Below are 57,671 nucleotides of genomic sequence, written 5' to 3' on the forward strand. Positions count from 1 at the left end.
TCTTGTCTGTGCCTAAAATATCGTGAAAAGATGTCATTCTATCTGCAGATGCCGTTAACTACTTATTGTCTGCGCTTTCGCGCGCGTTTCCTTGTTCAAAGGCTGTTTGCTCTGAATCATATGCAATCAATATAGCCTAATTGCACGATGACGACCTGGTATTATACAGGCATGGAAACCGTATGTAGTTTGTTATCGGCAGATTTCTGGCAACTTTATACCTCAAAGGCACAAAGTTGATTTAAAACATAAAATACTTCTCTACTTCAAACCTTCATGTATTTAGATTGTGCTTTCTCATCCTAAACTCTCCCGGTGAGCACCCCATATGCTTCTTGAATACCCGAGAGAAATAAGACACGTCTTTAAAGCCTGCCGAGTTTGCGACCTGAGAGATTTTTTCCCTATCAGAACTCAGCAAACCGCATGCTAAATCGAGGCGTTTCTTAATGATATATTGCTTTAGTGTCACTCCCATAATGCTGTGGAACAACCTGGAAAAATACGTCGGCGAGTAATGACATGCATTGGCGAGATCTTCTTCGCGTAGCGGTGCACTGATATTTTCATCAATGATCTTTAACGCAGGTCTGATCGAGAGCTCGCGGTGCTCAAACCCTGTATCCACCTCACTTTCCACATGATGAGTATGCAAGCGGCTAAAGCATTCATCGAGCTCTTGCCTCGTTGCGCTGGCTTCAACCACATCTTCCCCCCCAGCCCGAAGTACATTCAGCGCTAAGTTCGCATCTAGGCTGTGGTATACAACAACAACCTTCGCTAGCGGAAAACGGCTTTTGATAGATCGCAATAACTCAAAACCTTCCGACGATGAATCAACAACTTCGAGGAAAATTAGCTCCTGTCCTGTCATTGTCGAAAGTAACTCAAAAGGCGAAACATCAACGACGTTATGTGATAACTTAAGATTTTCTCTGGCTTCTGCCATTTTGTCATGATGACTACAACTTACCCAAATCACAAATTCACCTTACTACTAGTGCCATGAGTACATACAAAACCTCTGTATGCTGCGGTGAAACACTCCTTGTTGATGAATGTATAAGCCTTTATAAGAATTGTTATGAAAGTAACGTCAAAAATTTGACCACCTATGAATAATTAACGTTCAGAAACCTAAATAAATCCAGCACACGCCTTTTGTTTCAAATTTAAGCAATAACTTTCAATTTCTCTGCTAGCTTAATCACATCAATGAGTTAGTTGAAAATCCTAGTCAAAACCACTTTTTTTATATCTCATTTCGAAATTAAAATTACTTTTTAATTTCGATTTATTCTATATTTACTCCGTATCTAGCTGCCTACAAAATAGTATAGAAGACCATAAAAAAATAACACTGCAGTGATTTACCCTTCCTCTTGAGCATCAGAGAATGAGTAATAATGTCGTTTTCACCACCACACATTGACCAAATAAATAGCACGTCTTGATTTCTAGTGATTTTTTTATCTTTTTATGCAATTTTTTTGCAGACAATCACATTTTTATCATTTAGTATGTCGCTCGAAAAATGAGTTCCGATGAAGACAGCAGGAGAGTGGCTCGATACGCTATTGTATCTGCCCGCCGAAGAAGTAAGCAGTTCAACTAACCAGAATCTTTCCGGTATTGAGTTGTAAATCTTTCAGGCACCGCAATGTCAATTCCTTGAATTGACACTATGGTATGGACTGTTGTTGGAGGAGCCTCTGGAGAGATCCGTTGAATCGGACGCCGAAGGAGCAAACTTACCTTTCTCTGCCTCAGGCAGAAACCGGTAGGTGAAACTCTCAGGCAAAAGGACAGAGGAGATAAGATCAACAGCTCAGAAAATTTCTGTAACCAGCTTTTCTGTAACACCACCTTTCTGTTGTTTTTTATCTCTTCCTTTGATGTTTAAGGGGAGAATAATGAATCCACTACACAATTTGCTACAAACTCTTGATAACTTTGTTTGGGGTCCACCCCTGCTTATCCTATTGGTTGGTACCGGTCTGTACCTGACTGTACGCCTTGGGTTTATCCAAATCCGCTACCTGCCTCTCGCACTGAGCTATGTCTTTTCAAGCAAGAAAAATAGCAAAGGCAGCGGTGATGTTTCCAGCTTTGCCGCGCTTTGTACCGCGCTTTCAGCCACTATCGGTACGGGTAACATTGTCGGTGTCGCTACCGCCATAAAACTCGGCGGCCCAGGTGCCTTATTCTGGATGTGGCTTGCTGCCTTGTTCGGTATGGCAACCAAATATGGCGAGTGCCTGCTGGCCGTAAAATACAGAGAAACAGATGCAAACGGCCAGATGATTGGCGGCCCGATGTATTATCTAGAAAAAGGTGTCGGCAGCAAGTGGCTGGCAAAACTCTTTGCATTTTTTGCACTCGGTGTTGCTTGCTTCGGTATCGGTACCTTCCCGCAGGCCAATGCGATTGTCGATGCGGCATACCTGTCGTTTGAGGCACCACGGGAATTAACCGTCGTTATTCTTACTGTACTTGTTGCGACAGTCACCTTAGGCGGTATTAAATCTATCGCAAGTGTTGCCAGTAAAGTGGTTCCGGTCATGGCAGGCCTATATATCTTGGCATGTATCACCGTATTAACCTCTCAGGCCGATGCGCTTCCTGCTGCTGTTGAGCTGGTGATCAGCTCAGCCTTTACCGGGCATGCCGCTACTGGTGGTTTTGTCGGCGCAGGCATCATGCTGGCTATCCAATCCGGTATTGCCCGTGGCGTATTCTCAAACGAATCCGGTTTGGGTAGTGCACCAATGGCTGCCGCTGCTGCAAAGACGGATTCTTGCGTGCGACAGGGTCTGACTTCAATGACAGGCACCTTCTTCGATACCATTATCATCTGTACCATGACAGGTTTGACGCTGGTCGTGACCGGTGCGTGGCAGAGTGATTATGCAGGAGCTGAGCTTACAACATTTGCATTTGCCAGTGGCCTAGACTCAGCCTACTGGGGCCCGATGATGGTATCGGTGGGGCTGATGTTCTTTGCTTTTACCACTATATTAGGCTGGAACTATTATGGTGAGCGCTGTGTTACCTACCTGTTTGGTGTTAAGGCAATCCTTCCTTATAAGCTGATTTTCTTGGTTCTGGTGGCTGGCGGGGCTTTCCTAAAGCTAGATATGATTTGGCTGATTGCCGATATCGTCAATGGCTTGATGGCAGTACCCAACCTGATTGGTTTAATCTTGCTACGTGAAGTCATTATTACTGAGACAAAACAGTTCTTTGAACAGCTTAAGCTATCACAAGCGATGAAAGCTCGGGCAGTCTAACCGAAATAGATGACTACAACCCAATATTAAAGCGGTATCTGCAGATACCGCTTTTCTTTTACAAGCAAACAAACCACCGCGATTAATTGCTAATCGAGATAGCGGGTTAACTGCTGGTATACATCAAAACTGCTGTCTTCCAACCAACAATCAGTGATCATCCCCTCTTGGCGCTTAAAAAATACCATTCCAGTCATTTCTACATGCTGCTTTTTCGCCGGAACTCTTGCCCAACCACCATTATAGGTAGCGCTGCATTGGTAGATCGCGACGGTCTTTTCACCGTCATTCACCACATCCTTTACAGTAAATTTAACTTCCTTAAATCGCTGGCACCAGATCGCAATAAAACTGAGGTACTCTTCATGACTGAGCGTTAATACCCGGCCCCCCGGCAAGTGAAAATTAAACGGGTCGGTAGCATATTCAGTAAGCAAATGACCATCCGCCCGACTCCAGACATCAGTAAACCAACGAATAACCCACTCATTGTTATTATTCATGCACAATATCACTCCAACTGCACTTTCTTGCGCTTCCATAAGAAGATTAGACAAAAAAATGACACTCTGCCTGTCTCTTGGCAAATAATGGATTTCAAGGGAAGTGACAATTTAGCAACACTGCAACGTCAAACTAGGCTCAAAGAAAGCGGGCCTGGTTATTGCTAATCCATTGCTGCGCTTTAGGATCCTTGGTTGTTTCGGCCACTAACTGTGCTTTAAGATCCCAGCTATGGCGTTCAGCCGGTAGCAGATCGCGAAGATCCAGGGCGGTTTCAATCGCGAGCCGATCGTACTTGCTTTCCCGAGCTACCTGCCATGACGCGTAGAAGCTATCGATGGCTTTATCCTGCTGACCTGTTGCTAATAGGAAACGGGCTTTTTCCCGCAGGTAATTGGCTTCCGCCCTAGGCTCCGCATCAACCAGGTAAAGTTGAGCCTGTTTAAGGTAATACTCGGCTTCCTGGTGCTCATCACGCAATACATAGGTGGTGGCAATCTGACTAAGCAGCTCGCTCAGGTAGGTTTTGTCTTGGCTATTACTGGCAAGGTTCAGCAATGCTTTGAACTTTTTCTCTGTTAGTGCGGGGTTATCGTAATCCCACATCACCATAAAATCAGGGAAATTCAGCCCGGCATGCGTATGGCAATACGGGACGTTTTCCTGAGCCGCTATCACGTCAGTGCTAGGTGCAGAAAGTCCAAATACAAATATGCTTAATAAAAGAGGTCTGCCTACTAACATAATGATTCCAATATTTATTCCACTAGCACCAACATAACCAAAGCCGTCTTCGGTGCCTACTTTCTCTAACGAATATGGGATTATTATCACGAAGTATAAGTGAATTGATAACCCTTACTTCGGTCGTAAAGGTTATCGAATCATTGATGGTATCTAACCACCAATCAGAAAGCGGATTTATTGCAATGCCAGCTGTGAGAATGCAGCCTGGTAATGAACCAAATTGGGAATATGGTGACGATGCTGGACCTTATTGCCCACTTCAACAAAATCATATCCCAGCTCTTGCGAAGCATGCTTGTTCCAAGCGCCGTGGCCAAACAGGACGCGGCGGTCAAAGGTCATACCTGAATCTTGCTTGGCACGAAATGCCGCCAGTGCCATGATTTCCGTTCGGCTCATAGCATCAGATGACGATGCAAATGTCATATTGGAGACATCGATGCCTGCAGCTCGTAATTTCAGCTTGGCTGCAGATTCCCAGCCTCCAGTCGCGATTGCAAGATGGGTATCTTCTCGCTCGCGCATTTGCTCGATAAAATCTTTCGCTCCCTGAATTTGGCTAACTTCTGTCGGATGCTCCGCCAAATAATCCTGGATCAATTGCAGAAAACGGCTTTCAACCTGCCGGTGGATCAATGAGCGGCTGGCAGTGATTCCCTGCTTGGTAATGATTTCATCAAGTACACCCGAATCAGTCACGTTCTGGTACTGGCTCCAGTCAGCATTAATGTGGATACCAAGAACATCTTGTACAGCTTGGGTATAGCATTCTAGATCAACACTTTCCGAGTCAACCAAAGCACCATCAATATCGATAAGAAATAAGTTCATTCTCTCTACCTTTGTTATTTTCATCGTTGGTAAGGCGGTCATAGCATGCGCTTGTAAATAGAATGTTGCAACCCTGAGATTGATACAATGTGTAAATTCTTTGCTCAGCCTCAAACCTTTTGCAGTCAATTACTTAAACTTGTCGTTGCGATAGCAAATTTATTGCTCATTTGTTAACAAATGTAATCCGTTACAGCCAATCTCTCTCTTTCCAAGGCCTTTATCCGCTCTTTGAGTACTATTTGCGACCATTCGCAAAAAGGACAAAGACGTCTCCCTTTTTGCCTTCCAAACTTATGGAACCAACCTAGGTTGGTTTTGCTGAGTACGACTGTGCGGCCTCTCAGCTTTAGTAATCAGCATTAACAATAACTAAAAAGAACATCATCTAGCAGCATGAGGAATAGCAATGAAAGATCAATCGAGTCGAAGAAGGTTCTTAAAATTCAGTGTGGCGGGTGTCATTGGCATGACATTGGGTGGGAAAACACTTATTAGGCCTGCATTCGCAGAAGACTTACCCCATCTTACAGAAGATGATCCTCAAGCCTCAGCACTCAAGTATGTCCATCAATCCCCCTACGAAGACAGGCAATGCTCTAATTGTGTCTTGCTCCAAGGCAAAGAAGGGGACGAGTGGCGTCCATGTCAATTATTCCCGGGCAAATTAGTCTCAGCCAAGGGCTGGTGCTCTGCCTGGGCTGGCTAGTAAGTAGTTAGTGAAAATGAACTAATACCAAACTGAATAATTATCTGGCCTATCAGCGAGATTGAAAAGGCTCAGGGACAAGGCGCTTGATTGTAGGTGTATTCATATCCATCAAAATCAAGTAACACCGTCACAGAGCCTTTGCAACTCGCCCATAGGGAGCGCACCAGCCGCCCGATATCTGCTCCAAATTGCTTTGATGTAGAACCACTATATCTTCATCAATTTGGGTTGATCTCAAACGGCTGGTAACGCTCTGATTGGATCAGATAATTGTTCAGTTTGGTATAAACAACCTGACAATAAAAAGCCCGTTTCTAGCGGGCTTTTATTGTTAACGATAGATACTGGCTAGGCAAAACAATGTTCGGCCCATCTTGCCAAACCGGCTGTTACCGAGCCAAAGTAGCTACCACTGACAACAGGCACATCAGGAAGCTGCTGCTCAATGCAAGCACGCAGGATCGGTGAACGTGCCGTCCCGCCTGTCATATACACTACATCCGGTTTCTTGCCGCTTTGCTGTATAGCCTCTGTCACCAGTTGGCTCATCTTGACTCTCGGTGACTCAATGGCTGCAGCCATGTCTTGCTGACTGACAGATACATCAAGTAGCTCAGACAGGCTATCAAGCTCAACACGGTATGAAGGTGCATCCGACAGGGCAATCTTGCACTCTTCGGCCTTTCTGACCAGCTGATAGCCCAGGGTTTCGTGGTAAACACGCAGCAGGTGAAGCAGTTTCTCCGGCTCTGCGGCATCACGGCGCAGTTGATCAAGCGCTTTGAAATTTGAAGCACTGTAGAACTCCGTTTGAGCGACGATATTATTGATCGCTATCGGGTTCCAGAACTGGCTAATCGGCATATCAATACCCTTGTGGGTTTTGCTGCCAAGGCCAAGCATCGGCATCAGCTGGCGAAAAGCCAGGTGTATGTCTAAATCATTACCGCCTACACGGAGGCCACTGTGAGCCAGCAGGCTTGCCTGGCGATCGGCTTTCCCGCGCCAATCCGGCCCCATTTCGATGATCGAGCAGTCTGTCGTACCACCGCCAATATCAACCACCAGCACGGTTTTGTTCTCGGTGAGCGTACTTTCGTACTCTAGCCCAGCAGCAACGGGCTCAAACTGAAACTCGATATCCTTAAACCCGGCACGCTTGGCGGCCTGGGTCAGGATCATTTCAGCCTGCTGGTTGGCCTTTTCCCCACCTGTTCCCTGAAAGTTGACAGGACGCCCTATCACCGTACTGTTAATCGCCTTCTGCGTTGATAATTCTGACTGTGTTTTGATGTTGGTCATCATGGCGCAGACCAGATCTTCAAAAAAGCTGATTTGAACATCCCGCAAGCCGTTCGCACCGAGAAAAGATTTTGGCGACTTAACGTAATAGACCTCTTCAGGATCTTCGAGGTAGAGATCGAGTGCCGCCTGGCCAAACAGCAAGTCGCCTTTTTCTACCAAAATATCTTCTTCACGGTTAAAGGCTATCGCCCGGCGGAGAACCTGTTCACCAACCTGATCCGAAGGGGATACTCCCATGTGGCGATAAAGATACTCGCTGACCGCTTCACGTGTTGGCGCGCACAGTGTGGAAGAGATGTACTGATTGCCTCTTTCTAGTGACAACATCTGTGGTTTACCCTGCTCCATCATCGCGACCGAGCAATTTGCCGTTCCGTAATCAAACCCAATGTACATGCCGTACCTCCACACAGAAAAAGGCCGGCAATCATACTGAAATTACATAAATGTTCAATCACCTAAACGGAAAATTCATCAATTGATCAAGCTCTTCCTTTAGGGTAAATCAATGTAAGTTTTGATTTAATACCACGTAATTTCCCCAATACTCAGCCATAATTAGGCATTATTTTTCATTATTTTGTGCCTGAACCATGTTTAAATCCATTATTCCTCTTTTTATTGCCCTACTTGCTCTCACTGGCTGTAACGATGCCTCAACACCAAAAGAAGGTGACAAGTACAAGGTTGTCACTGAAACAGCCATCCAGACTTCACCCGTGGTTGAAGTGTTCTCTCTGGCTTGCGGCCATTGCCGCAACATGGAAATGATGCTGCCTGAAATCAAAAAGATGGCAGGTGTAGAAATCGATAAAGTCCACGTAACCTTTAACCAGAGTGCTCAGGTCGCCGCGTATATTTTCTATACGGCCGCGATTCAAACCGAAGGCATGCCAGCCCCCGAGCTGATGGAAGCACTGTTCGCCTACGTGCAAGATACCGATGACAGCGCCACTGAAGAGGCGCGTAAATCACAGCTCACCGAAATCTTCAAAACGTACAACTTAGCCAGCCCGTATGAACTGACAGAAGAACAGCATAAAACCGTTTATCAGAAGCTAAGCGATGCTGAGCAGCTAGTAGCCAATGCCCAGATTTCATCGGTTCCAGCGTTTTTGGTTAAAGGTAAGTATTTGGTTGAGAGCAGCGCGCATGAAAGCCTGGAAGATATGGCCAATACCATTCGCTATCTTGCAAACTTAGACACTAAGTAACAGGCTTATACCAACTTATCAAAGTGGTATTACTCTCTGTCACAAAACAGTGCATTTGTTTAGTTTGGCCGTTATTAGGCGATCTTAAAACAAAGCACTGTTTTTTAAGCCCAGCTGAAAAGCAACCTCTACCCTACACCTCTCTTTTCAAATCCATTGACGACTTGTGATAACGCAACTTCATGTATCGATAGACTCAGCCACTACAGCAATCAAGCGCCTTGTCTCTGAGCCTGTTCAATCTCACTGATAGGCCAGATAATTATTCAGTTTGGTATAAGACTAAATATTGAAAACGTAGGAAATAATTATCGAGAGTATTTTAGGGTGAATAGCGATTGTGGTAGTTAGAAGCAATGGTGAGGATATAACGAAACAATCAAAAAAATATGGAGGCGCGTCCCGGAGTCGAACCGAGGTCCACGGATTTGCAATCCGCTGCATAGCCACTCTGCCAACGCGCCTTTGTGTTTCTAGGAAACATGCTAGAAAGTGTTGGGCTCACCACTCTCTGAAGACGAAGCGCATTATCCATATCCTGACTATGACTACAAGCCTTTTTTACTGTAATTTACCCCCCTCCGGCCTGACCGTATAACCTACCATCGAGTTGGTACCATATCCCCCAGCACGTGCATCGCGGAAGTGCTTCTCACACCATAACGAAACAATTCTCACACATGTTGATCTTTGTCCTTAACACGCAAGTTACATGGGTAGATAATGTGGCTGTCAAGACTTGAAGATCATCATATATAGTGGTTTGATCTGTCGCCTTGCCACAACATATCACGTAGTCGCTCAACTCAGTGGTATGGGTATAAAACAGATTTCTATGAACCTGAGTTATATCAACCGTGCTGGAATAAATGACAAACATTAAGGTGCATTCATAATGGCGAAAACCCCAACAGCTTCTGAAGTATCTCAGGCAATCGATATTGCATACCAGTCTACCTCGATGGAGATCTGGGACAGCAAATATCGTCTTAAATCAAAGCATGGAGAAGCTATTGATGTGACGCTTGACGATACCTTCAAACGTGTTGCTCGCGCGTTAGCTGATTTAGAAAAAGATAAAGTCAAAGAACACTGGTACAACGAATTCCTATGGGCACTTCGTAACGGCGCTATCCCGGCTGGTCGCATTACCTCCAATGCCGGCGCATTTGAACACAAGCCCGCTACGTCGACGATTAACTGTACCGTTTCTGGCACTATCCAGGACTCGATGGATGACATCCTTGGCAAAGTTCATGAAGCCGGGCTAACGCTGAAAGCAGGTTGTGGTATTGGCTACGACTTCACTACCCTACGCCCTCGCGGCGCGTTCGTCTCAGGTGCCGGGGCATACACCTCTGGCCCGCTATCGTTCATGGATATCTATGACAAGATGTGCTTTACCGTCTCGTCAGCAGGTGGCCGTCGTGGTGCCCAGATGGGTACGATGGACATCCGTCACCCTGATATCATCGACTTTATCCGCGCCAAGCGAGAAGATGGCCGTCTGCGCCAGTTCAACCTCTCTTTGCTGATCACCGAAGAGTTCATCGAAGCCGTCAAGAATGATCGCGAATGGCAGCTGATGTTCCCTGTGACGGCGAAAGAAGCCAAACAGGACGGGCTGGATTTGAACAACGATGAATCTATCGTATGGGCTGACTGGCCGACAAAAGAAGATCTCATCGAAGACAGCGAAGGCCGTGTTGCATGCAAGGTATTCCGCACCATGCCTGCTCGCAACTTGTGGAACGTCATTATGACGTCAACCTATGACTACGCTGAACCTGGCTTTATCCTGATCGATAAAGTTAACCAGATGAACAACAACTGGTTCTGTGAAGAAATCCGGGCAACCAACCCGTGTGGTGAGCAACCACTACCGCCATATGGCGCATGCTTGCTGGGCTCGGTAAACCTGACTAAGTTTGTTCGTGAACCATTTACTGATAATGCACACTTTGACTGGGATGCCTACCGCCGAGTTGTGGCTATCTTCACCCGTATGCTTGATAACGTGGTCGAAATCAACCAGCTGCCGCTTGAAAAGCAGCGACATGAAATCGAGCACAAGCGTCGCCACGGTATGGGCTTCTTAGGTTTGGGTTCTACCACGACCATGCTCAAGCACAAGTATGGTAGTGCGGCATCTGTTGTCTTCACTGAGCAAGTTGCCCAGGAAATGGCAATCACTGGTTGGAAAGAAGCCCTTAGCCTTGCCAAAGAGAAAGGCGTAGCGCCAGTGATGGATGAAGAGTTTGAAATCACCGCCAAAATGATGCGCCTGCGACCGGAAATGGCAAAAGACGGCATCAAGGTTGGTGACAAAGTCAAAGGCAAGGTACTACACGCGAAATACAGCCGCTACATGCAGCAAGTCGCTGAAGTTGAACCAGCCCTTGTGGAAGAGCTGGCCAAGCACGGTGCGCGTTATACCCACCACAGCTCCATCGCCCCGACAGGAACTATCTCCCTGTCTCTGGCTAACAACGCCAGTAACGGTATCGAGCCAAGCTTTGCCCACCACTACACACGTAACGTGATTGTGACGGGCAAAAAAACTAAAGAAAGTGTTGATGTGTATAGCTTTGAACTGCTGGCCTACCGCGAGCTGATCAACGAAAAAGCCATGCCGTACAGCACTGACGAAGAATCGAAACTACCGGAGTACTTCATCACCGCCGATGATATTACCCCAAGCCAGCATGTTGAAGTACAGGCTGCTGCGCAGCGCTGGATTGACTCGTCGATCTCAAAAACAGCGAACGTACCGACGGACTTCCCGTTCGAAGACTTCAAAGACATCTATATGGATGCCTATGACAAAGGTCTGAAGGGCTGCACGACGTTCCGTTTCAACCCTGAAGTTTTCCAGGGCGTACTGGTGAAAGAGCAAGATCTTGAGAACACCACCTACGTGTTCAACCTTGAAGACGGCACAACCTTTGAAGCCAAGGGCAATGAAGAGATCGAATACGACGGCGAAACCCACACTGCAGCGAATCTGTATGATGCGCTGAAAGAAGGTTACTACGGTAAATTTTAAGGTAGACAGGTTAAAAAATTATGGTCAAAAAAATTGACAGCAAAATTGTTGGTTTCAAAGTAAAAAGCCAGGAGCAAGAGGCTCAACCGGCTGCACCAGCAAAACCTGAAGTTGAAGTTGTACATATGCATGAAGACATGCCGCGACCAGAAAAGCTGCTGGGTACAACGTATAAACTAAAAACACCAGAGCATATTTCTGAGCACTCCCTGTTCATTACCATCAATGATGTCGTACTGAACGAAGGCACCGTGCATGAAGTCCGCCGCCCATTTGAAGTGTTCATCAACTCAAAAAGCCTTGAGCACTACCAGTGGATCGTTGCCCTGACCCGCATTATGTCTGCGGTATTCCGCAAAGGCGGCGACTGTACCTTCCTGGTTGAAGAGCTGCGCTCGGTATTCGACCCTCGCGGTGGCTACTGGAACAAAGGCAAATACGTACCTTCTCTGATTGCAGAAATTGGTAATGTGATTGAGCAGCACCTGACTGAAATCGGCATGCTGGGCAAACCTGAAGTCGATGAACACCAGAAAGCGTTCCTGGATGCAAAAAAAGCTGAACTGGAAGCCAAACCTGAAGCTCAAGACGAAGACACTGGCAACTTCCCGCCAAGTGCGACACTTTGTTACAAGTGTCACACCAAAGCAGTTATCGTCAAAGACGGCTGCCAGACTTGCCTGAACTGCGGTGATTCTAAGTGCGGATAACTGGTTTTCTGCAATAGACCAGTTACGTAGATCAAAAAAGCTGCCTCATGGCAGCTTTTTTATGTCTTTCATTTGTTGAGCAATTATTACCCATTTCAGCACACAAAGCCTTGCTACAACATGTTCACGGTATCTTGGTAAGAAAGATGTCAACTAAAGCGTTTTGAGATCACCGCACGGGCCCTTGATTATGCACTTTAAGCTGAAAATAGAATCGTCTAACAGCCATCGTAAAACTTATAAACCTTAAGATCGCCATACTTCTGCCCTGCTTGGCCTACTGTCGCACCATTAGTGATGCTTCTAGTAAAATGTAAATAACATGGCTTTGTTCGCAAAGATAGTTGAGAAACTTCTTCACCTAAATAGACAAACACAGAGCCGCTGTATCCCACATTAGGTGGATAAAATACCGTGTATCCATCGGTGTCCATCAGCATCTTTATATTGCTTGGCGCCAGGTTAATGTACCCTTGCTCAATAAAGATGCCAGTATCTGGTACTTCAGTCTTATCATAAGCATGTTCAACCCCAGCAATAGCAGCCTTACCCATCACTATTTCATTTGCAGCATTGAAAGCTCCAACGAACCCATCAAGTGCGGCAACCCTTGCATCACGTTGTAGATTCAAAAACTGGGGAGCAACAATAACCGATAGAATGCCAAGTATAACAATCACTACTACTAGCTCGATTAATGTGAAGCCTTTATTTTTCATATCAACACATGTCTTATTAAAATTAATGCCGCGTCAAAAATCCGTCACATGTATTTGACTTCATCTTAGATATTAAAGCAAAGGTTACATTGTATGGTTTTCTTCCCCCCCCTCTTTATTTGTCACACAATTATTACCATTGACTAACAAACACTTAGCGAACAACCATTATATTTAAGCGTAATGCACACTTTTGCATATTGACCATTAATTCCTTGTCTGTTTTGAGGTATTACTATTCATCAAGTTGAGGCAACATCCCTAAAGGGCATACTACATCGATAATTCTAATAACGCTTTTGCGCCCAATTCGATTTCTCAATGTGGTATGAAACAATTGAATACTAAAAGATTCCACCAGCTGTAGACAAAACTCCCTAACCACTCCTTTCGTTATCCGTATACGAAATCTGTCTTTACTGAGTTCACTCGCCTACCCCTGGCGTCACAATGCCGCTCCAGACGGATTGTTGCCACTACATACACCGATGTCGTTACTGATCTTTGTTTGGTTGCGCCTATCAGGCTGTCAAACACCTGCCATCGGTTGAAAAGGATTTTTCATTAATCAGGAGACTCACCATGAGTGACATTGCGCTCTCTATCAGCATTCTTGCGCTGGTAGCGGTGCTTGGGCTATGGATAGGGAACTGGCGTATCTACGGCGTTGGTTTGGGGATCGGGGGGGTGCTGTTTGGCGGCATTTTCGTCGGTCACTTTACCGGCACCTGGGGCATCGTTCTCGATTCAAATACCCTGCACTTTATACAGGAGTTTGGGCTTATTCTCTTTGTTTACACCATCGGGATACAAGTCGGCCCCGGCTTCTTTGCCTCCCTAAGGAGTTCGGGGCTTAAGCTTAACGGTTTTGCAGCTCTAATCGTATTACTCGGCTGCATCGTAACCATTGCTTTGCACCAGCTATTTGATGTTCCCCTGCCCGTGATCCTCGGTGTATTCTCCGGTGCGGTCACCAATACACCGTCACTCGGTGCCGGACAACAAATCCTATCTGAACTTGGTGCTCAGGAAGGGGTTCTGGATCTCACCGGGATGGGCTATGCCGTTGCCTATCCTTTTGGTATCTGCGGTATTTTGCTGACGATGTGGATCCTCCGTCTGGCCTTTCGTGTCGATGTTGACAAAGAGGCCGATGATTTTGAAATCCACAATGGCCATAAGAAAGAAAGCCTCCACACTATTAACGTTGCCGTCAAAAACCCCAACCTCAACGGTTTGCAACTCAAGGATGTGCCAGCACTCACCGAAGGCGATATTGTTTGTTCCCGCCTAAAACGTGACAATCGGCTTTATGTCCCCAAGCAAGATACCCATATTGAAAGCAATGACTTACTGCACCTAGTCGGTGACAAAGGTGCGCTCGAAAAAGCACGCTTGGTTATTGGTGAAGAAGTGGATGCCTCGCTCTCCACCCGTGGGACAGAGCTACGTGTTCAGCGGCTTGTTGTGACCAACGAAATCGTACTCGGCAAAAAGATCCGTGATCTGGATTTAAAAGAGAAATACGACGTCGTTGTTTCACGTTTGAACCGTGCAGGTGTAGAGCTGGTCCCAACCAGCCAATCGACCCTACAATTTGGTGATATTCTCAATCTGGTTGGTCGCCAAGAAGCAATCGAAGCCGTTAGTGGCATTGTCGGTAACGCCCACCAGAAACTCCAGCAAGTGCAGATGCTACCGGTATTCGTGGGCATTGGTTTAGGTGTGCTTTTAGGCTCGATCCCTTTCTATCTGCCCGGCTTTCCGGCAGCAATCAAGCTCGGTTTGGCGGGTGGCCCGCTAATTGTAGCCCTGATCCTGGCCCGGATCGGTAGTATCGGCAAACTATATTGGTTCATGCCACCAAGCGCCAACCTTGCACTGCGCGAAATCGGTATTGTGCTTTTTCTGGCCGTGGTCGGTTTAAAATCAGGTGGCGGTTTTATCGATACCTTGGTCAATGGCGATGGATTAAGCTGGATGGGTTACGGGATCTTGATCACCGCGATCCCATTGATCACCGTTGGCGTCATTGCTCGGATGTTCGGCCAGCTTAACTACTTAACCATTTGCGGTATGCTAGCTGGATCTATGACCGATCCACCCGCATTAGCCTTCGCTAATAGCCTGCATTCAACCAGCGGTGCGTCGGCACTGTCCTATGCCACCGTTTATCCGCTTGTGATGTGTTTGCGGATCTTATCCCCTCAGTTACTCGCTATACTCCTCTGGGCGATGTAAACCTTCATCAAGCCATCACAATTGTGATGGCTTGATGACAAAACCATCATTGCGATTATTGTCCAGGCCAATTACCTGGCGCTACCGGTAAGGTATAACCACGACTGGTAATTTTCTCTTCAATGGTCGCAGTACCATCTAAATCGGTATCCACTGGCTGCATCAAATCAGAGGTAACGGCTGCATGTGTTTCATCACTCAGATCGCCATCAGCGTCTACATCATAGATAAAACTACCAGTGCCGTCATAGTCACAACTGTTGGTCGGTGCATAAGTGATATCAGCGGAACCTGCGCCAATTGATGCATCAAACAATCCGGTTACTGGATCTTGAGTAATGAATTGGCGCTGTGCAAGTTCTTGCAATGTATGGCTATTACCTGGGCCTGCCCAGTTACAAATCAGACCTTGTACATCACCAACACTGCTGCCAACTCGGTCCCCATAACCTGCGTATGACTCACCATCTAACGGTGAGTGAGCATTAATACCCACATTAAATACCCGGCTGTGGCTATCCCCTGCGCCTGCTTGCCAAACATAGGCATACTGGCCTGACAATTGTGAAGGGTCAAAGTTAGCAACAAAAATATTGAAATTTTCGCTCCACCCATTCGGCGCGCTGCCAGCATCGTAATACAGTGAGGCATCAACCATATTATCGGTGTCATCACCGGCTCCGCTGGTTAGCCCATTAACACCGCTACCGCAGAAAATCCCAGTTCGGCTTTGTATATTCATGTCAGTCAAACTGTTGCGGTCATAACGTAATGAACCATTAAGGGTTCGATCTGATGAGGTACAGTTGCCTCCGGGGAAGTCGCTCTGATCACCATCAACTCGATAAAATAGCACCCCGCTGTATTCATTTCTGGTGCCACTGCTGGTGTGCTCTAAACCAATGACAATGTTATCGGCTACACCACTACGTGTATAAGTAAAATCAACCTCATAGCTCCACTCATCCGTTGATGTTTGGCTGAGCGTCACGCTATTAAAGGTTACATTGGGAACGGATAGTGCGTTCATTTCTGATGTTAATGTAATACTCGATCCCGCTGCGGGCAATGCGATACTATTAGCATTAGCGGTAGCGACCATGCTGGCAATAACCATTAACGCACCCATCGACTGATCTCTCGTCCCAGCCAGACGCGAATTCATCTGAGCAGCAGCACAAGCATGCCCCGTGGTATCTTCCTCTAACCACATCAGTAAATCACCACCAGGAAGCTGACCACTACCACCGGATCCATCAGGATGGTCTTGATATAAAAGATTTGGCCCGTAACATGCGGCGTTGGTGCCCTGACGATAGAAGAGATTGGCAGTAAATACATCTCTTAAGGGGGTGGAGCCGTTTAAAATCGCATCAATGCGCGATGTTGCCCAAGAATAAGTAGGTGCGGCTTTGGTTGATACGGCACCGATACGCTTTAACATCCCAGAAAATGGCTCTGGACTAGCTCCATTTTGAGTCACATCAAACGGTGACACCACTACCGCTTCAGTAGGAACTAATGACAAGTTACTAGCGGAATTTGTAGTTGTATCGTCTGAATCAGATCCATCACACGCTGTGAGTAATAATATTGAGCCGAATAATACAGTTTTTTTAATCATTTTTAGTTCTCTCTGCAGATAATAATATTTAATGATTAACCTGAACTCGGGATAAAAAATGGAAGTAATGACCACCTGTCATCCATAACATTTGTGTTATCAAGTAAAGCTTCCTGCTCTTTTGAGTCATTAAACAATATTTTAAAGCACTTTATAAATTAACAAGTCATTTTTACTACATCGTTAAAGTACAAAATTTAACTTGATGATTTTAATTAAGAAAAGAGGTATCACTAAAAAGTAAAGTCGGTGATATCGGTTTAGCCAAGAGTAACTTTCCAATTTGTGTTCTATCTGACGAAACGGTGTATCTAGCCGTTACATTTTTCAAACTAAATCAGTTTGGAGGCATGATATCCACCATTATGGGATCTTTTGGTTTCTTGTAATCGTTTTGGCAGAAGAAGCACTTAAGGCTAATAACCTTAGGTGCTTCCGCATATCTAGAGTGTTGCCACATACATGGCATTCACCGTCTTCTACTATTGCGCTATCAGCCGGATCCTATCACCATCAGCAACCTGCAATGCCTCAGCCATTTCAGCTGAAATACGGGCACGGTTACGCTCTGCATCAACAGCCACCATACCCGCTACAGCCCTGAAATTACGAAACTCGGTATTACTGATCAAATATTCATCTGAGCTGGTATGTTCACCAATCTCAACTGTACAGTGGAACGCTCGATATATGGATTTAATATTGACTACATCACACTCTACTGTCGGGCCAGCATCAAAAATAGCGGCATAACCACGGTTGGTAAAACCTTCTTTCTCCAGCAAACGAAGTGCCGGACGGGTTTTTTCATGCACCTGGCCAATGACTTCCTGCGCTTCATTACTCAGCAAGTTGACATAAATCGGCAGCTTGGGCATAAGATCAGCAATGAAGCCTTTCTGGCCAACGCCAACCAGGTAATCGGCATGGGTAAAATCAATTGAAAAGAAATGTTCTTTAAGCCACTCCCAGAACGGAGAATGGCCCTCTTCATCCGACACCCCCCGCATTTCAGCAAACACGGTTTTGGAGAAACGCTGCGGGTGCTCTCCCATCATCAAAAAGCGACATTTTGACAACAGACGCCCATTAGAACCCTCACGCCACTCAGGCCGCAAAAATAACGTGCACACTTCACTACATCCCGTGTAGTTATTACCGAAGGTTAAGAGCTCAACCACATTGTGCACCCCCAACTTGCGCGAAGCGTGCACTACTTTACTGATATGATAGCTATAAAACGGCACATCTAGCCCTACCGCGGCTTCGATACCTGTGGTACCAACCACTTCACCTGTTTCAGTGTCTTCCGCCACCATCAAGTAACCTTCGGTACCAGGAGTGATCACCTCTTTATTAAAGCTCTCTACAGAGTGGTGAATTTTTCCTCGTATCAGTTCTTCGTTTACCGGAAGTGAAGTAAAACCGTGACCAGACTCATGTGCACAGCGCATAAGCGCCGGATAGTCAGCCTCGGTGATTGGACGAATTACTAGCATCGAACATCCCTCCTGATGCAGGCAGTGGCCTCCTGGCCGCTGATATGATAAATAACTGGATATACCGATAAGATCGGTTAAAGAAAGTACAGCCGAAAAGCTCTGAGGAGAACGAAATTTTTTGTCTTATCCGCTTCAAACGGCCCACAATGTAACAGAAGACCAATTTCAATGCAGCTTCGCTACCTCCGCAACAATAACCATCAAATATTAACAGAACAGAAAATAAAAATTTGTTACATCTCCAGCACATTTATAATACAAACCCCCTTAATTACGTGACATAAATCAACCTCTCTTTATTTCGTGTCGGTATTTCTATGCTTTTCTCCCCCTTCAAGCACGGTATTTGCGAGCTTCTGCTAATCTTTTTTTTTTCGCTGTCCAAATACCGCGACATCCCATAAAGCATTAATCTGCGATGCCGATATAGATTATGGGAAATATGCAAACCCAACATTATTATAAATATGAACGTAGAAGAGTCCGAGCCGTTATGAATAAATTACAATTGAAGAGCAAGCTACTGTTACTCAGTTTATTGCCAGTATTTGTCATAATGAGTGTCGCGATAGGGATTATCGCAACACTTGAAGAACAAGCCGTTGAAGAAGAGGTCGCCCACTATAAAGAACGTTTGGTCCACGAACGTAAAAACCAGCTCAAAGATGCTGTTACAATCGCCAAGCATGCTGTTGACGGTGTTATTGCCGACAATAACGACCCTACCGTTGCGCTGGACAAAATCCGAACGCTACTCACCCCGCTTCGCTTTGCCAGTGATCGCTCCGGCTACTTTTTCATTTATGATATGAAAGGAACCAACAAGGCGCATGCGACATCACCTGCTAACCACAACCAAAATCGCCTAAACAATACCGATGTCAATGGTGTCGCCTATATCAAAGAGCTGATCCAAGCTGCGAAGAGTGGCGGTGGGTTTGTTTCGTATAGCTACCCGAAAAACAGTGGCGGCCAGCCACAACCGAAATTGAGCTATGCGACCAGTGTTAATAACGGCCAGTGGTTTATCGGCACCGGTCTCTACATCGATGATATTAATGCCCTGGTCAGCTCTTTCCATGACGAGGCAGAAGCAAGCATGGTTGAACGGTTCAAGCTTGTTCTCTTAAGCTCAGTCATCCTTGGCATCATCTCTATTATTTGTATCATGTTTATCGCGACTCGCATGACCCGTCCTGTCCAGAATATGGCTAAGACGCTCAATGACATTGCTGATGGTGAGGGTGATTTGACCCGTCGCCTGGATGTTCAGGGCCATGATGAAATTGCCCAACTTGGAGAGTCATTCAATCGCTTCGTCGCCAAATTGCAAGGTATCATCACCCAGGTTTCGGATGTTACTGACAATGTCAGTGGCGCAGCCAACAATATTCATGATCAAACCATTCGCCTTACTCAGCAGCTTCAGGAACACAATAACGAAACGGAGCAAATCGTTACCGCTGTAACCGAAATGAGCTCGGCGGCTAGCGAAGTGGCAATGAATGCCAATGAAGTATCCAGCGCCACCAGCAACGCCAGCGAAGACTCCCATGTTGCCCAGCAGCGTGTAGATACCTCTGTAGTGTCTATCACAGCCCTTGTCGATGAGGTGGATCAGGCCGCTCAGCACATCCACTCGTTGAACCAGCAATCACAGAAAATCGATAATGTGCTGAAAGTCATCGGTGAAATTGCCGAACAAACTAACTTGCTAGCGCTCAATGCAGCTATCGAAGCGGCACGGGCCGGAGAACAAGGCCGTGGCTTTGCTGTGGTTGCCGATGAAGTCCGTGGGCTAGCCAGCCGCACTCAATCCAGTACCAAAGAAATTAAAGAAATGTTGGATGAACTTCATTCTTTAGTTTCCCAGGCCGTTTCATCGATGAGCCATAGCCAGTCGACCTGTAGCGAAGCGGTTGGTGCTGCGAACTCGATCACCGAAAGCTTATCTTCAGTTACCGGCGCCGTTGAAGCCATTAATGATATGACCAGCCAGATTGCCACTGCGGCAACCGAGCAAAGCTCTGTCACTGATGAAATCAACCGCAACATGGTGGCTATCCAAGATATCGTTACCGACCTAATCCACTCCAGCAGCAACTCCGAACAGGTCGTCAGCGAGCTAAACCTTGCTGGAACAGAGCTGAAACAGCTGGTCGGCCAGTTTAAAACCAGCTAATCCAAGCCCCGGCTCAGACAATACTGCACAAACGGCTACCTAGGGAAAGGTAGCCGTTTCTATTACTAACCTGATCTGTTTCTACTGAACTTGAAACCTAAACTTCCCATTATTGTTTTTCCACTGATCTTTGCCAGGGATCGGCTCGATCGTATCCCAGTGCTCAACGATTTTGCCGTTCTCAACTCGGAATAAATCATAGTAAGACACATGCTTGCCACCGAGGCTACCTTCACTGATACTCAATACAAAATTACCTTCTCCAAGCACTAAGTGGTTTTCGTCATACACCATCTTGATGCCTTGCGCCGCCATCTGCTCCAGTGCTTGCCCCAGCCCGCCAAGGCCGTCGGCAATGGCTGAGTTATGCTGTAGATAATCTTTCTCGCCAGAATCGATGAAACGTCCAAGCTGGGAGAAATCGCCTTTCATTAAGATAGTACTTACAAAGTCAGTCACTAAGGCTTTATTTTGCTCCGTCAGGTTAAGATCGTTAACTTCAGCCGGGCCATCTAACTGGGTTCGGCCACTTGGGTTCGGCATGGTTTTCTCGGCCAAATTATCCCAGTGCTCGACAATCAAACCATCTTCAAACCGGAACACATCGAAACCCACTTTAGGGCCGAAAAAGTTATAGTCGGTATGAGTAAATACATAGTCACCGTCTTGAAACGCGCGCTTGACGTCTACTTTAGCACTTCCTTCAGGCAATGCTTGAAGTACCGCGCCAAACCCCGCCAAACCGTCACCGACAGCGAGGTTATGTTGGGTATATTTGTCAGGATTGACATAGCTGATGGCTTGCTGATCGCCCGTTTCAATACTGTTGAGCAGCGCAACCGCTTTGTCTTTATTTGATAGGCTCATTGACTGCTCTTTCGCTGGGATCTGGCTTGTGCATGCGGCGCATAAGATGACTGTTGTGGCCAATACGGCAGATAGACCTTTTTTCATGTTTTTTACCTCTTGTTGGAATGAGGAAATAATAATGAAAACAAGGAACAGTCACATGGTCAGTACCCGCTGAAAAATGGTCAATTACGAACCTCTATACCCAAGAGGTGATAATGTACAAGGATCATTTGCAGATATACTGCTTCTGAAAGCGAGAAGGTGTTATCAGGGTATGCTTTTTAAAATACTTCACAAAGTTGCTGGCATCTTCAAAGCCTAATTCATAGGCCAGTTGCTGGGTTGGCAGGCCATCTAAAACCAGCCGCCTTTTTGCTTCCAAAATGGTATAGGCATCGATTAGTTGCTTGGCCGTTTGGTTAGTCGCCAATTTACAGATCTGATTTAGCGTCTTATAGGTGGTATGTACTTGCTCTGCAAAATACGTTGCATCACGGGTGCGGTGAAAGTTTTGCTCCAGCAAATCAACAAACCGGGAGAACTTGCTAAGTTGATCTTTGTTTAATCTATCATGGTGATTTTCAGGCATCGCCCGACGTAGCATTAATGATAAGGAAGAAAATAGGAACATAACAATTAGAGGGTTGGATTCTCGGTGCCCCAGCTCTTTGACAATCTCAGCGAGGATCTTTTGGCTGCTGCTCAATACCTCTGAGTCAGGCGTAAACACAGGCTGGTAAGAATGCTCTAAGTGGGTGGGAGTAAACTCTGGTAACCTCATGTTCACCAGCGCCTGATCGATAAAAGCTTGGGTAAACAGCAGAACTTTCCCTTTCGGCTTATGACTAAAATCAAATGCATGAACCTGATTCTTCTGAACCGATATAAATGCGCCGGGTTGATAAGGGTAATTAACAAAATCAATCAAGTGGCTCCCTTCCCCTTCTTCAATATGAATGAGAAGGTAGAAGTTGACACGGTGCGGCAAGGTCGGAGTATGGCTAAGGGCGTCTTTGCGCTGGTAGATATCTTCTAAATCAATAACCTCAATTTCGCGATTTGCCGTTTTTGCATGGTTAAAGCCAACTTCAGGGATATTCATACAGCCGAAAAATTCCAATATTCTGGTTAGTTAGATGTCTAATTTAGCACTATTGAATACTCTACACCCAAACTACTTCAAGATGCTCGTTTCAGCGAGAGTAGTTAAGCCCAAAACCCAACCACAAGATAGAATGCAAGCGACAATAAAGCGACAGCCAAGGTGTAAGGCAACTGAGTAGCAAAGTGTCTTTCTGGGGAGCAATCTGCTGCCGATGATGCGACAATCACTGAGTCAGAAATTGGCGAGCTTTGATCGCCAAACACCGCACCGGATATCATTGCGGCAATGGCCAGCGGAACAGCCACACCGAGACTAACAGCCAGTGAAATAACAATCGGTGTCATGATGCTTACGGTGGCGCCTGAACTACCGGTCGAAAATGAAATCAGTATACAAATAACAAATATAGAAACAGGAGCAAGCCCTAGAGGGAGCTCACTTGAAAAGAAACTTGCCAGATACTTCCCTGTTCCAAGCTCACCGGACACCCTGCTCAATGAAAAAGCCAAGGTCAGAATAATCGCTGCAGGCAGCATGTTTTTCATCCCTTGTATACACCAATCGATATATTGCCCAATGGTAATTTGGCTTACTCGGAAATACACTCCCGAGCCAATGAGCGAAATGAAACCACTTAAATAGACGGCTGAGCTAATATCACCCGATAAAATATCACCATTACCCGTGACGTAAGTAATGATGCCGATCGACGATAATAAAGTAAAAATTGGCACTAATACTCCAAGAGCACTGGCTTGTGGCATACCTTCAGGCAAGCAGTTCACACTTTCATTATCCGCTCTGGATCTAAACTGGGCGAAACGGTCTCTCTTTTTTAAGGCCAATAACGGTACTAATGCCAGTATAACAATCGTATAGAATTGATACGGCAAGGCATTAAGCACATAACTTATTGGCTGCTCAGACAGAGTGCCGCTCTCAACCTCTGATGCAATCAAGCTGGTCAGGAACACACCAGCGCCACTAAAAGGCATCAGCCAGGCCAAAGGAGAGCCAGTGCAGTTTGCCACCAATGCCAGCCTTTCACTGGAGATATCGAATTTCTTGAACAGCGGCCTGCCAACCACACCAACTAACATCATCGAGCCAACGCCTTCCAGGCACATTAAAAAACCAAAGCCGAATGTGACTAGCTGCGCACTCACCTTTGATTTCACAATATTCCGTTGCTGGGAAAGTTGGCAAATAAGCGCCTCTACCCCACCGGATTTTTGCATCACGTTGATAATTGCACCGATCATCAAGATAAAAATCAGGCTTTTCACCGAGCTCGGCGACTGAAATGTTTCGGCTATCGCATTGAAGCTATCAGCCATTCCATTTAACGCATTCTGCGAGAGTATGATTGAGCCAGCCATAATTCCGGCAAAAATTGCTACGTAAACTTGCCGGGTAGTGATCGCAAGCAATATTGATAAACATGGAGGTAATAAGGTCAGCCAAGAGTCCATAACACGATCTGTCCAGAATAAGCCTGAGGCAACAAACAAAAAGAGATAACCCGGAAGTTATCTCTTCATCATCAACTTGAGTTGGAGGATCAGCCCTCGAAAACAAATTTGGCGTCGTTCAATACGTCTTCTGGCCGCTTGCAAACATAATCAGGATATAGATCACTAGTACGCAAGGTTTGCTCGTTAAATGCAGCGAGTTTACCAATGACATAAATGGCGTAGTTTATTCCCCAGCGCTCTTTGTCTGTTTCCGCCCCTTTCTTCGCTGTTACCTCGTCGCCCGCACTGTCTTTCATGGCTGTAATGTACTCTGAAGAGAAGTGTTCATACTCAAACGGATAGTCAGGCCAGTTCCGCTTGAGCTGGGCCAGCATCTCGTGTTGAGAAAGGGCATTGTAGTCAACTTGAACACACTTGTTCAGAGTGCGCTCATCGGTCACCGCCATCGCCGCAAGGTAACCAATGTCATCAATATCATGGGTATAGATTGGCAGTTCAAGATCGCCAAAGGTGGTAATTTTGCGGAAAAATCGCAGGTTCGGCAGGAAATAGTCAAATATGCCGCCATTGTAAAACAGCGTCCAGCCAATACCTGAACTCATCAACAGATCGTGGAAGCGCTTTTTATTGTCAAACACTTCACCATCCCCTATTTCAAGAGCTTGGGTATGACAACCAAACTCTGACGGGACAAACCGTTTCACTCCGGCTTTCAAGGCCGCTTTCAACCAGATAGGTTCTGATTGATCAATGATTGATTTTGAGCCAGGGACACTGGCAACTAAGGTATCAACGCCTTGAAGAAGACTTGCCATCGATTCCACATCATGCATGTCGGTACACACTGATACCTTTGCGCCCAGCTGTTCAAAAGCCATCAACTTTGCATCTTGTTGCACCTTACGAGTAATGATCGTGACATCATGCCCTAACGAGAGTAAACCTCGTGTCAAAGGTGTACCAATTTGGCCTGTGGCACCAATGACAGCAACGTGTTGTTTTTCCATATCAAGCTCCTTCAGCTTCATAAGATGCAATTTGATAGGAAGGGAGCTTCAAATCAGTTCGATTCGTTTGAGCGATACCCAGCCTGTCTCTTTGGTCGCCATACTAAATGCACCAAGATTGTATTTCATGGTCAGAGCAAGCCTTAAAATGGTAAATATCGAACCGGCGTTTGCACCACCCAATGGTAACTCCCCCGGTTAAGCCCGGATATTGGTATTGTGAGAACCACATCCATCAGCTATGCGAATGCCCCACCTCACTTCAAAGCCTCTACATATGAAGATTAAAACAACCTTTAACTTTCCTTTACAAAATACGGTTGCCTATGCCAATAGGGCTGTTTATTCTCACAAGGCATCCTCGAATAACGACGATAATCAAAGGCAGAGTAATGAGCAGTTCACACAGTTACCCAATTGGAATTTCAGGACAAAAGTGGAGTGATAAGGAAAAGACAGCCTGGCTTGAGCAGGTCATTATCAAGCGCTCTTACCAGGAAGAAGTCGTTACAAAACTCATCCCGCTTGAGCAGCGTTTTGACCTACTTCAATACGGCGCACTTTCATACGACAGCGAAAAGTACCCTCTCTTTGCCGTTAAAACTCGCAACTGGGATACCGACAAACCGACAGTGTTAGTAACCGGCGGCGTACATGGCTATGAGACTAGCGGTGTACATGGGGCCATTAAGTTCCTTGATACTCAAGCCGCTAACTACAGCGACAAGTTTAATATTATTGTCGCACCTTGTGTCAGCCCTTGGGGATACGAGACCATCAATCGCTGGAACCCAAATGCTGTCGATCCAAATCGCTCTTTCTACGAAAATAGCCCAGCAGAGGAGTCTGCAGCCTTAATGCAGTTAGTTACCTCACTGGGTTCCGATATTCTTGCGCATATCGATTTGCATGAAACAACAGATACTGACGAGCTCGAGTTCAGGCCCGCGCTTGCGGCCCGTGACGGGATTGAGTATGTCAAAGGCATGGTGCCGGATGGCTTTTACCTAGTAGGCGATACCGACAACCCTCAGGATGAATTCCAGAAAGCCATCATTGAATCGGTAAGAAAAGTTACCCACATAGCGCCACCCGATGAAGAAGGCAAAATCATTGGTGAAGCAATTACTCAAGAAGGCGTGATCAATTACCCTACCAAGAAACTAGGGCTGTGCAGCGGGTTAACAAACTGTATTTACGGCACAACAACCGAAGTCTACCCAGATAGCCCACAGGTCAGTGAACAAGAATGTAACGATGCACAGGTCGCAGCCGTTACCGGCGCTCTCGATTACATTATCAGCCAGCAAAATAGCTCAGCTTCTTAGGGCAGCGTTGATAATAGCGCTCAAGTCGGGATCTAGCGCTATAGATACAATCAATTAGGAGGAGGCCTCCAGCCTCCCTCCTCTTACACCACCGTACAAGCGAGCATCGCAAACTACGGCTCCGAATACATAACCTTTGCTTCGTAAGTACAACCCCACCTATTACCCCCTAATTTCAATCACAATCATTTTCAGCATGCCATTGCTAATTTCTTATTTTTATATCGAAAGATAGATGACAATAGCTACCATTTTTAATCATGATCCAACCTTTTATATGAAAATATTTGGAATATAATATTGATTTATTTTCCATACTTGCCAAAAAGTCAATATCTGCCGATTTCATCATATAACGGTTGACCTTATACCAGTAATTCATGGGCTTGAACATGAACATGAACATGAACAGCCAAGTTAACTAACACAGCTTAAGTAAAGGGAGAATTGATTACATATGCAAATATTCAACCCGTACCCTATTTCAAATATTTCACTGCTTTTTTTTAGTTTGGTATTAGTGGGATGTACAGAACCCGCCTACTCTCCAAAACAACAGGAATTACTGGCTCAATTTGATAAAGGAATTGCTAAACGGGGCCAATTGTTCTTTGAGCATGTTTGTAGTAATTGCCATCAAGATCAATATCAAATAGAAGTACCACCTAATGGGCGGACGATGGATGAGTGGCATACGTATTTAGAACAAAATAAACATAAAACAAATAGTAAAATACAGTCGTTATCTGATTATTTCACCTTGAATTACCGTAGTGACTTAGTAAAAAAAGATAAAACAATCGAGCTTTTACTGGATATAAATGAAGATGACATCTATTCAGATCTTGGGAGCTACTTACTCAATGGTGCCAAAGATTCTGACAACCCAAAATCCTGCAACTAACCAATAGGGTTAATACGATGAAATTTAGCAATGTTCTTCGTCAGATAAACAAACTAACTCAATCTCCCTATTTAGCCGCTTTACTAATACTAGCATTAATAGGGTTATTGTTGGTTAACCAAGTCTTTTGGGGTGTGTTTTCTGGTGTCAGACTATGGGGAGATTGGTTCAATTATTCTATTGGCTTAAATGAAATTCTCAATATTAAATCAGAGCCTGACAATCCTCTCTATCATCGTATTTCTCTGATGAATATAAGTTTTTTATTCGGCGCCATGGCCATAGCGTTAGCCACTAAAAAGTTTAACCTTGTTTTTATCGGCAAACAAAACGCCCTATGGGCTGTTATTGGCGGCTGTTTGATGGGATTAGGTGCAACGCTTGCAGGTGGTTGCACTGTTGGTGGCTTTTTCTCACCAATATCGCTAAGTGCACCGACTGGTTTTGTCATGCTTATTGGGTTATTCATTGGCGCATTGGCTGGATATCAATGTTTTATGTGGACATTGTTTAACATTAAATGGGGGAAACCGGCAAAGCCACCTAAGGCACTGACATCAAAACGATGGCAAACGTGTGGTTATTTAATCTTTCTTGCCTTGATAATATGGGCTTACAGTTGGTACAACACGGATGATGCAAGTTTGTCCCATCGCGCAGTTCTCATTGTGATTGGCCTATGCTTTGGCGTTATCATGCAACATTCGCGTTTTTGCTTTTCTAGCGCTATTCGGTCACCAATACTTGGTGGTAACTCTTCAATGACTCATGCCATTTTGATTCTGCTTTTGCTAAGTGTGATAAGCAATGGCCTGTTGATGACTTATTTTAAGATAGATATATCCCCTGCTATTCCCCCTACATTCTGGCTAGGCTCTTTATTGGGTGGTTTTTTGTTTGGTTTTGGGATGATTTTTGGAGGAGGGTGCGCATCAGGTACGTTATGGAGAAGCGCTGAAGGTAATATTAAGGCATTAGTTACTCTGTTTTTCATGGGTTGGAGCGGCTCAATATTCACCGCACTTGGCAAAAATAACGGCTTGCTAAGCCGGGAGATAACCGCCGATTGGCAAGAACGTACCCCCCTCGGAGAACAATTTTTCTTAAATCATGACTTATTTGGACTTATCCTTTCAATCTGTTTAACACTGACTTTTGTCACTTGTTGGAACTTAGCGATCAAGCTAGCACAAAAAAAACGCTGGTACCTTTAATTACAAATTATTTAAATCTTTCACATCATCATATTGAAACCTATTACCACACAAATCTATTACCACACAAATATATACGCAACTAGTTGATCTATTGGGGCGATATTCATATATTTGCACAGCTTCTTTACGTTGAGTTCTCATGTGATTTTTTGATATTCATTCTCAATTAAATGCTAGTGATCTACCTCTCTCTTTTAACCAATACGACAACAGCTACCATTTTCAGTCACGCTCCAACCTTTAATGAAATCATAGCCCAGTTAAACTATTTCCAACAAAAAAATCTTTGCCAGTATTCCAAAAGCAATAGATTAGATCTTTATTTTATTTAAAATAGGTTAATTACCATGATCAACAAATCAATATTTACTCTGGCATTTGCTGCTTTAGCACTTAGCCATACAGCTCAGGCTGACGACTCTGAGTTGGCTAAAAGAGGTGAGGCTATCTTTCAAGCTCCTGTAGGTTGCTGGATGTGTCATGGTAAAAATGCAGAGGGAGTGCATGCACCAGATCTCACCTGGGGTCCAGAGCCTATCGATATTTCTACTGCATTAAATTCAGTTCTACAAATGGCACCAATTGCTAATCAATTAAACCTGAATGACGAAGACATTGTCGCCCTATCTGTATATTTAGACAAGTTTAACAAAGAAGAGTACTAATTTTTATCTTCCCCCCTACCCCATAACCATCAAGAGGAAAGGCCATGAAATCAGGAAAATTTCTGGTATTGTCTGCCTTGGCACTAAGCATATCAACCGCAATGAGCGGAGTGGCTTCGGCTAATATAGAGCAAACAGAGTCTGAGATAGATAAAAAAATCGTTGAAGTACAAAGTTTTTCAACAATTCAGAAAAACTGGGAGCGTAAAGCAAGTACAGAAAAAGGACAAACTACTTATAACGCGAAAGTTATCAAAGAATTTGAAAAAGCAGAGCCTGCTTTTAAACCAGAACCTGGCAAGCTCTATTTTTATGAAAATATCGGCAGGGATAAGCACCCGCGGGCCCCAAAAGGTAAAGAAAACAAAAACCGTACCAGCCAGGTGGTAGTTGGTGATGCACTAACTAAAGAAGTTATTACTTCTCGCCCTATCTCAAGAAAACTAATGGGCGCGGTCCACACCACAGTTTCATCACCTAAGGGTGATAAAGTATATATTACAGGTGGTCGTCCTAGAGGTGGTGAAGAAAAGAAATGGGATAAGAGCAAGGATAAAACGAAAGTTTTGCTTGATGCTAACTTAATGGCTCCAGCATCACTGTTGGTCATGGATGCCCTGTCTCTTAAGCCTCTTAAGCAGGTAACCGTCGGCGGCCGTATCCACCACGCCAAGATCTTCGAAGATGAATACATTCTATTTGATACATTCAGCCGTGACCCAGATGGTTTGGATGTCTTCCTTTACGATCCTGAGACGGATGAAGTCGTCGGCGGAATACGTGATGAGGATTTGGGCGGAGCGTCATACACGGCTTATAGCCATGATGGCTACATCTACATTCTGATGGAGCCAACAGGCTACACCAATAACCCAGTCACTGAAGGCTACCTAGGCGCAAACTTGTTATACCGTGGTGACTTGCTTTCAATGAAACCGTTTTGGATTGCCAAAGTTGATCCAAAAACCTGGAGGGTCGTAAAAGAATACCCATACCCGGGTTATCGCGGAAACTGGATTGCATTTGATCCTGATGATAAGCACATGTATGTACCGGCAGGCGGCACCAGTAACGTAAGTAAAATCAACATTGAAACGGGTGAGATCGTTTGGGCTCAGGCGACAGGCATCGGTCCTTATGGTGCTGTTGTAACGCCAGACGGTAAAGAGCTTTGGATTGCAAACAAAGGTGAAACCGCTGGCATGTTCGGCCGTACTATTACGGTTATTGATGCTGAAACCGGCAATCTCACCGATACTATCCCGTCAGCCTACCAAGTTGATCACTTAGTGCTATCACCGACAGGAAAAGAAATTTGGGCCACCAGTAATGGTGAGGGTGAAATTTGGGTATTTGACTGGAAGACACACGAGAATACCAAACAGATCCCAATGCCTAAGCATGGTGGCGCCCATGGCTTGACCTTCGTTCATTATGACGAGAACGGCGAGTCAAGAACAGTAACCGATCAAGGCGGAGCTCACATGGGTGTTGATCCCTATAAAAAAGGTAAGGCGCTAGATCTTTAGGTACTTATCACAAGAAGGCGATGGATCGCCTTCTTAATTAAAGCAGGATCTAAGCATTTTCACTGAAGGTAGATAGCATAATGAACTCAGTAATTCATCATATGCGGGGAATGAAGCTTTTTGCTACAGCGCTCGTAATATTCATTGCAATGGCTGGAATAGCAATGAGTTGGTTAGCATTTCCATATCTCATCCAGGGAAAGCAAGTGCTTAGAGATACTGGTATAACGGTAAAACAAGAAAAACGAATTAAAACTACCGGTATTACGCAGTACTTAACTCAACGAGTCAACCTTCCTATTAATGTTGAAGTCGATGCGCTTTTCGCTATTCCTGAGTATTTTCAGTACTCTGACAAAGCGGGCTTAGTGAGTGAATATCGACCAGACAATAACTTTGTATTCTTTGTTGTCGAAACAACCCATGATTTTGACCTGCCAAATAAGATCCCTGAGGCAGAGCTGGTCGTTGACGGAAAACGTTATTCACCGATCCGGGCCGAGGGACCGGAGGAAGTAGAACATCACCGTACAAATATATTCCTTTTCCCAAAAAAAGATACTTTAGGCAACCCCGTTATTAGCCCATCGACCAAAGAGGTGCGCTTAGAACTATTCCATCGCTGGGGAGAGTATAATCTTTATGCTGCCGAGCCAGACAAACGTTGGAAACTTGCCTATGTTTGGCAATACCCTGTTCAAATTCCAGATGAACTGCAAACGAAAACAGCTTTCACACCACTATTAGTCTTGAGCTTATCAGCTGGCTTACTCTCAGCAGTATTGACGCCATGCCTATTACAGCTGTTAGTGATTTACTTAGTTACGATGACCGGTGTTACGGCTGAAAATTTATCTCAATTTAAACAACTCGATAAAACCTCAAAAATTAGGCTCATTCAGGTCGCGTTGGCTTTTACCGGCGGCTTTATCATCCTCTTTACATCAGCCGGAGCATTTGTCGGCTATTCAGGCAAAGAAGCTCAAATTTTGTTTTCAGAGTCTAGCCGTATGATTAGCATCATTGCTGGCGTGTTAGTCATTGCCTTAGGGATATGGATGGGAATACGAACCCATGCTCCGATGGTTTGTAACATCCCCGGTGCCAACTATGTGGCAAAATTAGACAAGCGAGGTATATGGAGCTCAGCACTGGTCGCGATAGCATTCTCATTGGGCTGCATATCTTGTTTTGGCGGGGCTATTATCGCAACCCTGTTTATTTATGTCGGTTCATTAGGAAGCCCTTTAACTGGCGCATTAGTGATGTTTTTATTCTCCATCGGCATCACCGTACCGTTTTTGCTCGCAGCTATATTCCTATCGAAGTCATTACCTTTACTGGAAGGCCTGGCGAAATATAGCAGCAAGATCGGCTTCGTCTCTATGATATTAATTATTAGCTTTGGCTTGGTACTTATCACAGATAACTTCCATGTTATTAGTGACTTGATTTATCCATGGCTAGGCCTGAATTAAGGTGAAGAGCATGATAAAACTGATCACGAAAAGCTTACTGATTGTAAGCATACTATACACCTCGCAGGCCTTGTCCTCAGGCTTTGACGATGGTGCACGATACGCATTTACAGTAAGCCAATCAAAACGTTCTGTGGAGGTATTGGATCTAGAGCAGGGATTGAAAGCCAGTTCCATTCAGTTCGACAAAAAGCCAGGAGGCATCACTGCCTCAAAAGGGATGGACGTATTAATTGTCTCTCACCCTGAAGATAAAGAATTAACACTTGTTAATCTCAAGTCGACAGAAATGGAACAACATACTATTCCACTGCAGTTGCGACCTGATTTTATTACATTAAGTCCGCTTGATTTTAACCTGGCTATTTTTGATGCTGAAAATAATATCTTGGAAGTAAAAAATATTCATCGCGGGCAAACTCTAGCCCATGTTGAGGGTATAACGAGTGGTGATCTGGTTTCCTTTAGTTTCGATGGTTCTCAACTTTATGTTACTGAGCGGGAGCAGGGGCTACTTCTTGTCATCGATCTGATCACAAATAAAGTCGCCCATAAGATTCATCTAGCCGAAAAAGCAATTGGGTTGTCGGCTCTCACCCGTAGTATCGACGGTAGCTATGGTTTTATTAGTGATGCCAAGAAGAATATTGTTTATGTCCTAGATTTGATTAATTTCGAAAAAATTGCAGAAATTAATGTTGGCAAAAAACCTGGCAGACCCTGGGGCACAGCCGATGGCGCAAAAATCATGGTCCCGAACTATGACGATGGCACAGTCACTGTCATTTCAGCCATTACTTTTGAAAAAATAAACAGCCTTAAAACGGTCGAAAAGCCCGTGGCGATAAATACAGGCTGGATCGACACAACGGCTGCAATCATTGGCGAAAAAGGAGAAATAGCATTTGTTAATCTTATAAAAGGCTCAGTTGAGCACCGTATAACGCTTGATGGAGCCCCTGATAATGGTGTCGTAACATCAGACTCTCGCCTGCTCGCCGTCTCAGTCAAAAACAGTGGCGAAGTTGCCCTGTTTGATATGAAAAAACGTCAGTTAAAGGGGTTGCTGGCTGGCTTTCCGCAAGATATTGCGGGAATCACAATGGCGTTAACTAACAACTATTGCCACTAGGTAGATATAAAATGAGTAGAGTTTTCATTTTCCTTTGTCTGAGTTTAGGCATGAATAGCGCTTTAGCAGAGTGCATAGATCAATCATTAGTTCAATCACAAGGCAGCAAAATTGATCAATATGAAGCGAGTGTTGTTAATGAAAAAGGCACGCAAAACCTCATCAATGACATAAATTCTGATAGTGAAATTACAATACTGCATTTCTGGGCAACCTGGTGTGCACCTTGTTTAAAAGAGCTACCAGAATTAGATGCTTCGATACAACAAGCCAAAGAACAGGGTTATAACGTACTGCCAATCAATACTGATGCCAATAGCCTTGAGAAAAGTACCGCACTCTTTAATCGACTAAAGGTAGCTAATCTCCCATTGCTATTCGACACCAATAACTTGTTTTATCAGTTTAAGTTATTGGGTATGCCAGCAACGATAGTTTTCGATGCCGATGGTTTAGAAATCAAACGAGTCTATGGGGCATTGCCCTGGGAGTGTGAAGGCCTCTTAAGTGAGTTAACTCATTAATTTGAATTTAATCGTGGTAGTGAAGAAAATGAAAATTCGACTATTATTTATTTTGGTTATTTTCCTGTCCAGAGTCACAATAGCCCAGGAGCTCATTCCAGGAAACTTTGAACTCATAGATCATCATGGAAACCAAGTAACCGAAGCCTCGTACAACGGCAAACTCAGATTGGTATTTTTTGGGTTCACATCATGCCCGATAATATGTCCAACAACGATGACAGATATAGTTCAGACGATGTCACAACTTGATACCCTTAATGAGGAGGTGCAACCTTTATTGATCACAATTAATCCAGAAATTGATGATGTAGCTCGTTTAGCTAAATACGTAACAGCATTTCACCCAAATATTGTTGGTTTAACCGGCACGAAAACACAAATTTCTGCCGCCGCGAAAGCATTCAATGCAACCTTTGGTCGCTCAAAAAAAGCAGATGGTGGCAGTGGTACCATTTTTCATAGTGCCTTTATTTATCTAATGGATAAAGAAGGAAAGTTCATTGAAATTTTTGGCTACGGCACCTCACCATCAAAAATAACAAAAACCATTAAAGAGTACCTACAAGGTTAGCTTATTCGTTAGTACTGTTCGGCAGCCATAAAGGCCGACTACTCTCGCTGTAATTCCACTCTACACAGATAGATCATTCTGTGCAGAGAAGTAATACCTTAAACATGTACCGATACAACTAAAAGTTTGAATTATTGCAATTAACAACATAATGAAAAGGCGAAAAGTATGAATAAGTGGTTAGCATCACTGGTATTTTTGTGTTTAGCAAATAACGCTGTTGCTCAAATTAAAACTAACGATTGCTGGGTTAAAGAGCCTGTTGCTGGAAGTAGTAATACCGCAATTTTTATGACGTTTACCAACACTGGCGATGAAGATGTTTTGTTGACATCGGTACATTCACCGGCTGCAAAAATGGCCCATTTCCATACAATAAAACAAAAAGATGGCATCGTTAGCATGGAGCCGGTTCACCACATTGCTGTTCCCGCAAAATCAAAAACAGAACTCAAAATGGGTGGCCTACACGTCATGCTAATGGGCTTAAAAGATACGTTATATAGCGGTGACTGGGTTGATGTTGAGTTTGAGTTAAGTGATGGCACTCGTATAACCCGGGAAGTAGAGGTCAAAAACTCGCTGCAGAATGAAATGGGAATGTAGAACCTTAGTTTAGCCTTGGTGGTCTTGCTCGATGTTGTTTAATTAAACCGACACTAATTCCACCTTTTTTATATCTGACTCTGATTAATAATAACTTACTAATAAATACCAAGAAGAAGGACTTTATAATTGTGAACAAAATAACACTTGCCACCTATAGTTTTGCGGCAGTAGCAAGCATCGTCTCGACAACCTCATTGGCTAATGACAGTAAGCTTGAGGTATCCGATAGCCCTTTATTTGGTGCTATTGAGGTACGCACGACGTCATTTGAAGATGAAGACATCAATACCGAGGTTGTCCGAGCATCAATCGGTGCTAAAGGCATGTATAAATATGAGAACTTCAAAGCTGTTTATCATTTAGATGTCGACTTTGCTCCAGCAGCTAACTCACAACTTAACTCATCAATAAGCCCTAGTAGCCCCTTTGACAGCGATGACGACATCTGGGTTCGAACTGCCGTCATTGCACTTCCAACCAAGTATGGCACCGCTGTAATCGGCCAGGGGCCAAGCGGTAACTATCTAGATGTATATCGTGTATTAGACTTGTTTAAAACTAACAGTTGGGAGCCCTACTCTCAAAACCCTAACATGTTATTTGACCAGGGCGGATACGGCTTTAATGTCCTTTCCTATGCAACACCGAAATTTGCTAATGGTACTTTACAGGCTAAAGTAACTAATCTGTCTCTGATTGATACAAACGATGAAGATTCCGATGCATTAGGTTATCGTTTGTTATTTACCAAAGATAATCTATATGTCGCTCTGAGCCGTGTAGATATCGACCGTATGGTACCGACTGATTATCACCGAAACACGCTTGCGATGAGTTATAAAATCGATAATTTTTATGTTGCCGGTTTATATGAACTGGTTGAAAACAACCCCACTACTGGTGACCAAAATAACTGGGGTGTCGCTATAAGTTATAAAATAAACGATACTAAACTTTCTATCGGGCATACAAGAAGAAATGCTAACTTAGATTCAGCAGACGATGACCTCTTAGTGGCAGGAGTAAAATATCAAGGATTTGAAAACTTGGAATTATGGGCTGAAGCAGCATCTACAGACAGTGATGGCAATGATAACTTAAGTGCCGGTATCGCTCTATATTACTAATCCTGTCATTAAACTAACATCTAGCTAATCATATAGTTGAGCTGAAGAATAATAATTGTGATTTAGCATCACTCTATGTATTAAGCATTGATATTTTATTATAACTTAATCCGGTAGTGATTCCATTGTATGGCTCAGTTTGAAATATACTCTTACCCTACTCTGATAATGAATAAGGTAAAATATGTAAATTGGCATCACAACCGGATTAATTAATTAAGTTAAATGACTAACCATTACACCGTGCCTCCTAACGCGACAAATTCACTCAATAATGAGATACACTGTGAATAAACACGAGTTAATTGAGCTATTTAAAAACAACGATTTCCCAAACGTATGTGATACACATACAGGCAGCATTTATAATCTAAAACAAATGATAGTAATCGTACTTCCAGACGGCAAGGAGGTTCAGGGGGTGATATATAGAAACGACTGTGGGATATATTGTCGTTCTTTGGATGATTTTAAAGATTTTGACGTCCATTGAAGACCGCAAACCTCCTGTTAGCTCGTGAAGTTCGACATTTGATTGTCCACCACTCAGGCAAGAAATACTATCGATGTACGGTAAACCTCTAACACTGTTGATTGAACCGCTTTGTCCTGCCTTCGATATCCCATACGTGGAATAGGTGTTACGAAAGTCCTTACTCAGCTCTCTATGTATCCCTATGCATGTGCAATCTGATCATTTACTCTTGTAACTGATCTGATCGCACAGTATAAAATCATTTCCCTTGATAAAAAGATCGACTATGACGGTAGACTATTGAGATACATATCAAAAACCCTCTAAATAGTTGTGATATAATGTAAATTTCACATCGGGGGAAACTCATGAAAAATGAGATCATCAACACTAGTTTTATTAACTCATTTAATAATAGTGATTTTGTTGTGTCCCCCCTGAAAGTGTTTTTCGAAAAAGGACGAGAGTATAATGCAAATCCTTATACTCCCCATCGCCTCACCTTTTTTGCCATCGTTTTTTTCATAGATGGCGAAGGGTTTCACCATATAGATTTCACTGATTTTAACTACGAGGGAATGTCATTGTTCTTTGTTTGTAAAGGGCAACTACACGCTTTTGAAGACAACGATAATGCTAACGGATATATCCTTTATTTCACTGAGGAGTTCATTAATCGAAACCTCGAGGGATTAAGTGACAAGTTGTACTATAAATTATTTAACTGCGCGCTTAACTCGCCGAAGCTTGCTATTCCCGATGACGATGACCTATATGAAGACTTCATTGCATTGTTTGAAGTGATGTACCGTGAATATCTACGTTCAGAAGACGTACTGAAAGAAGAAATTATCCGTTGTCAACTGACAACGTTAATGCATTATGTAGAGCGTAAGCAAGCTAGAGAACAAGGTTTCATTGATAATAAAAAAGGATATTCAGTCTTTATTCGATTACAAAAATTAGTAGAAGAAAACGTATTCAAATCAAGAAACTCACAATTTTATTGCGACGAATTGAATGTTACCTATCGAAAGTTAAATACTATATGTAAAGAGTTCACAGGAAAAACGATTAGACACTTTATTGATGAAAGGCTTGTACTTGAAATAAAAAGATTGTTAGCCAACAGCGACTATAGCATTAAGGAGATTTGCTTTAAAACTGGATTTGATGAGCCAACAAATATGACCAAGTTTTTTAAATGTCATACAGGGATCTTACCTAAAGAGTTCCGGAGTCATTTTAGTTGATTTTATAGCAAGAGTTTAACCTGTTCTCCCCGAGACGATCAGGTACAGAGTTAAGCTTAGTGCCTTAGCAATACCCTTCCACCTCATACTTTTTCTAAATGATAAGAGATGATTATCTCGCGGTAACTTTTTGCGCATTATTGGCTGCCACAATCTTTTTACGTTAACTGTCACGGTTATAGCGTGCTTTATGAGTATTTTATAATGAGATCTGATAGCTTACGGCCATAATTAGTAAGCAAATGAGAATGGCACTACTCTAATGAAGCTATCCCAACTCAACGCATTTAGAGCAATTGTCGAATGCCAGACTGTCACTGCAGCAGCTGAGCGCCTGAACTTGAGTCAACCCGCCGTCAGCCGATTGCTGTCTGGACTAGAGCAACGCCTTGGTTTCAACCTGTTTATCCGTAAAGGAAACCGATTAGTCCTGAGTGACGAGGGGCAAGCATTCTATCTGGAAGTCGCCAAAGTCTTTGACGCAGTTACCGGCCTCGATCATGCTGCCGAATCCATCCGTTCCAGCCATTTCGGCAGCCTGAATATTGCAGCAATGCCATTATTATCAAATGCCTACCTTCCCCGCATTCTGGCAACATTTCTCAAGAATGCGCCGCGGATGAAGGTCGGTTTCAAGACCTATCGCTCGGAAGAAGTACTCCGCCGAATTCAAAGCCAGACAACAGATATTGGGTTTGCCTTTGTCGACGAACATCTGGCAGGCGTAAAAGCACAAAAAATAGAGTGTGAATGCGTCTGCCTGATCCCGGCTGATAACCCGCTAGCCAAACGCTCGGTAATCGACATTTATGATATCGCCGATCAGATGCTGATCCGTCACGAAAAAGATGCCATCCAGCGACGCATTGATGTCCTATTGCGCCGCTATAATCTGTCAACCGTAGAACAAATTGAGGTCTCGTTAGCCAGTACTGCAGCAGCCTTGGTTCGTGAAGGAGTCGGGATTGCCATTACCGATCCATTTACCGCACATATAGAAAATGAACATCCTCAAGTCGTGATGCGTCCGTTGGTATTTAGCCTTCCCTTCGAGTTCGACATTCTCTATCCGGCACTCAAGCCTATTCATCGCCATGCTGAGCAATTTATCGAGCAGTTCCTACTGCTTGCCAACGAGTTGGATATCTACCTTAAAATCGGTCCGATGCGAGACCTTGATGAAAGCTTAGATGCGCGACATCACAGATAACCCGAGACTATAGCTCACATCATCACAGCCAACAATTAGTTAAATATCAATAATTTACTAACATGACAATCGGAGAGTATAACTTTTTTGCATGGTAGTTTGCGCCTTCGTCATTGGCACCCCAATTGGGTTCTTCCTTAATCTGGAAACACGAAAAACACGTTACAAAAAGGAAGAACTATGGCACCTCGTGTATCTGTTATCGGCTCAGGAAACGCCGGGTTAACAGCGGCATACCATTTCACACTTCAAGGGGCTGATGTCTGTTTGTATGGCGCAGCAGGGTTTGATCAGCCTTTGGGGGATATTGAAAAGCGTGGCGGTATCGAAGCCCTATCGAGCTTCAACGATGTTCCGCTCGCCTATGCCGGTTTTCAATCGATAGATAAAATCAGTCGCGATCTTGAAGAAACCATCGCGTACTCAGACTTGCTAGTCCTGCCTGTCCCCTCGTTTGCCCAGGAACCTCTGTTCACCAGCATGCTCCCGCACTTACGTGATGGGCAAATCATCATGTTGATGCCCGGTAACTACGGCTCACTGGTATTAAACCGCATCAAGCAAGAGCAAGGCTATGGTGAGCTTAAAATCACTTTTGTCGATGCCATTTCCATTCCCTGGGCAACCCGGATTATTGGCCCTGCCGAACTGGCAATTCTTGGGATGAAAGAATACCTGCCTGTCTCGGCCTTCCCTGCCAGCCAAACCAAAAAAGCGATCGAAGCGCTACAGCCTGTCATGCCATTGCCTCTGACACCACTGGGGAGTGTCATCGAAGCCGGCCTGGAAAATATCAACTTCGGTGGCCACCCTCTGCTTACAACACTCAATATGGGCCTGCTGGAAAACTTTGACGGCCAGTTCAACTACTACAAAGACTGCTGTTCGGTCTCGACAGCAAAAGCCGCAGCGGTAATGGAAAGCGAACGTCAGGCAATAGGAAACGCACTAGGGCTAGAACTGCAACCAGAACTTGATGCAATGAATGCACTCTATGCCATGGACTGCGAAAGTGTTTACGAGGTTAACCGTACCTCGGAAACACACGGAAAATTAAACAGTGCACCCAATTCTGCCAGTAATCGCTACATCACAGAAGATGCTGCCTATTTACTGGTTCCGTGCTATGAATTGGGTCAGCTGGCCGGAGTTGAAACACCGCTTATCACCTCCTGCTTGCACATAGATAATGCCTATAACGATACCGACTACTTCACCAGCGGGCGGACGCTGAAAAAGATGGGACTTGCCAATCTGTCGCCACAAGAGATCATCGATTTCGTGGCCTAGATTACATTGCATAAATTAGAGGTGGTTACCACCCGCTCATGGGGCGGCTTGCCCCATCTGAAAAGGACATCTGTATGACTAAAATAAAATTTCCCTCTGCCTATACCATTTTGATGTTGCTCACTGTATTGATGGCGGTACTGACCTGGGTGATCCCGGCAGGCCAATATCAGATGGAAAATAATGAAGTGCTGAACCGTATGGTTCCGCTGGTAGGCTCATACCAAACTGTCGATGCAAACCCGCAAGGTATCGTTGATGTACTAATGGCACCCATTCAAGGCTTCTACGATCCTGCTAGCTATGCGGCTCGCGCGGTTGATGTGGCACTGTTTGTCTTGGTTATCGGCGGCTTCTTGGCCGTAGTAACTGAAACGGGGGCAATTGATGCAGGTATCGCAGGCACTATGAAACGCCTGTCCGGACGTGAAAAGTGGATGATCCCAATCCTAATGGGCTTATTCGCCTTGGGCGGAACTGTCTATGGAATGGCAGAAGAAACCATTCCTTTCTATGCCCTGCTGATCCCAGTCATGATTGCAGCCGGTTATGACAGCATTGTTGGTGTGGCAATCATTATGGTTGGTGCGGGCATCGGCTGCCTGGGCTCAACCATCAACCCATTTGCTACCGTCATTGCCTCCAATGCTGCCGAAATCAACTTCATGGAAGGCTTCGCCCTGCGCGCCATTATTTTGGTACTAGGCTGGCTGGCATGTGTTATCTATGTGATGCGCTATGCCGAGAAAGTTAAGCGCGATCCAATGCAATCTATTGTTGCCCACCAAAAAGATGAAAACCAAAAGCACTTCCTACATAGCAAAGAGCAGCAAGCTCCTGAACTAACAGGAAAGCGCAAAGCGGTATTAGCAATTTTCGCCCTGACGTTTGCGGTAATGATGTGGGGTGTATCTATCGCTGGCTGGTGGATGGCCGAGCTGTCTGCTCTGTTTATTGGTGCCAGTATTGTCGTCGGTTTTGTCGGCCGCCTGTCAGAAGTTGAAATCACCGACAGTTTCGTCAACGGTGCCCGAGACTTGCTTGGTGTTGCATTAATTATCGCTATTGCCCGCGGTTTAGTAGTCGTGATGGATAACGGCAATATTACCCATACCATTCTAAACTATGCCGAAGGTTTGCTGGGTGGGCTGCACGAAGTCGCCTTTATCAATGCCATCTATTGGGTTGAAGCTGTACTGTGTCTGGTTGTGCCTTCATCTTCTGGCCTGGCTGTTCTTTCTATGCCAGTACTTGCGCCACTTGCAGACTTTGCGGGTGTCGGTCGTGAATTAGTAGTGACAGCATTCCAGTCAGCATCTGGCCTACCTAACTTAGTTACCCCGACTTCTGGCGTGGTGATGGGCGGTCTTGCTATCGGACGTGTTTCCTATTCTTCCTGGCTTAAATTTATCGGCCCACTGCTTGGCTTCTTAACAGCGATGGTGATGGTATTGCTAAGCTTGGGAGTTGCCTTCAGCTAACAAGACTCCACAACGATATTGAAAGAACTAACCTCTTTGAATGTCAAAACTTAAGCCAGCTCCCAAGAGCTGGCTTTCTTATTATTATCGATGCATTAAAACTATTAGCTCGTTTTTAATAAAGACTCGATGCCATAATCCTTGCCGTAATTATCTACGACAAAATCTATATCTTTATCCCCACGCCCGGACAGGTTAATGAGGATTGAGCCTTTTTCACCAGCTTTTGCTAATTTCAGCGCATAAGCCACAGCATGGGCTGATTCAATCGCCGGAATAATACCTTCGCAACGCGATAGCTCGAAAAAGGCATCAATGGCTTCCTGATCATCCGCTGTGCCGTAATTTGCACGCCCAATATCTTTCAGGTAACTATGCTGCGGACCTACAGAAGGATAATCTAAACCACTAGCAACCGAGTATACTTCCTGCGGCTCTCCTTGATCGTCTTTGAGCATATAGGATTTGAAGCCATGCATGACACCCGGCTCACCCAAAGACAAAGTTGCCGCGTGCTCTCCCACTTCCGTCATTGAACGGCCGGCAGGCTCAACACCGTGAATAGCGACATCCTGATCCTCTAAAAATGCGGTGAATAATCCCATTGCATTCGAACCACCACCGACACAGGCAACCAAGTTCTGGGGTAAATTACCTGTCATCTCCTTAAACTGGATACGAGCCTCGTTGCCAATGATTGACTGAAAATCCCTTACCATCATAGGGAATGGATGTGGGCCAACAACCGAGCCGATGGCATACAGCTGGTTAATCGGATCCTTCAAGTAAGCTTCAAACGCTGCATCTACGGCTTCTTTTAATGTCTTGCGACCATGGGTTGCCGGAATAACATTGGCTCCTAGAATTCGCATTCGCACAACATTCGGGTGCTCTTTGGCAATGTCTACCTCCCCCATATAAATATCACATTCCAACCCCACCAAGGCCGCTGCCGTTGCCAATGCAACACCATGCTGTCCAGCTCCGGTCTCGGCAATCAATTTCTTCTTGCCCATTTTCTTGGCAACTAAGGCTTCACCCAGACAATGGTTAATTTTATGAGCACCCGTGTGGTTAAGATCTTCGCGCTTAAGATAAATCGGAGTGCCGTATTTGGCAGATAAATTCTCAGCATGGAATATCGGGCTCGGGCGCCCGACAAAGTGCTTATACAGACGTGCCAGCTCATCCTGGAATGCCGGATCCTGACGGCATTCATCATAAGCAGCTGTGATTTGGACCATTATTTTTTGTAGTTCTTCAGGAATGAAACTACCGCCATATTCACCAAAATAGCCTTCTGCATTAGGCAGAGTGTGGTTAAACGTATTCTTCATGGCATTCCTTGTCCTATTCAATGAGTACACTCATTATCATAAAGACTAAGTGTTGCTGATTGAATAGCAACTACACGAGTATCTGGAATAAATGTGATCTTGGTTATTTACCAAGCAATACATAACGCTCCATAAGCATACATCCAGCACATTTTTATAAAAAACAATCCTTGCGCTCAATAAGCATCCAATCAACCGCGAAATACAAAACACCGTTCAAAAAGTTATTGCACAGTGTTTTTATGATGTGTACCATCCGCACATATTCTAAAACGAGAACAACATTGGTCGTTTTGTCGTTTTGTCGTTTTTAACTAACCTAATCAGGCTTTAACAATGAAAAAATTCGCATTACTTCCACTTGCTGCTATTTTGACTACAACTTTTTCTGTTCAAGCGGAATCAACAGACGCTGCGAGCCACAATCTAACGCAAAACTTTAACTATATTTCTGGTGGTTTGCAGCTGAGCTCTTACAACCACGACCTGATTTCTTCGGCATCAGTTTGGGATCAGACTGCTTCTACTACAGATAACACTGCAGGTATGTACCTTCGCGGTAGCTGGAACTTTACGGATAACTTCTTCTTAGAAACCCGTGGTGACGCAACAGCAAAAGACGATCTAACAATCTCCCACGGTCTTCTTGGTTTGGGTTATTTTCACCCAATCAATGATGATTTCACTGTATATGGCCTAGCTGGCTTCTCTCGTTCAGAAGTTGAACTTGATATTAACGCATTCGGCTTCTCTAATAACAGCACAACCATTAAAGGCGATGACTCTGGCCTGACTGGTGAAATTGGTGCCCGCTACCAGTTGATGGATCAATGGACTGTAGAGCCAGCGATGCGCGTGGCAGGTTACGACGATACGCTGTATGAGCTACGTCTAGGTAACAACTTCAAAGTTTCCGATCATATGAGCATCGAGGCAAACCTTCAGCACCGTGCATTTGATGATCTAAAAGAGATGAGCTACCAGCTAGGTGCACGATATAGCTTCTAATTGATTTCCATATCGAAGTGAAGAGAGCAAACGGCCTAACATCACCATGTTAGGCCGTTTTCCGTAATAGAGCAGGAGTTACTTAGATGGTATAAGTTTTGTCAGCAACATCTCAAATTCTTGCACCTGCATAGCAACCGTATCAATGCTTTGCTGCCAGAATTCTGGTTGTCTGATATCCATTCCTAAATGCTTCATTACAACATCTTCAGCCGTCATTGAGCCTGTATCACGCAACAAGGCTTTATAATCAGCGTAAAACTGCTCACCTTTTACAGCACGCTGGGCATAGACTCCTTTGCTGAACAGGTAACCAAACAGATACGGGTAGTTGTAGAAACTGATCTCTGGAATACTGAAATGTAGTTTGCTGGCCCAGAACATTTCGTTAGTTTCATCCATAGCATCACCGTACCACTCTCGCCATGTATCAGCCATCAGCTCCCTAAATTGGCCCGGCGTAAATTCACCCTGCTGACGTTGCTCATAATAGGCTTTTTCAAACTCATAGCGGACAGGAATGTTGATCATCAAAGCCAGTGCTGATTGCGCTTCTTCCCACAGCATCATTAATTTTTCCTGATCGCTTTCTGCTTTCTCCATCAGCGCATCGCGGACAATATTTTCGGCGAAGATAGAAGCCGTTTCGGCCAATGTCATTGGATATTCACTACGAACCAAAGGCATATCTCGCATTACCCAGTTATGGAAGGCATGGCCTAGCTCGTGGGCAAGGGTCAGTACATCTGACATGCTGCCGCCCCATGTCATAAATACTAACGGGGTACGGGTATTGGCGAACTTGGTACAATATGCGCCAAGACGTTTGGTTGGCTGCGGCGCAGCATCGATTAGCTGCCTTTCGACCATCATATCGACAAAATCTGCCATTTCCGGATCCACACCAGCAAAGGCTTCACGGATAATCGCTATGCCCTGTTCAAAGCTATAGCTGTCACTCTCGTCACCAGCCAGTGCTGGCATAGACGCCAGTTCATCCCAAGGTTTGAGTTTATCAGTGCCAAACAGCTTGGCCATTTGCAGGCCTGCATTGCGCCCTACTGCCTTGTTATCTTTGGCAACCTTGAGCATCGCATCCAACGTACTCTTTTCGATGCGACTGGTATGCAAGCTGGAATCGAGAAAGTGTACCTGCTCGGTATGACTACGTTTTTCATACTCAGTCAGCCGTCCACCAGCCAGGCCATTTAAAATAGCCGCAAAACTCTGTTCATGAACTCGCATGACTTCCGAAATCGCCTTCCAGGCAGGCTCCCGACGTTCAATATCTGGCCCATAAAGAATACTCGCCGCCTGAGATAGCCCCATGTTCTCTTCAGATCCATCAGCCATTTTCAACGTCACTGAAAGGCTACCGGTCAGGTTGTCATACAGACGGCCCCAGGCATTTCGGCCATCAACATTCATCGCTGACAATAGCTGCTCTTCACCAACAGACAGCAGGCGGTTTCGTTTCAGCCTTTCGCGCTCAAGCTTAAAACGGTGCGCTTCAAGTTTGCCCTGCGATTCATTGCCTGCCAGTACCGTGTTGAACTCATCGTCATTCAAATGCACCAACGCCTGAAGAAAAGGATTGACCGCTTGTTCAAATGCCGAAAATAACTTGTCAACTTTACCAGCTAGCTTTTTCGCCCCATCATCGGATGCATCGACCGAGGAAAGACAGTTGGCATAGCTGGATAACGTTCTCACTATGATAGAAAGCTGATCTTTCAACACAATCGCCTTCATCAGATCATCAAGGCGATCCGGGTTCAATGATGCGAAAGCCGCAACTTTATCTTCCGCAACCTTAATATCCTGATTTATTTTCGGATCGGAAAGATCATTATAGGCAATGGAAAGATCCCAGCTTGGTGCATTCATTTCTCGCTCCTCAACAGCCGAGAACATTCTCTTCGGCTCATCAACAATGTAAATTAATTCATTATATTAGAGTAGCTTATAATAATGTGCACTATCAAATTTAAGCTCTTGGCAAGTGTAATTCTTCAAAGTTTGCCACTCCAGGGCCCTGATAGTGTTTCTCTAAGTTGTGCAGAAAGCACTAATGTGACGAAACAGATCTTAGCCATGTTTGTGCAGTATAAAGGTTACAAAACACACAATAGCGTGATATTCCATATGGATTTTTCGAGGCGATAGATCTTGCTATAGAAGGTTGGAGCGCTATTAGTACGCTTATTAAAATATGAATATTATATATGACATAATATAAAAACGTGATCATATATATTGGTTTCATCCATCGTCAAAAATATGACTATATCGCTTTACACGAGAAATAATATTGCTATTATTCTCGCCCGCGGACAGAATCAGCACAAACGCGATGAATAACAAGCAGTTGAATTATTCACGGTGAATATATTAAATTTATTAGTGGCACTGTTGGCTAGTTAATGTAGGTACTGACAGAGTTATCGGAATCCAAGCTGGAGTTTCACTCTAATGTTGTGTGATGAGTGTAAAAGTAAAAAAAAGATGAACCGTGTTAAACGCTCATTTCTAGGTACATTTGCAAGTATTAAAATTAGCTTCATTTGCCCTAGTTGCGGTAAAAAATACAATCTATAAACCAGATAGGATCTGGTTACATTATGAACAGGATCATTTTTACATGATGGCGCTAGATTCTATATCTAGCGCCACATACCCTGTAACCCTCATTCTTATTTCTGCTGTAGACCGCACTCGTATTGATAATGGGCAAATATAACGCGCACCATAAATCAGCTCAAAAGCCCACTCTTACGACATGGCCTGCAGGCTCTTTTCGGTGTTCATAATGCCAACCAAATCGTTTAATCAGTTTATCGGTGAGATCTAACCCCAAGCCAAAACCTAAATCACTGGTTTCATCAAATACTCGGTCTGTATTCACATTCTCGATAAGCACAGAATTTTTTGATTGCTCGATAACCACCCTGCCCTGCTGGGTATGCTGAAAAGCATTTCTAATTAAGTTGGCTAGAACAATTCGACATCCTATGGTTGGTAGCTGTATTAAGTAAGAAGTGGTTTCTACGTCAACTGTGACAGATTTCCCCTGCAGCAGGTAGCGCAGCTCCTCGACAAGTTCCTGAACCAAGGCAGATAGGTCAATTTCTTGTTCTGGTAGGGGCAAGTCATTCTCTCGGCTCATCCAGAGCAAGGTTTCAGTCAGATGGGTCATCGTCATGCCTGCGCGCTCGATACGCTCAACAACAGCTTTGGATTTTGCTTCATCATGAAGTCCAATCTTCTTCAGCAGTTCGGTATTGGTACGAATAACAGCAATCGGGGTTCGAAGTTCATGGCTTGCATGGCGCAAGAACACCTGCTCTCGTTCAAGGCTACCTTGTACCGAGCTTAGGCTACTTCGTACAATTTTTGCCAATGCATTCAGTTCGTTATATCGAAAATCTGGCGGCGGTTGTTTAAGATTATCGGCACTTAATGATTTGGCCCAATCTCGCAATCTCTCCACGGGTGACGCAACCGAGCGCATCATCAAGATCAACAAAGCCGAAAAGGTAACAATACCTGTAATACAAAAAATGATAATCCATAAGAAGTGGTCAAAGTCCCCTCGCTCCATACCTTCAGGAATATCACCGATAAAAGAGCGAGAGACAAATCGCTTCTCACCTCGAGTATTAATCACCAAGGTCACAAAATACGCCGCCTCAGGCGGCGTTAATAGCATCCCTTCATCAATAAATTTTTCAAGTACGAAGGGCTCTGTAGGCGGCACTGTAATATGTTGCCGTATGTCGCTGGGAACATCTTGCCATTCACTCGCGATATCAAACCCTATGACCAGCCTGGGCAAACCCGCCTGAACGCCTTCAACTTCAGCAACACCCAGCATGACGTCACGCATGGCTGTATCTAGCCCTTTGATGAAATAACTTGCAGTCAGCGCAGAAAATACCATTACCAGCGTCACACCAAGAAAGAGCATCGCCGCAAGAAAATACAGCCTAAGGCTAAGCCTGATCTTCATCAGATCCCCTCAATGCGAAACCAAAGCCAGTCACCGTCTGGATCAGTGATGGCCCACCAGCCAAATCAAGTTGCTTTCTCAAGTTAAAAATATGCACTTTCAAACTATTGCTATCTGGCTGCTCATCTCCCCAGACTCGCTGCATTAATACCTCTCTTGAAACTGGATTAGGGCTTTCTCGCATCAAGACTTCAAGGATTTTAATAGCAGTTGGCGACAACTTCAGTGGCTGCTTATTGCGATGGGCCTGCTTCTGATTGAGATCTAACTCGATATCTTCGACGGTGAGTTTATTAACCTGCCCACTGCGGCGACGAGACAGCACCTTTACCCTTGCGATTAACTCCTCCATCGCAAACGGCTTGACTAAATAGTCATCGGCTCCCGAATCAAAGCCAACCAATTTATCGTCCAGGCTGTCACGAGCAGTTAGCATCAATACTGGCGTATCATTGCCCTGCTCGCGCATTTGTCTGCACACTGTTAGCCCATCCATCCGAGGCAGGTTCAGATCCAAAATAATTACCTGATACGGGTTTTTCTGAATCAGGTTCAAGCCAACCACGCCGTTTACGGCGTGGTCACACTGAATTGATTCAAGTTCCAGGTAATCAACAACAGCTATCGCCAAGTCCAAATCGTCTTCGACCAGCAGCAGGTTTAACATGATTGAGCTACCTTATTATCACTGTTCATTATGTTGACCAGTTTAGCCAGTAACGACTTGATTTCACATTGGATCAATAACAAAGCCGGAATTAGGATCAAAGTGATCAAGGTAGCAAACAAAATCCCATAACCTAAAGAGGCTGCTGCCGGGATCAAGAACTGCGCCTGCATTGACGTTTCACCGAGCAATGGGGTCAATCCGGCGAAAGTCGTTACGGATGTAAGCAGCACAGCCCGCAAGCGTCCTGAACAGGCTTCTTTGATTGCTTGCTTCACTGGCACATTTTTATCCTCCCTCAGCTCATTAAACCGCGATACCAGTAGCAAGCTGTCATTCACAACTACCCCGCTAAGCGCCAAAATGCCAAAGAGCGACAAAATACTGATTGTTAAATCATTCCACCAGTGCCCCAATATTGCCCCGACGATACCGAATGGAATGGCCGTCATGATCAGCAATGGCTGGATGTAGGATTTCAGCGGCACTGCCAGCAGAACATAAATCGCTAATAAGGCAACAACGAACATATTACTCATCGAGCTCATAGCTTCTTGTTGCTGCTCTGCTTCACCAGCAAAGTGGACACTCAGGTCAGGGTACTGACGTTGCAACTCAGGAACCATACCCTGTTGCAAGCTAGCAACCAATTCGTTGGGAGCAACAATATTCTTATCAACAACAGCCGTGATATAAATGGCCCGTAAGCTATCAATACGGGTAATTTCATCTTGCTGATACTCTGACACCACGTTGGCAACTGTACTTAAAGGAACCACAGTACCATTTGGTGTGCGAACCCTAGACTGCATAATGTCGGCCATATTCTGGCGTTTTTGCTCAGGATAACGAACCCGAACTTTTACTTCGTCTTTATTACGCTGAAAACGTTGGACAATCTCACCACCAAATGACTGCAATACCTGTTGCGACAAAGTGGCCGTGTCCATTCCCAGTGTTCTACCCTGCTCTGTCAGTTCAAAACGGATCTGCGGCTGTCCCGGGTTCAGGTTGTCATCAATACCGCTCACTCCTGGAGTCTCTGCCAGCAACGACTTAAACTTCAATCCGGCCTGACGGATAGTGGCATCATCCCAGGCTTTCAACTCCACTTTAAAGTTATCAACCATCTCCATGCTGGACAGAAACTTTAGCTTTTTGACACCTTCTGGCGAACCACTTAGCCGCTTCCACTCTTGTTCAAACTCAGTCGAGGTGTATACCGCACCAGACATTAGCTCAACTTGCAATTTACCTGAGCTATCGTCTTCAGCGATGATTTGTAAACTTTGGATTGCTGTATTAGCTTCCCCTTTGTTTACTCTTGGTTGCGTCGCTGTTTCGGCAATAAGGTTTTGATCAGCCTGAAGGGCAGTCCGCTCGAGCATGAAGAGGTTACTGTTGGTTTGGCCAAAGCTTGCATCATTTTGCATCGACAGTTCCGCCGTGACAACGTCACCCGGAATGTCCGGGAAAAACGCGATACGCACACTGCCTGTCATCGGCATTCCTGCCACCAGCACCATTAAGGCAATAAAAGCCAAAATGACGGCATAACGGAAATTCAGCGCCCACTCAATAACAGGACAGTAAATACGTCGATTAAACCACATCAATCCACTATCGGCACCATGCTGGATCCGGGCCCACCAGCCTTTTATCCCTTGCGGGATCTGACGATGCGTATTGAGGTGTGCTAGATGAGAAGGCAGGATCAACTTCGATTCCACCACCGACAACAACAGGCAAATAGTAACAACAGTACCGAACTGTGCGTAAATCTGGCCTAAGTCACCAGTGACATTTGCCAGCGACATAAATGCAGCGACAGTGGTCAATACCCCGAACAGGGTTGGTACAGCTACTTTCAGTGTCCCTTTAATGGTATTGGCAACTGTGTCACCGTCCTGGCGACGGGTGGTATACACGCTCTCCCCGACTACAACCGCATCATCAACCACAATCCCCAGTGCCATAATGAAGCCGAATGTGGTCATTTCATTGATAGTTAGCCCGGTAAAGCTATCCCCCATAAAGAACAGAGTGCCAAAAAAGACAAACGGCAGGCCTGCAGCGACCCAAAATGCCACCCGCAAATTAAGAAACAAGGCGAGGACAACAAACACCAGGGCGATACCTGTCAAGGCGTTGCTGGTTAGCAGAGACAACCGATCCTTGATCAAAGTACTTTCATCATACCATGTCTCCAGCTCGACATTCGCTGGCAGCAGGCCGCGCTGGTGCCAGTTATCAACGACTTGTTGTGCCTGCTCAACGATTTGGGTGACATCGCTATATTCATCCATCACGATCTCAATACCCATCCCGTTGGTTTGTTGATAACGGGATAAGGTAAACGGATCATCTTCGAATGCTTCGGTCACGTCTGCAACATCACCCAAGGTGATGATGGTACCTTGTGAGGTGGTGATCAACGGAATACGCGCAAACTCAGCCGCCCGGTACGCCTGCTCTGACGCTTTCAGCCTCACCACCTTTTCACCATTACGCAAGCTTGTGCTCATGGCGGTAGAAGATTCGGCATTGATCGCCGTCTCGATGTCTGACAGGGTAAGGCCATAGGCCTGCAGCTGGCCTTCATCAACCTCGACAGAAATAATGGGTTCTGACTTGCCTTTGATTTCCAAGTCCCGAATCGATGACTGCGCCAGTAGATCAGCCTTTAACTTTTCAGCCAACTCCTGCAATGTTGCCCTATCAGCCTCGCCATAGAGCTGCACCCATAGTGCATGATCCTGCATTCTCGCTTTATCAATCACCGGATTTTCGGCATCAGCCGGAAAGTTGTATATCGCATCTACTTTGGTCTTAACGTCAGTCAGCAAGGTCTCCAACTCATAATCACTGAGTTTCTCGATACGTACCGAGCTACCGTTGGCATTGGACGTCGATGTGATGCGCTTGATGCCCGGCACCGTTTCGAGCGCATCTTCGATTTTGATTGCGATGCCCTCTTCAGCTTGTTTGGCATCACCACTGTCATAATTGACCGACACTGTGATGACATTAGGCTCCATGCTTGGAAATGCTTCTTTTCGGATCGAGTTCAAAGACATTATGCCAAGGAGAATCATGCTGACTAGCAACAAATTAGCAGCGACCGAGTTGTTCGCGAACCAACCGATAATGCCGCCATACTGGCTGGCTGTAGCCGGGGTCTGAGATGATGTCATCGTTTATCCCTCCACTACCGGCTGTACATACATGCCTTGTACGTAACTATTAAGTGGCCTAATCACCACTTGGGCTCGCAGGATGTCGTCAGGTGGGACAACATACACATAGCCGCTATCTTCGAACTGTTTCTTGGCCCTAATACTGAACAAGCTTTGGTTGTCATCAACAAGCCAAATTTGGCCTGTTTGCGAGATCGCAGAAGCAGGCAACTGCCACAACTGAGACAAATCTCGCCCCTGCACTTTCGCTTCAACAAAGGTACCGGCATACAATGGATTAGTTTGTTGCAATGGTTGGTCGACGACTACCACTAATGAACGTTGGCGGCTTGCACTATCAAGGTGTTGCTCAACTCGCTCAACGTAGCCATGCCATTGCTTATTCCCTTCCGTACTGGTTAACTCAACAGGCCATTTTCCCTCACCCAGTGAGCTTACAGGTGGCAAGTTTAACCATTGGTTGCTCGACAGCGGGATATTGATTTCAATCCTGTCGGTACTGTAGAGCATGGCAACAGTACTGCCAGCCTGAATGTAGCTTCCCGGCTGAACATCCCTTGAAACAATCAAGGCATTAAAAGGGGCTTTTATCGTGGTCTTACCCAGATCTCGCTTTGCTTTCTCAAGCTCCCGCTCAGCATTGTTCAGCTTGGCTTCCGCAGCCTTTAATTGCGGCTCACGCAGCACCAATGATGAATCTGGTTGACCTTTCAGCCCTGAACGTTTCCACTCCTTCTTGGCCTGCTGTCCTTGTCGCTGCTCTTCAAGCAGGGCTAGCCTGGCATCAGCAACAGACGCTTGTGCACTGGCAACCGCTTGTTGGTGATCAGTCTGGTTTAACCTAACCAAGGCTTCCCCTTTTTCAAATTCCACCCCAGTTTCAAAGCGATCAGCCAGCTTCTCGACTTGTCCACTAACTTCAGCCGTTAAATCTAATTCATAGTGCGGTTTTGCTTCACCATGACCGGTAATCGTTGCTCTAAAATCACGGCGGGCCACTTCAACAATCGCGACATCCGGATATTGGGGGCCACGCATTTCAACAACGGGAGCAGTCATAGCATTCATCTGCTCACCGTTATAGGCAGCGACAGCAAAGATACTGGCTGCGGAAGCGAGTGTAACTGCGACAGTAATAATTTTTAGTTTCATGATGACACTCCAAGCCCTAGCGCCAGGCCTAAGTCAATTCGGTTAACAAGTCGGTTATACGTTACCTGTGCCAGCTGAGATTGCAGATCAAACGTTTGTTGCTGTACTGATAACAGGTCGAGAACATCGACTAAGCCTTGTCGATATTTGGTTTGGTAGTTAGTGACACTGCGAGAGGCACTGCTTAGCGCTTCCCCAAGATGTTGCTGCTGTCGCTCCAGTGATTGCTCCTGGCCCAGCGTGTTTTCAACTTCCGTCACTGCGTTTAACAAGGTTTCCTGATATGCCCAGTAGCTTTGCTCGGCCGTCAGCTCTGCAATATCAATCTGTGCCCTTAACTTGCCACCCTGAAACAAAGGGGCTGTCAGCTGCCCTAGCAAGCTCCACGCTGGGCTTGTGAACAATGCATCACTCGGGCTGCTACCGATATCGGTCAGCGAAGCGGATAAACTAATGGACGGAAGCAGCGCCTTGTAAGCAACAGAAGTTCGGTATTGCTCAGCCAAAATAGTGTAATAGGCTCCCTGCAGATCGGGCCGACGACCTAAATCTTGCTCAGGAAGATTAGCCAATGGCTCTAGTACCTCCGGAAAATACTGAACAATATTGGGGATCGCGCTCGCTGGGCTCCGACCTATCAGCTGTTTTAAGGTGCGGTATTCTTTGGCAAGCTGCTCTTGATATTCCGCCAACGTCGCCCTTGTCTGGGCACTGCTGCTGCGGGCGTTATCAAGCTCTTCGAGCTGGCCTAGCCCAACCCGGTAACGCTCTAAAATAAAGGTTTCATTGTTTTCCAACACAGCCAGGCGCTGGGTTTCAATATTCAGCAATTGTTGCCTGAGGTTAATCTGCAGCCAGGCACGCATAATGTTGGCAGCCAGAGCATCCCGTGCCGCCTGATAGTTGACCAGAGAAGTAGCTACATCCATTTGTGCGGCACTGACGTCATCGCTAATTTTTTGCCACAGATCCAGCTCCCAGCTGACTGTCAGATCGGTGGTATAGCTAGTACCGCTATCCTCTTCTCGCTTGCCGCTAAAGCCTGCTGAGAGCTCTGGAAGCTGATCGCCAACAGCAAGGTTCTCCTGTGCATAGGCAATTTGAAGGGCTAGCGCGGTTTGCTGCAGGCTGGAATTTTTGCTGAGCGCATCGTTAACCATCTGCGTCAACGCTGGCATCGCGACTAAATCAGTTAGCTGACTAACCTGCGTTGCACCTGTTTGCTGGTAGCTCCATGTTTGATATTCAGCGCGGGACTCCTGCGCCGTTTGTTGGAAGTTCACACCATCAGAGGTACTACAACCCGTAATACCCAGCATCATGAGTGAAACAAGTGAGATCTTAAATTCACTTGGCAAAGTCATTGAGCCTGTCTCCTGAAATTTTCTGAGACAAGCATAAATATGAAGGCGTTAAGGCGGGGTTAATATGATAAGCGAGTTATCAATAATTCCGCGCAAACAACCACCAGAAATCAATGCTTCAACGAGAAGTGGTAGTAATGGCAATGGTGCTCATTAGAAAAAAGGCATTGTTCACTATAAACAATGCCTTTTTATTAAACTGCCTGCACTAAAACTAACTACACCTTAAAGTGTCCGACTAATTTATTCACCTGAGATCCAGACGCCGAAAGTGAGGAACTGACTTCCTCTGAAACTTTTAGATCTTCGTATAACTGGTCGACAATTTCTTGAATAGACGCAAGGTTTTGATTAATGTCCTCAGCAACGCTGCTCTGCTCTTCAGCAGCAGATGCTGTCTGAGTACCCATATCTTGAATGGTTGCCACAGCGTTATGTATGTCAGACAAGCGAACCTTAATAACAGATGACTCTTGAACAGTTTGCTCGCCCCGCTCCTGGCTTACTGCCATAGTGGTCACCGCTTCTTTTACGCCAGCCTGAAGTTCAGAAAGCATATCGTTGATCTCATGAGTACTGGCCTGAGTTCTGCTGGCAAGCGATCGAACTTCATCAGCAACTACCGCAAAGCCCCTTCCCTGATCACCGGCACGCGCGGCCTCAATGGCTGCATTTAGAGCGAGAAGGTTGGTTTGTTCTGCAATCCCACCTATAACATCAATAACACTCGTTATCCGGTTAGTCTGCTCACTAAGAGCCTGAATGGCGTCGGACGTTGTATTAACTTCTTTTACCAGTTCATTAATACTCTGAATTGCGTGATTCACTTCCTGCTGCGCATCGTTGATTTGTAGATTTGCTGACTCAATCGCCGCATATGTAGAGTTCGTATTGTTGGCGACTTCACGTGATGTCGCTGCCATCTCAGTAACAGCCGTCACCACTTGCTCTGTTTCTTGACTGTGCTGTTGCATCGTCTTGACTGAAATGCCAGTTTGATGATCGAGATCTTTAGCTGCTTGTCTTACTGACAGCGAGCTATCCCTGATCTCTTTAATGAGTGGCTGGAGTTTATCCATAAATAGGTTGAAGGCACGACCAAGCTCTGCGATTTCATCACTGCCTTTGGTTTGCAGGCGATTGGTTAAATCACCATCTCCGTGCGCAATTTCGTGAAGTTTCTCAACCATCGTTTTTAGCGGAACCAACGCTCTGGTTACAATCATGCTTATGACACCCGTGGTAATGATCAGCCCAATCAGCGATAACATAACGGCAGATATTGTGTCACTTGATATTTGCTCCCGGCGCTTATCTGTATACGCAGCGACTTGGCTATCAACATCATCAATATAAACCCCGGTGCCCAAAACCCAGTCCCACTTTGGAAAATATTCGGCATAGCCTAACTTAGGTGCTTGTGCATCGATAGATGGCTTGTGCCATGAAAAATTGAGAAAGCCATCCCCTTTCGTTGACGCATCAATTAAGCCAGCAATGACAGGAACACCGTTATCGTCTTTCAAACTGTATAAGTTTTTACCTTCTAATTGAGGCTTAATCGCGTGGAGGGTATTGACACCTTTAGAGTCGTAGGCGAAGAAGTAACCGTCATCGGCAAATCGCATATCTTTTAGTATTGTTTTGGCTTTTTCTTTATTTTCGCCATCTACATCTGATTCATAAAGAGCCTTAATCGCAGTACGGCCCATTCGAAGATTGGCTTTTAAAAAGCCCTTATGGCTCGCAATCAGCTCGCGACGGTAGTCTTGCGCCTGTGCTTCCAGATCTTTTAATCCATTAAGGTAAAAGATGCCTGTGATAAGAAATGTGATTAGCAGCAACGGGATTATTGTTATCAGCAACAACTTTCCTCGACTTTTTATTATCATAATTATTTCCAAATTCAGTGTACTACTACAGCCTGAGAGCAGTCATAAGGCTGGTTTCTCAAGGATTATTGAAGAGAGAAAACTGTTAGACCGTTTCCCCATCTTGTTTAACATTGCCGCATAATCAATGCCGTCTTGTCTGTTATACGCAGAGGGTTAGCGCTTTTCAGTGATACCAAACACTTTCTCGATAAATGCACCGTAGATAAAGTCACCACCTGCCAGTGCAACAACGCACATCAGGAACCAGGTCATACTCTTGTCTCCCTATTCTATTTGAACTTCCAGTTGTGTTGCTTTACGACTATCGCGCCCTAAATACCCTTGGCATAAACACTCGCAAAACCTCTTTTACCAACTGCCATACTAACGACCCCATGAATAGACACACCCGATAAAATAACGAGTGGTTATATGGCAAGATGAACGGTCGATGAGCTGGCTGAGTGGTTATGAGGAGAGGTAAGCAACCGAGGAGACATTGTTCGCCTTTGCGGTGAATTACGGGATGTCAGGGTATGCCTTAGACACTAATAATGAGTTTAATCACAACATACTTTTGTTAATCTTTTTGAGCATATATGAATTAATCACAAGGCCAAAATAAGGCAATATAAAAACAACAGCCCTTGCTTTACTGAAACTACAAATATAATTAACTACAAGTCAGATAAATAGCAAAACAATAAGCCAGTATAGTTTAATTTTATACTACGCCCGCAAAATGTTAACCAGTGGTTACAGGCTAGCGACATTACTGTTAGCACGCTCAGTTTGCTTAATTAAAACAATAAAATATAAATAATTAATTAAATTCCATTTTTTAACAAAATAAATATTAATATCAAGGATGATATTAAATATCTTTATGTGCATCTGGTTTATATGTTCAAGTGATAAATGAGACATATGTCAAAATATATTTCTATATATGTATGTTTGTTTCAGACTTATGGTATACCTCTTTAGTAATATATCTATTATTAGCACCAGAGTGCATATAAATTATTAATTTCTTGGAGTTGACATGAGTGTAGATCAAACGACCTACAAACAGCGCCGTAAAAAAGCCAGTGAATTTGAATCAAGGGCTGCCTATTTAGAGCATGAGCTCTCTATTATGGATCTTAAGCGCTGGCGGGTGCATTTGCCTTTTCGCGACTTTGGTATCGAGATAGAAGAC

At 44.9% G+C, this 57,671-nt stretch carries 45 protein-coding genes, 1 tRNA gene and 2 riboswitches (2 of these 48 cut by a window edge); of the genes, 24 read left to right on the forward strand and 22 right to left on the reverse strand.

Annotated features, from left to right (window positions below; genetic code table 11):
* Together AC51G0_RS10690 and AC51G0_RS10695 are read right to left on the reverse strand one after the other, a co-directional pair.
* A protein-coding gene (locus AC51G0_RS10690) for a molecular chaperone DnaJ (RefSeq protein WP_496298364.1) crosses the window boundary here: on the reverse strand, window positions 1–37 show its start. The gene continues 1,088 nt to the left of window position 1, outside the view; only the first 37 of its 1,125 coding nucleotides appear in the window; the start codon lies at window positions 35–37; its stop codon lies off the left edge, out of view.
* A 237-nt stretch (window positions 38–274) separates the two neighbouring features.
* Window positions 275–982 (reverse strand): helix-turn-helix transcriptional regulator, encoded by a 708-nt coding sequence (locus AC51G0_RS10695; RefSeq protein ID WP_496298366.1) that lies wholly within the window; start codon window positions 980–982, stop codon window positions 275–277.
* Window positions 983–1,544: 562 nt separating this feature from the next.
* Window positions 1,545–1,670: riboswitch (glycine riboswitch) on the forward strand.
* 32 nt (window positions 1,671–1,702) lie between these two features.
* A riboswitch (glycine riboswitch) is annotated at window positions 1,703–1,819 on the forward strand.
* A gap of 94 nt (window positions 1,820–1,913) precedes the next feature.
* On the opposite strand from AC51G0_RS10695, the gene AC51G0_RS10700 reads away from it, so the two are divergent.
* Window positions 1,914–3,290, forward strand: a complete 1,377-nt coding sequence (locus tag AC51G0_RS10700; RefSeq protein ID WP_496298368.1) for an alanine/glycine:cation symporter family protein — start codon at window positions 1,914–1,916, stop codon at window positions 3,288–3,290.
* Window positions 3,291–3,379: 89 nt separating this feature from the next.
* On the opposite strand, the gene AC51G0_RS10705 is transcribed toward AC51G0_RS10700, so the two are convergent.
* From AC51G0_RS10705 to AC51G0_RS10715, 3 genes are all read right to left on the reverse strand, one after another.
* On the reverse strand, window positions 3,380–3,793 hold the full coding sequence (locus tag AC51G0_RS10705; protein WP_496298369.1) for an ester cyclase: 414 nt from the start codon (window positions 3,791–3,793) through the stop codon (window positions 3,380–3,382).
* A gap of 139 nt (window positions 3,794–3,932) precedes the next feature.
* On the reverse strand, window positions 3,933–4,538 hold the full coding sequence (locus tag AC51G0_RS10710) for a hypothetical protein (RefSeq protein WP_496298370.1): 606 nt from the start codon (window positions 4,536–4,538) through the stop codon (window positions 3,933–3,935).
* A 177-nt stretch (window positions 4,539–4,715) separates the two neighbouring features.
* Window positions 4,716–5,372: a haloacid dehalogenase-like hydrolase gene (locus AC51G0_RS10715; protein WP_496298372.1), complete on the reverse strand. Its 657-nt coding sequence runs from the start codon at window positions 5,370–5,372 to the stop codon at window positions 4,716–4,718.
* Window positions 5,373–5,781: 409 nt separating this feature from the next.
* Here AC51G0_RS10715 and AC51G0_RS10720 point away from each other — a divergent pair, with 409 nt between their 5' ends.
* Complete coding sequence (locus AC51G0_RS10720; RefSeq protein WP_496298374.1) at window positions 5,782–6,081, forward strand: high-potential iron-sulfur protein; 300 nt, start codon at window positions 5,782–5,784, stop codon at window positions 6,079–6,081.
* A 351-nt stretch (window positions 6,082–6,432) separates the two neighbouring features.
* On the opposite strand, the gene yegD is transcribed toward AC51G0_RS10720, so the two are convergent.
* On the reverse strand, window positions 6,433–7,785 hold the full coding sequence (yegD, locus tag AC51G0_RS10725; protein WP_496298376.1) for a molecular chaperone: 1,353 nt from the start codon (window positions 7,783–7,785) through the stop codon (window positions 6,433–6,435).
* 197 nt (window positions 7,786–7,982) lie between these two features.
* Here yegD and AC51G0_RS10730 point away from each other — a divergent pair, with 197 nt between their 5' ends.
* Window positions 7,983–8,603 (forward strand): thioredoxin domain-containing protein, encoded by a 621-nt coding sequence (locus AC51G0_RS10730; RefSeq protein ID WP_496298378.1) that lies wholly within the window; start codon window positions 7,983–7,985, stop codon window positions 8,601–8,603.
* Between the two features lie 390 nt (window positions 8,604–8,993).
* Here the strand turns inward: AC51G0_RS10730 and AC51G0_RS10735 are convergent.
* Window positions 8,994–9,067 (reverse strand) — tRNA-Cys (locus AC51G0_RS10735).
* Between the two features lie 431 nt (window positions 9,068–9,498).
* On the opposite strand from AC51G0_RS10735, the gene AC51G0_RS10740 reads away from it, so the two are divergent.
* Both AC51G0_RS10740 and AC51G0_RS10745 read left to right on the forward strand, forming a co-directional pair.
* Window positions 9,499–11,649 carry an adenosylcobalamin-dependent ribonucleoside-diphosphate reductase gene (locus tag AC51G0_RS10740; RefSeq protein WP_496298379.1) on the forward strand — a complete coding sequence of 717 codons (2,151 nt, stop codon included), beginning with the start codon at window positions 9,499–9,501 and terminating at the stop codon, window positions 11,647–11,649.
* A 20-nt stretch (window positions 11,650–11,669) separates the two neighbouring features.
* Window positions 11,670–12,359, forward strand: a complete 690-nt coding sequence (locus AC51G0_RS10745) for a TSCPD domain-containing protein (RefSeq protein ID WP_496298380.1) — start codon at window positions 11,670–11,672, stop codon at window positions 12,357–12,359.
* Window positions 12,360–12,577: 218 nt separating this feature from the next.
* Here the strand turns inward: AC51G0_RS10745 and AC51G0_RS10750 are convergent, their stop codons facing one another.
* On the reverse strand, window positions 12,578–13,078 hold the full coding sequence (locus tag AC51G0_RS10750) for a prepilin-type N-terminal cleavage/methylation domain-containing protein (protein WP_496298381.1): 501 nt from the start codon (window positions 13,076–13,078) through the stop codon (window positions 12,578–12,580).
* Between the two features lie 582 nt (window positions 13,079–13,660).
* Between AC51G0_RS10750 and AC51G0_RS10755 the strand changes: the two genes are divergently transcribed.
* Window positions 13,661–15,319 (forward strand): putative transporter, encoded by a 1,659-nt coding sequence (locus tag AC51G0_RS10755; RefSeq protein WP_496298382.1) that lies wholly within the window; start codon window positions 13,661–13,663, stop codon window positions 15,317–15,319.
* A gap of 55 nt (window positions 15,320–15,374) precedes the next feature.
* On the opposite strand, the gene AC51G0_RS10760 is transcribed toward AC51G0_RS10755, so the two are convergent.
* Window positions 15,375–16,943, reverse strand: a complete 1,569-nt coding sequence (locus AC51G0_RS10760; RefSeq protein WP_496298384.1) for a hypothetical protein — start codon at window positions 16,941–16,943, stop codon at window positions 15,375–15,377.
* A gap of 482 nt (window positions 16,944–17,425) precedes the next feature.
* Window positions 17,426–18,442 (reverse strand): arginine N-succinyltransferase, encoded by a 1,017-nt coding sequence (gene astA / locus AC51G0_RS10765; protein ID WP_496298386.1) that lies wholly within the window; start codon window positions 18,440–18,442, stop codon window positions 17,426–17,428.
* Between the two features lie 496 nt (window positions 18,443–18,938).
* Here astA and AC51G0_RS10770 point away from each other — a divergent pair, with 496 nt between their 5' ends.
* On the forward strand, window positions 18,939–20,627 hold the full coding sequence (locus tag AC51G0_RS10770) for a methyl-accepting chemotaxis protein (RefSeq protein WP_496298388.1): 1,689 nt from the start codon (window positions 18,939–18,941) through the stop codon (window positions 20,625–20,627).
* Between the two features lie 81 nt (window positions 20,628–20,708).
* Here AC51G0_RS10770 and AC51G0_RS10775 read toward each other — a convergent pair whose 3' ends face one another.
* The 4 genes from AC51G0_RS10775 to AC51G0_RS10790 form a co-directional block, all read right to left on the reverse strand.
* The gene (locus AC51G0_RS10775; protein ID WP_496298390.1) at window positions 20,709–21,581 is read right to left on the reverse strand and encodes a nuclear transport factor 2 family protein; all 873 of its coding nucleotides are present in this window, start codon (window positions 21,579–21,581) and stop codon (window positions 20,709–20,711) included.
* Between the two features lie 124 nt (window positions 21,582–21,705).
* Window positions 21,706–22,581 carry an AraC family transcriptional regulator gene (locus AC51G0_RS10780; protein ID WP_496298392.1) on the reverse strand — a complete coding sequence of 292 codons (876 nt, stop codon included), beginning with the start codon at window positions 22,579–22,581 and terminating at the stop codon, window positions 21,706–21,708.
* Window positions 22,582–22,685: 104 nt separating this feature from the next.
* Complete coding sequence (locus AC51G0_RS10785; protein WP_496298394.1) at window positions 22,686–24,056, reverse strand: Na+/H+ antiporter NhaC family protein; 1,371 nt, start codon at window positions 24,054–24,056, stop codon at window positions 22,686–22,688.
* 89 nt (window positions 24,057–24,145) lie between these two features.
* A complete protein-coding gene (locus AC51G0_RS10790; RefSeq protein WP_496298396.1) occupies window positions 24,146–25,066 on the reverse strand; it encodes an aromatic alcohol reductase in 921 nt (306 codons plus the stop codon).
* A 392-nt stretch (window positions 25,067–25,458) separates the two neighbouring features.
* Between AC51G0_RS10790 and AC51G0_RS10795 the strand changes: the two genes are divergently transcribed.
* The 15 genes from AC51G0_RS10795 to AC51G0_RS10865 all read left to right on the forward strand — a co-directional run bounded on the left by AC51G0_RS10795 (window position 25,459) and on the right by AC51G0_RS10865 (window position 41,862).
* The gene (locus AC51G0_RS10795; protein ID WP_496298399.1) at window positions 25,459–26,394 is read left to right on the forward strand and encodes a M14 family metallopeptidase; all 936 of its coding nucleotides are present in this window, start codon (window positions 25,459–25,461) and stop codon (window positions 26,392–26,394) included.
* A gap of 457 nt (window positions 26,395–26,851) precedes the next feature.
* Complete coding sequence (locus tag AC51G0_RS10800) at window positions 26,852–27,298, forward strand: hypothetical protein (RefSeq protein WP_496298400.1); 447 nt, start codon at window positions 26,852–26,854, stop codon at window positions 27,296–27,298.
* Window positions 27,299–27,315: 17 nt separating this feature from the next.
* Window positions 27,316–28,512, forward strand: coding sequence for a YeeE/YedE thiosulfate transporter family protein (locus tag AC51G0_RS10805; RefSeq protein WP_496298401.1), 1,197 nt, complete (start codon window positions 27,316–27,318; stop codon window positions 28,510–28,512).
* A gap of 350 nt (window positions 28,513–28,862) precedes the next feature.
* The gene (locus AC51G0_RS10810; protein WP_496298402.1) at window positions 28,863–29,180 is read left to right on the forward strand and encodes a c-type cytochrome; all 318 of its coding nucleotides are present in this window, start codon (window positions 28,863–28,865) and stop codon (window positions 29,178–29,180) included.
* A gap of 44 nt (window positions 29,181–29,224) precedes the next feature.
* Window positions 29,225–30,709 carry a YncE family protein gene (locus tag AC51G0_RS10815; protein WP_496298403.1) on the forward strand — a complete coding sequence of 495 codons (1,485 nt, stop codon included), beginning with the start codon at window positions 29,225–29,227 and terminating at the stop codon, window positions 30,707–30,709.
* A 599-nt stretch (window positions 30,710–31,308) separates the two neighbouring features.
* Window positions 31,309–32,187: a cytochrome c biogenesis CcdA family protein gene (locus tag AC51G0_RS10820; RefSeq protein ID WP_496301923.1), complete on the forward strand. Its 879-nt coding sequence runs from the start codon at window positions 31,309–31,311 to the stop codon at window positions 32,185–32,187.
* Between the two features lie 10 nt (window positions 32,188–32,197).
* Window positions 32,198–33,319, forward strand: a complete 1,122-nt coding sequence (locus AC51G0_RS10825) for a YncE family protein (protein WP_496298404.1) — start codon at window positions 32,198–32,200, stop codon at window positions 33,317–33,319.
* An 11-nt stretch (window positions 33,320–33,330) separates the two neighbouring features.
* Complete coding sequence (locus tag AC51G0_RS10830) at window positions 33,331–33,843, forward strand: TlpA disulfide reductase family protein (RefSeq protein ID WP_496298405.1); 513 nt, start codon at window positions 33,331–33,333, stop codon at window positions 33,841–33,843.
* 28 nt (window positions 33,844–33,871) lie between these two features.
* On the forward strand, window positions 33,872–34,417 hold the full coding sequence (locus AC51G0_RS10835) for an SCO family protein (RefSeq protein ID WP_496298406.1): 546 nt from the start codon (window positions 33,872–33,874) through the stop codon (window positions 34,415–34,417).
* A gap of 168 nt (window positions 34,418–34,585) precedes the next feature.
* A complete protein-coding gene (locus AC51G0_RS10840; RefSeq protein WP_496298407.1) occupies window positions 34,586–35,023 on the forward strand; it encodes a copper chaperone PCu(A)C in 438 nt (145 codons plus the stop codon).
* A 131-nt stretch (window positions 35,024–35,154) separates the two neighbouring features.
* Window positions 35,155–36,153 carry a porin gene (locus AC51G0_RS10845; RefSeq protein WP_496298408.1) on the forward strand — a complete coding sequence of 333 codons (999 nt, stop codon included), beginning with the start codon at window positions 35,155–35,157 and terminating at the stop codon, window positions 36,151–36,153.
* Window positions 36,154–36,996: 843 nt separating this feature from the next.
* Window positions 36,997–37,881 carry an AraC family transcriptional regulator gene (locus AC51G0_RS10850; RefSeq protein WP_496298410.1) on the forward strand — a complete coding sequence of 295 codons (885 nt, stop codon included), beginning with the start codon at window positions 36,997–36,999 and terminating at the stop codon, window positions 37,879–37,881.
* A 262-nt stretch (window positions 37,882–38,143) separates the two neighbouring features.
* Window positions 38,144–39,091: a LysR family transcriptional regulator gene (locus AC51G0_RS10855; RefSeq protein WP_496298412.1), complete on the forward strand. Its 948-nt coding sequence runs from the start codon at window positions 38,144–38,146 to the stop codon at window positions 39,089–39,091.
* 180 nt (window positions 39,092–39,271) lie between these two features.
* Window positions 39,272–40,381, forward strand: coding sequence for an NAD/NADP octopine/nopaline dehydrogenase family protein (locus AC51G0_RS10860; RefSeq protein WP_496298413.1), 1,110 nt, complete (start codon window positions 39,272–39,274; stop codon window positions 40,379–40,381).
* Between the two features lie 74 nt (window positions 40,382–40,455).
* Window positions 40,456–41,862: a YfcC family protein gene (locus AC51G0_RS10865; protein ID WP_496298415.1), complete on the forward strand. Its 1,407-nt coding sequence runs from the start codon at window positions 40,456–40,458 to the stop codon at window positions 41,860–41,862.
* A gap of 104 nt (window positions 41,863–41,966) precedes the next feature.
* Here AC51G0_RS10865 and trpB read toward each other — a convergent pair whose 3' ends face one another.
* On the reverse strand, window positions 41,967–43,199 hold the full coding sequence (gene trpB, locus AC51G0_RS10870) for a tryptophan synthase subunit beta (RefSeq protein WP_496298417.1): 1,233 nt from the start codon (window positions 43,197–43,199) through the stop codon (window positions 41,967–41,969).
* 336 nt (window positions 43,200–43,535) lie between these two features.
* Between trpB and AC51G0_RS10875 the strand changes: the two genes are divergently transcribed.
* Window positions 43,536–44,207: an outer membrane beta-barrel protein gene (locus AC51G0_RS10875; RefSeq protein WP_496298419.1), complete on the forward strand. Its 672-nt coding sequence runs from the start codon at window positions 43,536–43,538 to the stop codon at window positions 44,205–44,207.
* A gap of 78 nt (window positions 44,208–44,285) precedes the next feature.
* On the opposite strand, the gene AC51G0_RS10880 is transcribed toward AC51G0_RS10875, so the two are convergent.
* From AC51G0_RS10880 to AC51G0_RS10910, 7 genes are all read right to left on the reverse strand, one after another.
* Window positions 44,286–46,094: a M3 family oligoendopeptidase gene (locus AC51G0_RS10880; RefSeq protein ID WP_496298420.1), complete on the reverse strand. Its 1,809-nt coding sequence runs from the start codon at window positions 46,092–46,094 to the stop codon at window positions 44,286–44,288.
* 871 nt (window positions 46,095–46,965) lie between these two features.
* Window positions 46,966–48,216, reverse strand: coding sequence for a sensor histidine kinase (locus tag AC51G0_RS10885; protein WP_496298422.1), 1,251 nt, complete (start codon window positions 48,214–48,216; stop codon window positions 46,966–46,968).
* The gene (locus AC51G0_RS10890) at window positions 48,200–48,883 is read right to left on the reverse strand and encodes a response regulator transcription factor (RefSeq protein WP_496298423.1); all 684 of its coding nucleotides are present in this window, start codon (window positions 48,881–48,883) and stop codon (window positions 48,200–48,202) included. Before AC51G0_RS10890 ends, AC51G0_RS10885 begins: the two co-directional genes overlap by 17 nt.
* Window positions 48,877–52,077 carry an efflux RND transporter permease subunit gene (locus tag AC51G0_RS10895; RefSeq protein WP_496298424.1) on the reverse strand — a complete coding sequence of 1,067 codons (3,201 nt, stop codon included), beginning with the start codon at window positions 52,075–52,077 and terminating at the stop codon, window positions 48,877–48,879. The genes AC51G0_RS10890 and AC51G0_RS10895 overlap by 7 nt, the downstream gene beginning before the upstream one ends.
* Before the next feature lie 3 nt (window positions 52,078–52,080).
* Window positions 52,081–53,232: an efflux RND transporter periplasmic adaptor subunit gene (locus AC51G0_RS10900; RefSeq protein WP_496298426.1), complete on the reverse strand. Its 1,152-nt coding sequence runs from the start codon at window positions 53,230–53,232 to the stop codon at window positions 52,081–52,083.
* The gene (locus AC51G0_RS10905; RefSeq protein WP_496298427.1) at window positions 53,229–54,596 is read right to left on the reverse strand and encodes a TolC family protein; all 1,368 of its coding nucleotides are present in this window, start codon (window positions 54,594–54,596) and stop codon (window positions 53,229–53,231) included. The genes AC51G0_RS10900 and AC51G0_RS10905 overlap by 4 nt, the downstream gene beginning before the upstream one ends.
* A gap of 218 nt (window positions 54,597–54,814) precedes the next feature.
* Window positions 54,815–56,488, reverse strand: coding sequence for a methyl-accepting chemotaxis protein (locus AC51G0_RS10910; RefSeq protein ID WP_496298429.1), 1,674 nt, complete (start codon window positions 56,486–56,488; stop codon window positions 54,815–54,817).
* Between the two features lie 1,027 nt (window positions 56,489–57,515).
* Between AC51G0_RS10910 and AC51G0_RS10915 the strand changes: the two genes are divergently transcribed.
* A protein-coding gene (locus tag AC51G0_RS10915; protein ID WP_496298430.1) for a DUF3360 family protein crosses the window boundary here: on the forward strand, window positions 57,516–57,671 show its start. It continues 1,299 nt past the right edge of the window; the window shows 156 of its 1,455 coding nt (coding positions 1–156); the start codon lies at window positions 57,516–57,518; its stop codon lies off the right edge, out of view.

This window comes from Photobacterium sp. HL06, assembly GCF_059552575.1.

Coding starts and splice junctions, on each gene's coding strand:
- AC51G0_RS10700 (WP_496298368.1), top strand. CDS start 1,914: ATGAATCCACTACACAATTTGCTACAAACTCTTGATAACTTTGTTTGG.
- AC51G0_RS10705 (WP_496298369.1), bottom strand. CDS start 3,793: ATGAATAATAACAATGAGTGGGTTATTCGTTGGTTTACTGATGTCTGG.
- AC51G0_RS10710 (WP_496298370.1), bottom strand. CDS start 4,538: ATGTTAGTAGGCAGACCTCTTTTATTAAGCATATTTGTATTTGGACTT.
- AC51G0_RS10715 (WP_496298372.1), bottom strand. CDS start 5,372: ATGAACTTATTTCTTATCGATATTGATGGTGCTTTGGTTGACTCGGAA.
- AC51G0_RS10720 (WP_496298374.1), top strand. CDS start 5,782: ATGAAAGATCAATCGAGTCGAAGAAGGTTCTTAAAATTCAGTGTGGCG.
- yegD (WP_496298376.1), bottom strand. CDS start 7,785: ATGTACATTGGGTTTGATTACGGAACGGCAAATTGCTCGGTCGCGATG.
- AC51G0_RS10730 (WP_496298378.1), top strand. CDS start 7,983: ATGTTTAAATCCATTATTCCTCTTTTTATTGCCCTACTTGCTCTCACT.
- AC51G0_RS10740 (WP_496298379.1), top strand. CDS start 9,499: ATGGCGAAAACCCCAACAGCTTCTGAAGTATCTCAGGCAATCGATATT.
- AC51G0_RS10745 (WP_496298380.1), top strand. CDS start 11,670: ATGGTCAAAAAAATTGACAGCAAAATTGTTGGTTTCAAAGTAAAAAGC.
- AC51G0_RS10750 (WP_496298381.1), bottom strand. CDS start 13,078: ATGAAAAATAAAGGCTTCACATTAATCGAGCTAGTAGTAGTGATTGTT.
- AC51G0_RS10755 (WP_496298382.1), top strand. CDS start 13,661: ATGAGTGACATTGCGCTCTCTATCAGCATTCTTGCGCTGGTAGCGGTG.
- AC51G0_RS10760 (WP_496298384.1), bottom strand. CDS start 16,943: ATGATTAAAAAAACTGTATTATTCGGCTCAATATTATTACTCACAGCG.
- astA (WP_496298386.1), bottom strand. CDS start 18,442: ATGCTAGTAATTCGTCCAATCACCGAGGCTGACTATCCGGCGCTTATG.
- AC51G0_RS10770 (WP_496298388.1), top strand. CDS start 18,939: ATGAATAAATTACAATTGAAGAGCAAGCTACTGTTACTCAGTTTATTG.
- AC51G0_RS10775 (WP_496298390.1), bottom strand. CDS start 21,581: ATGAAAAAAGGTCTATCTGCCGTATTGGCCACAACAGTCATCTTATGC.
- AC51G0_RS10780 (WP_496298392.1), bottom strand. CDS start 22,581: ATGAATATCCCTGAAGTTGGCTTTAACCATGCAAAAACGGCAAATCGC.
- AC51G0_RS10785 (WP_496298394.1), bottom strand. CDS start 24,056: ATGGACTCTTGGCTGACCTTATTACCTCCATGTTTATCAATATTGCTT.
- AC51G0_RS10790 (WP_496298396.1), bottom strand. CDS start 25,066: ATGGAAAAACAACACGTTGCTGTCATTGGTGCCACAGGCCAAATTGGT.
- AC51G0_RS10795 (WP_496298399.1), top strand. CDS start 25,459: ATGAGCAGTTCACACAGTTACCCAATTGGAATTTCAGGACAAAAGTGG.
- AC51G0_RS10800 (WP_496298400.1), top strand. CDS start 26,852: ATGCAAATATTCAACCCGTACCCTATTTCAAATATTTCACTGCTTTTT.
- AC51G0_RS10805 (WP_496298401.1), top strand. CDS start 27,316: ATGAAATTTAGCAATGTTCTTCGTCAGATAAACAAACTAACTCAATCT.
- AC51G0_RS10810 (WP_496298402.1), top strand. CDS start 28,863: ATGATCAACAAATCAATATTTACTCTGGCATTTGCTGCTTTAGCACTT.
- AC51G0_RS10815 (WP_496298403.1), top strand. CDS start 29,225: ATGAAATCAGGAAAATTTCTGGTATTGTCTGCCTTGGCACTAAGCATA.
- AC51G0_RS10825 (WP_496298404.1), top strand. CDS start 32,198: ATGATAAAACTGATCACGAAAAGCTTACTGATTGTAAGCATACTATAC.
- AC51G0_RS10830 (WP_496298405.1), top strand. CDS start 33,331: ATGAGTAGAGTTTTCATTTTCCTTTGTCTGAGTTTAGGCATGAATAGC.
- AC51G0_RS10835 (WP_496298406.1), top strand. CDS start 33,872: ATGAAAATTCGACTATTATTTATTTTGGTTATTTTCCTGTCCAGAGTC.
- AC51G0_RS10840 (WP_496298407.1), top strand. CDS start 34,586: ATGAATAAGTGGTTAGCATCACTGGTATTTTTGTGTTTAGCAAATAAC.
- AC51G0_RS10850 (WP_496298410.1), top strand. CDS start 36,997: ATGAAAAATGAGATCATCAACACTAGTTTTATTAACTCATTTAATAAT.
- AC51G0_RS10855 (WP_496298412.1), top strand. CDS start 38,144: ATGAAGCTATCCCAACTCAACGCATTTAGAGCAATTGTCGAATGCCAG.
- AC51G0_RS10860 (WP_496298413.1), top strand. CDS start 39,272: ATGGCACCTCGTGTATCTGTTATCGGCTCAGGAAACGCCGGGTTAACA.
- AC51G0_RS10865 (WP_496298415.1), top strand. CDS start 40,456: ATGACTAAAATAAAATTTCCCTCTGCCTATACCATTTTGATGTTGCTC.
- trpB (WP_496298417.1), bottom strand. CDS start 43,199: ATGAAGAATACGTTTAACCACACTCTGCCTAATGCAGAAGGCTATTTT.
- AC51G0_RS10875 (WP_496298419.1), top strand. CDS start 43,536: ATGAAAAAATTCGCATTACTTCCACTTGCTGCTATTTTGACTACAACT.
- AC51G0_RS10880 (WP_496298420.1), bottom strand. CDS start 46,094: ATGAATGCACCAAGCTGGGATCTTTCCATTGCCTATAATGATCTTTCC.
- AC51G0_RS10885 (WP_496298422.1), bottom strand. CDS start 48,216: ATGAAGATCAGGCTTAGCCTTAGGCTGTATTTTCTTGCGGCGATGCTC.
- AC51G0_RS10890 (WP_496298423.1), bottom strand. CDS start 48,883: ATGTTAAACCTGCTGCTGGTCGAAGACGATTTGGACTTGGCGATAGCT.
- AC51G0_RS10895 (WP_496298424.1), bottom strand. CDS start 52,077: ATGACATCATCTCAGACCCCGGCTACAGCCAGCCAGTATGGCGGCATT.
- AC51G0_RS10900 (WP_496298426.1), bottom strand. CDS start 53,232: ATGAAACTAAAAATTATTACTGTCGCAGTTACACTCGCTTCCGCAGCC.
- AC51G0_RS10905 (WP_496298427.1), bottom strand. CDS start 54,596: ATGACTTTGCCAAGTGAATTTAAGATCTCACTTGTTTCACTCATGATG.
- AC51G0_RS10910 (WP_496298429.1), bottom strand. CDS start 56,488: ATGATAATAAAAAGTCGAGGAAAGTTGTTGCTGATAACAATAATCCCG.